Here is a 56,237-nt window from a genome sequence, read left to right as displayed (position 1 = left end):
GTCTGACCTGCTGTCGCTGGTCGAGCTTGCCGGGACCCAGGGTCTCGACAAGCTCGACCAGCGGTCCTCGCGTCAGGCCTGCGGCGGGCGCGTCATCGACAGCACGTCGAGCGCGGTGTCGAGCTGCGCCTCGGTGACCTCACCACGCTCGACGAAGCCGAGGTCGATCACTGCCTGCCGCACGGTGATGCCCTCCTTGACGGCGGTCTTCGCGACCTTCGCTGCGGCCTCGTAGCCGATCACGCGGTTCAGCGGCGTCACGATCGACGGCGACGACTCGGCGAGCGCGCGGGCGCGCTCGACGTTCGCGGTGATGCCGACGATGGTCTTGTCCGCCAGCACGCGCGACGAGTTCGACAGCAGACGGATCGACTCCAGCACGCCCTGGGCGATCACCGGGATCTGCACGTTGAGCTCGAACGAGCCGGAGGCACCTGCCCACGCCACGGTCGCGTCGTTGCCGATGACACGCGCGCACACCATGAGCACGGCCTCGGGGATGACGGGGTTGACCTTGCCCGGCATGATCGAGGAGCCCGGCTGCAGGTCGGGCAGCGCGATCTCGCCCAGGCCGGTGTTCGGACCGGAGCCCATCCAGCGCAGGTCGTTGCAGATCTTCGTCAGCGAGACCGCGATGGTGCGCAGCGCGCCCGACAGCTCGACCAGGCCGTCGCGGGCCGACTGCGCCTCGAAGTGGTCGCGGGCCTCGGTCAGCGGCAGGCCGGTGTCCTCGGCGAGCAGCGCGATGACCCGCTGCGGGAAGCCGGCCGGGGTGTTGATACCGGTGCCGACGGCGGTACCGCCCAGCGGCACCTCCGCGGCACGCGGGAGCGCCGACTGCAGGCGCTCGACGCCGTAGCGGACGGCGGCGGCGTACCCGCCGAACTCCTGGCCCAGCGTGACCGGGGTGGCGTCCATGAGGTGCGTACGCCCTGACTTCACGACCTCCGCGTACTCCACCGACTTTGCCTGGAGCGCCTCTGCCAGGTGCGTCAGCGCCGGGACCAGGTCGTTCACGACGCCCGAGGTGGCGGCGACGTGCACCGAGGTCGGGAAGACGTCGTTCGACGACTGCGACGCGTTGACGTGGTCGTTCGGGTGTACGTCCTTGCCGAGGGCGGCGGTGGCGAGCGTCGCGAGGACCTCGTTGGTGTTCATGTTCGACGACGTGCCCGAGCCGGTCTGGAAGACGTCGATCGGGAAGTGGCTGTCGTACTTGCCGGAGGCGACCTCGTCCGCGGCGGCGACGATCGCTTCGGCGATGTCCTTGTCGAGCACGCCGAGCTCCGCGTTCGCGGTGGCGGCGGCCTTCTTCACGCGGGCAAGGGCCTCGATGTGCGAACGCTCGAGGGGGGTGCCGGAGATCGGGAAGTTCTCGACGGCGCGCTGGGTCTGGGCGCGGTAGAGGGCGTTCTTCGGGACGCGCACCTCACCCATGGTGTCGTGCTCGATACGGAACTCGGTGTCGCCGGCCGGGACGACGGTGTCAGCAGTCATGGTTCTATCGTGCCGCAGCCGCGCCGCGGCGACGCACCTGAGCACGTGACTCGTGTCACCCCGGCCCTCGCCACGCCTGTCAGTCGGCCTGGGGTAGGGCCGCGGGCAGCTCGCCGACGTCCCCGATCACGTTGACCATGCGTGCGCTGCCCTCCGCGAGGTCGTACTCGAGGCCGACCACCGCGCACCTGCCCTCCTCGACCGCCTTGGCCAGGCCCGCCGAGTAGCTGTGCAGCATCCCGACGGTGTGCTTCACGTGCTCGCGGCGCAGGACGTTCTGGTCGGACAGGGCGTCCATGGCCTTGGCCGGGTCACCCGAGGTGATGTTGACGATCGACGGGATCACGCGGTCCACCACGGCACGCACGAACCCGCCGGGCTGCTCACCCGTGGCGAGCGTGTGCGCGGCGGCGGCCACGGCGCCGCAGGAGTCGTGCCCCAGCACCACGACGAGGGACGCGCCGAGCACGTCGACCCCGTACTCGATGGAGCCGATCACCGTGGTGTCCACGACGTGCCCGGCGGTGCGGACCACGAACACGTCGCCGAGGCCCTGGTCGAAGATGATCTCCGCGGCGACACGGGAGTCCGAGCAGCCGAAGATCACCGTGTGCGGGTGCTGCGCTGCCTGCAGCTCCCGGCGCCGGGCCGCGCCCTGCGACGGATGGGCCGGAGCGTCCGCGACGAAGCGGTCGTTGCCGGAGCGCAGCAGCGCCCAGGCGTCACGCGGGCCGAGCCGCTCTGGTACCGCGTTCATCGGCCTACCTCCGCACGACGAGGCGGGTTGGCTCCCGCCCGGGACACGGTGATGGCCGCGACGGCGCAGCAGCGGTCCAGGATCTGCTGCACGGTCGCGAGGTCGACGGCGTTGAGCGCTTCGCGCCGGTCGGCGCCGAGCAGTTCGTGCTCCCACAGGCCGTCGATGAGCGCACCCATGAACGAGTCGCCGGCACCCACGGTGTCGACCACCTCCACCCGCGGGGCGACGGCTTCGACCGCACCGGCGTCGGACACTGCTACCGCGCCCTTGCCGCCGAAGGTGACCACTACCAGCGCGGGCGTGCCGCGCTGCCACTCGCGTGCGACGGCGACGGGGTCGGTGCCGGGGTAGAGCCAGTCCAGGTCCTCGTCGCTCACCTTCACCACGTCGGAGAGCTGCACGAGCGCCTCGACACGTGGCCGCACCTCCTCGGCGGGGCCCATGATCGCGGGCCGCGCGTTCGGGTCGTACGTGGTGGTCGACGTCGTCCGCGCTGCCTCGAGGACCTGCCGCACCTCGGTGGCGCCCGGTTCGAGGATCGCCGCGATCGAACCGGTGTGGACCGCGAGCGCGTCGCTGCCGCCGACCTGGGCGCTCGCCTCGGCGCTGGTGTCAGCACCCGGCAGAGCCTCGGCGGGGACGCGCCACGCCAGATCGAAGTCATAGGTGGCGGAGCCGCTCTCGTCCAGCGTCGCGACCGCGACGCTGGTGCGCTCCGCGCCGTCGCTGCCCGGCACGAGCGTGACACCGGAGTCGGTGAGCCACGCACGCACCAGGTCGCCCCGTGCGTCGGCGCCGAGCCAGGTCGCGAGCCGGACCTCCCGGCTCAGGCGGCCCAGCGTGAGCGCGACGTTGGCGATGCTTCCCCCGGGGTGCTCGGCGGAGGAGCCGTCGGGCCGGTGCACCTCGTCCACGAGGGCCTCGCCCACGGCGAGGACGTACGGGCTCACTCGGCCTCCTCCGGCGACTCGGCCGACGAGAGCGACCCGTTCTGCGCGGCGGCGAGGCGCTCGCGAGCGCCGTCGAGCCATTCCTGGCAGCGTGCGGCCAGGGCCTCGCCGCGCTCCCAGAGCGCGAGCGACGCCTCCAGCGGCTCACCGCCGGTCTCCAGGCGGCTGACCACCTGCACGAGCTCGTCACGCGCCTGCTCATAGCTGAGCGTCGCGACGTCGGGAGCGTTCCTCACCGGATCGGTTCCGGTCGCAGCATCTGTACTCACGGGGAACAGTCAACAGCACACCACCGACATCCGCGGAGTCCGTCCACGTTCGTGGCGTACGCCTGTGGATAAACGCTCACCGGAGTGGCAGGTCCCTGATTACGGTGGCGCGATGAGCGAGTTCGACCACCCCCTGATCGCAGCGATCTACGACCTCGATGACGACCGCGGCGACCTCGACGTCTATCTGGAGCTGGCGCGCGATACCGGGGCACGCAGCCTGCTCGACGTCGGCTGCGGTACCGGTGTGCTGGCCGTGCGGCTGGCCGCAGGTGGCGTCGCCGTCGTGGCAGTGGATCCCGCGGGCGCGATGCTCGACAGGGCGCGCGCCAGACCGGGCGCCGATGCTGTGACCTGGGTGCACGGCGCGCTCGACGACGCACCACCGATGCAGGTGGACCTCGCCACGATGACGGCGAACACCGCGCAGGTCTTCACGACCGACGAGGCGTGGGCGCGCGTGCTCGCCGGGATCCGGACGCGGCTGGCGCCCGGCGGACGGCTCGCGTTCGAGACGCGTGTGCCCGCGCGTCGGGGCTGGGAGGCATGGACGCGCGAGCACTCACACGTCCGGCTGGAGGTACCGGGCTACGGGGAGGTGGCGTCGTGGGAGGACCTGCTGAGTGCCGACCTCCCGCTCGTCACCTTCCGCTCGACCAACGCGTTGGCCGACGGCGAGGTGGTCACGGCTGTCTCCACCCTGCGGTTCCGCGAACGCGACGAGATCGAGGCGTCGCTGGCCGATGCAGGTTTTGTTGTGGAGCGGGTGTTCGACGCGCCGACCGCGCCGGGGCAGGAGTGGGTGTTCGTGGCGCGGGTGTTCTGAGTATCAGTTTGGTCCTGGCCGGTCCGACGTCGGACCATGGTGACCCATGGGCCATCTCGAAGTCGCGCACGTCGAATACCACCTGCCGGATGGCCGGACGTTGCTGGGGGACGTCTCGTTCCGCGTGGGTGAGCGGAGCGCGACGGCGATCGTCGGCCCGAACGGTGCGGGCAAGACCACTCTGCTGCGCATCATCACCGGTGAGCTGGCGCCGCACGCCGGTTCAGTGGCCGTGAGCGGCGGGCTCGGCGTCATGCGCCAGTTCGTCGGCTCCGTGCGGGACGAGACCACGGTGCGCGATCTGCTGGTGTCCGTGTCCGCACCCCGGCTGCGCGAGGTGGCGCGCGCCGTCGACGAGGCCGAGCACCGGATGCTGACGGTCGACGACGAGGCTGCCCAGATGGCCTACGCGCAGGCGCTCTCGGACTGGGCGGAGGTGCGCGGCTACGAGGCGGAGACGCTGTGGGACGTCTGCACCATGGCCGCGCTCGGCATGCCGTACGACCGGGTGCAGTTCCGCGAGGTGCGGACGATGTCGGGCGGTGAGCAGAAGCGGCTCGTGCTGGAGGCGCTGCTGCGCGGCACCGACGAGGTGCTGCTGCTCGACGAGCCGGACAACTACCTCGACGTGCCGGGTAAGCGCTGGCTGGAGGAGCAGCTCAAGGCCACCAAGAAGACGGTCCTGTTCGTGTCGCACGACCGGGAGCTGCTGTCGCGGTCGGCCGACCGGATCGTGTCCCTGGAGCCGAGCCCCGCGGGCGCCGACGCCTGGGTGCACGGCGGCGGCTTCGCCACGTTCCACGACGCCCGACGCGAGCGGTTCGCGCGGTTCGAGGAGCTGCGCCGCCGCTGGGACGAGAAGCACGCCCAGCTCAAGAAGCTGGTCCTGACGCTGCGGAACCAGGCGGCGAGCAGCCCCGACATGGCCTCGCGCTACCACGCGGCACAGACGCGGCTGCGGAAGTTCGAGGACGTCGGCCCGCCGCCCGAGCCGCCGCGCGAGCAGGACATCACCATGAACCTGCGCGGCGGGCGCACCGGCCTGCGGGCCGTGACCTGCGAGGGGCTGGAGCTCACCGGGCTCATGAAGCCGTTCGACCTGGAGGTCTTCTACGGCGAGCGGGTGGCCGTGCTGGGCTCGAACGGCTCCGGCAAGTCGCACTTCCTGCGGCTGCTCGCGGGCGGCGACGTCGCGCACACGGGTACGTGGAAGCTCGGGGCGCGCGTGGTCGCCGGGCACTTCGCGCAGACGCACGCGCACCCTGAGCTGTTCGGCCGCGCGCTGCTCGACATCCTGTGGGAGGACCACGCGCAGGACAAGGGCAAGGCGATGGGGCGGCTGCGGCGCTACGAGCTCACCGAGGCGGCGGACCGGCCCTTCGACAGGCTGTCCGGCGGCCAGCAGGCGCGGTTCCAGATCCTGCTGCTCGAGCTCGCCGGCTCGACGGCGCTCCTGCTCGACGAGCCCACCGACAACCTCGACCTCGAGTCTGCCGAGGCGCTCCAGGAGGGCCTGGAGTCGTTCGACGGGACGGTGCTGGCCGTGACGCACGACCGCTGGTTCGCGCGCTCGTTCGACCGGTACCTGGTCTTCGGGTCCGACGGCGTGGTGCGCGAGACGTCGGAGCCCGTGTGGGACGAGCGGCGGGTGGAGCGCGAGCGGTAGGCGGGTTCAGGCAGGTTCAGGCGGGCGCGACGCCGTGCTCGGCGAGCCGTTCGAGCAGGACGTCGTGCCCGTGGCTGATGCGCCAGTCGACGGCGGCCATCCCGGTCGACCGGGCGCCGGTGACGTTGGGGGAGTGGTCGTCGATGAAGAGGATCTCCGCCGGCTCGGCCCCGATCCGTGTCGCGGCCTTCTGGAAGAACGCGGCGTCCGGCTTGGCCACCCCGAGGTCGCAGGAGTAGAGCTTGACGTCGAACAGCTCGTCGTAGGGCAGCGCGGCCCGCATGTACTCGGCCCGGCGCCGGACCTGGTTGGTGCCGAGGTGCACGCCGTATCCGGCGTCGCGCAGCCCACTGACCAGGTCCAGCGAGGCCTGTGACGTGGCGATGTTCAGCCAGACGGCCGCGAACAGGTCGGCGGCCGGCACATCGACGTCGTACTGCCGCAGGACCTCCGCGAGAACCGGCAGGAAGTCGTCGTCGCCCCCCAGCAGCGGGCGCTCGTAGGTCGAGGCGAGGGTCAGGATCTCGGGGGCACGCTCACCGAGCATCGGCGCGGCCGAGGCGTAGAAACCGTCTCGGATCTCCTGGAGCACGCCGTCGGCGTCGAAGAGTACGTGTCGGATGGTCGTCACCAGCGAACCGTAACGGTCCCGGGCCGGGCCATCCGGGGCCCGCGCCGCACCGCGCCCGGTGCTGCCCGTCACAGATCCGGAGCGTTCCCGGTCGAACTGGTGACGGGCCGTCCGGCTCGTCGAGAACGTCGCGGACATGCGTCGCAGACATGAATGGGGAACACACCATGAAGATCGTGGTCATCGGCGGCACGGGCCTCGTAGGCAGCCAGGTAGTGAACAACCTGCGGGAGCACGGCCACGAGGCCGTTGCCGCCGCACCGCAGACCGGCGTGAACAGCCTGACCGGCGAGGGCCTGCCGGAGGTCCTCGAAGGCGCACAGGTGGTGGTCGACCTCAGCAACTCGCCCTCGTTCGCGGAGGAGGACGTCACCAGCTTCTTCCGGACCTCGACCACCAACCTGCTCGAGGCCGAGGCGAAGGCAGGAGTGCCGCACCACGTGATCCTCTCGATAGTCGGTGCCGAGGGCGTCGACTCCGGCTACATGCGCGCCAAGATCGTGCAGGAGGACCTCGTCAAGGCGTCCGGCTCGGGCTGGTCCATCGTGCGGTCCACGCAGTTCCTCGAGTTCCTCGGCTCGATCGCCAACACCGCGGAGGCGGACGGCGTCGTGCACATCGCGCCGGTCCGTTTCCAGCCGATCGCCTCCGCCGACGTCGCCCGCTTCGTCGCCAGGACCGCCGTCGGCACCCCGCTGAACGGAACCATCGACATCGCCGGACCGGAGGTCTTCGGCTTCGACGAGATCGTACGCACGTACCTGGCGTCGAAGGAGGACCCGCGCGAGGTCCGCACCGACCCGAGCGCCACGTACTTCGGCGCGCCGCTCGAGGACGGTGAGCTCGTGCCGCACGGCGAGGCCCTGCTGGGTGAGGTCAGCTACGAGCAGTGGCGGAAGGCCCAGGCATAACGGTCAGCCCGAACCCTCCGGCGTGGCCCGGCCTGCCCGGGCCCGCCGGAAGGGGTCGATCTTCTCCGGGTTCAGCTGCCACATGAGCTCGTGCAGGCCCTCGGCCGACGCGGTGACCGCAAGGATGCCCACGAGCTCGCCGTCCCGCTCCATCGCCATGCCCTCCTCGCCGTTGACCTCTATCGGCCGGGTGGTGATACCGGCCCAGAAGATCTCCGCGAACGAGGACAGGACCCGCGCCACCTTGTGCCTGCCCCGCACCGCGACGCGTGCGACATGCTTCGCGGTCCCGTTGCTGTCGGCCCGCGTGACGACGTTCTCGGCGAGCAGCCGCTCCAGCCGCTCGACGTCGCCCACCCGCGCAGCGGCGAGGAACGCCTCCAGCAGCGCGCGGCGCTCCGTGCTGGTCACCGTGTTGCGCGGCTCCGACGCGATGTGCTTGCGCGCCCGGCTCACGAGCTGGCGCGTGGCGGCGGGCGACACCCCCACGATCCGCGCGATCTCCGGATACGCGTAGTCGAACGCCTCACGCAGCACGTAGGCGGCCCGTTCCGTGGGGGTCAGCCGTTCGAGCAGCACCAACAGGGCGACGTCCAGCGCCTCCGCACGCTCCGCGCCGAGCGTCGGGTCCTCGCTCGTGTCGACGGGCGCGGGCAGCCACGGCCCCACGTAGGTCTCGCGGCGCGACCGTGCGCTCTGCAGCACGTTGATCGCCAGCCGCGTCGCAGCGGTGGTGAGGAACGCCTGCGGGTTCACCACCACCGAACGGTCGGTCGTCTGCCACCGCACCCACGTCTCCTGCACGACGTCCTCGGCCTCGGCCGCCGAGCCGAGCATCCGGTACGCGATGCCGAACAGCCGTCTGCGGGCGGTCGCGAACACCGCTGCCGCGTCATCGAGCGTGGTGTCAACGGAACCTGTCATCGTGCGCTCCTTCTGGTGCCGTATCGACCGTACGCGGCCGAATGTCCTTGGGCTCGCTCCCGTGACGGGTAAACATGTTGCCATGACCACACCCGACCCGATCTTCGTGGACCCTCGGCTCGCGCGGCTCTACGACTCCTTCGACGACGACCGCAGCGACCTCGACCTGTACGCCGACCTCACCGAACGGTTCGGCGCCCGCACAGTGCTCGACGTCGGCTGCGGCACCGGGGTGCTCGCCCTCCTGCTGGCCGAGCGCGGCCTACGCGTGACCGGCGTCGACCCCGCCGCCGCCTCGCTCGAGGTCGCCCGCGGCAAGCCCGGCGCCGACGCCGTCACCTGGGTCGAGGGCGCAGCCGAAGCCGTCGCCGCCCTGGACCTCGCCGCCGACCTCGCGACGATGACCGGCAACGTCGCGCAGGTGTTCACCACCGACGCCGAGTGGGCCGGGGCGCTCGCGGCGGTCCACTCGGCGCTCCGTCCCGGCGGCGTGCTCGTGTTCGAGATCCGCGTGCCTGTGCGGCAGGCCTGGCTCGGATGGACCCGCGAGCTCAGGTCCGTCCGCCGCGACATCCCCGGGGTGGGCGAGGTGGAGATGTGGAACGACCTGCTGAAGGTGGAGCTCCCGCTCGTCACCTTCCAGCAGTCCTACCGGTTCCCGCCCGGCGTGCTGCCCGACGGCGACGTGGTCACCTCGGTCTCGACGCTGCGGTTCCGCGAGCGGGAGGAGACCGAGGCGACGCTGGCTGCCGCCGGGTTCGAGGTCGACGAGGTGCTGGACGCACCCGACCGGCCAGGGCTGGAGTGGGTGTTCGTGGTGCGTCGGGTCTGATCATCGCCGTTTGCCGAAGACGGGTGAGCCGGCGACGGGGAGTGGGTACGATCCGTCAGTCCTCGTGTCGGCGAGGAGGCAGGACACAAGGGGGCACCACATGGGACACCGCAAGCCGCGCATACTGAGGCTGGGTTCGAAGCCCGTCTATAAGGGGGAGGCTCCGCTCGACGGCACCGGGGAGGTCTTGAATCACGTCACCCTCCGCCCCGCGCCGGAACTGACCCGCACGATCGCCCACCTGGAGCGGGAGCTGCCGCCGGGCGGCATACCTGCCTACCTTGCGGCGCGCCGCGAGGGCGCACGGTCCTTCGTCCTGTGGGCGGACGAGCACCGTGGGGCGCTGGTCGCCACCGTGGTCACCGTCTCCTGCGAGAACGGCGTCGCCGTCTATCAGGTGCTCGGCCCGCAGGGCGAGCTCCTGTGCACTATCGAGCGCGCCAAGGCGTTCAGCAAGGGACTTCGCACCCGGTGGACGTTGAGCCGGCCCGGCGAGCCCGACGTGGTGGGGTACAAGGGCCGGATCATCTGGTGGTGCACGTGGTGGCTGTTCTATCCGCTGCGGCCCGTTGTCTGGGTCGCTGCCATGTTCAGCATGTCTGACGTGCCACGCGCGCCCGGCCGCATCATCTGGCGTACACGCGGCCGAACGCTCGTGGAGTTCAAGATGACGTGGAACGAGATCTACTTGCGTGACCCCGCGCTTGACGAGGGCGTGGGGGCCGCACTGCTGGCTCTGGTCCATTCGTTCGACTGGCAGAGCGGCGGATGGGACAGCTGGACGGAGAAGCAGGCCGAGCGGATCGGCAAGACAAGCCGAATGAACAGGCCTAGCCGATCAGCGGAGTGAGTTGAAGAAGTCCCGGATGTCGTTCGCGAGCAGCTCGGGCTCCTCCATCGCCGGGAAGTGGCCGCCCTCGGTGAACTCGGTCCAGTGGGTTGTCGCGTTCCACGGGTCGAGGGCGCGGCGCATGAGGGGGTGGGTGTCGAACACCACCCAGGCGGAGGGCACATCGGAGGCCCCTGCCCAGCCGAGGCTGGAGTGCTCCGACTCGAAGTAGAACTGCGCGCTCGACGCTCCGGCCCGCGTGAACCAGTAGAGGCTGACGTTGGTGAGGAGCTGGTCGCGGTCCACGGCCTTGTCGGGGGTCGCGTGCTGGGGGTTGGTCCAGGTCTGAAACTTCTCCGCGATCCACGCGAGCTGTCCCACCGGCGAGTCGGCCAGGGCCGCCGCGATGGTGTCGGGACGGTGGTTCTGCATCTCGAAGTAGCCGCGCTCCGCGACGTCCGCCGCGCGGATCGCCTCGATCTGGGCGATCTCGTCCTCGGTCAGACCGTCGGGGTACGGGAACTTGTCGCCGACCATGCCGAGCATCCTGCCGTCGCTGCCGACGTGGGTGCCGATGACACGCTCCGGGTAGATGGCAGCGAGCCGGCCGGTGGTGCCCGCGCCGATGTCGGTGCCGTGCGCGGCGAACCGCTCGTAGCCGAGCCGCGTCATGATCTCGGCGTACGCCTCCGTCGTCCGTGCCACCTCCCAGCCCGTGTCCGACAGCGGCGTCGAGAACCCGAAGCCGGGCAGCGACGGGATGACCACGTGGAACTCGTCGGTCAGCAGCGGGATCAGGCGCTGGTACTCGACGAACGAGCCGGGCCAGCCGTGGCTCAGGATGAGCGGCGTCGCGTCGGGGTCGGCCGAAGGCACATGGACGACGTGGAACGTCTGGCCGTCGACGACGGTGGTGAACTGCTCGTACTCGTTGAGCTTCGCCTCCTGCGCGCGCCAGTCGAACCCGTCGCGCCAGTACTCGGCGAGCTCGTTGAGGTAGGCCTGCGGGATGCCGCGGCTGAAGTCGGTGCGGTCGTCGCGGCCCGGCACGGGCAGCGGCCGGCGGGTCCGGGCGAGCCGGTCCCGGAGGTCGTCGATGTCGGCCTGCGGGACGTTGATGCGGAACGGGGTGAGCGCGCTGTCCTGGTTCATGAGACCTACAGTGCCAGGCGAAGAGGACAGGTTCTGTCCTCTACTGGCCATGTGCCCCAGGTTTTTTCGCGCTATTCGACGGTGCCCGCGCCGTCGACGCTATGAGGCCGTGGCGGTCACCTCGGCGTCCAGCGCACCCTCCGCGAGGCGGAGGCGCACGCTGGCGCCGACCGTGACGTCGTCGGGCCGCCGCACCACGTGGCCGTCGGCACGCTGGACGACGGCGTAGCCGCGCTCCAGCGTCGATGCCGGCGACAACGCCCGCACCTGGGCGCCGAGCCGTCCGATCTCGCCGCTCGCGCGCAGCAGGAGCGTGTTGAGCGCGTGCCGGCTGTGCCGGAGCGACTGGACGATGTCGCGCTCCCGGGCCTCCAGCATCGTGTGCGGCACGGCGAGGACCGGGCGGGAGCGGACGCCGTCGAGCCCGTGCTGCTCGCGGTCGATCATCGCCGTGACGGCGCCGCGCATCCGGCTGCGGGCCTGGGTGAGGCGAAGGCGCTCCTCCGACACGTCGGGCACTATCCGCTTGGCCGCGTCCGTGGGTGTCGAGGCGCGGTAGTCGGCGACCAGGTCGAGCAGCGGTGCGTCCGTCTCGTGGCCGATCGCGCTGACCAGGGGAGTGCGGGCCTGCGCGACGGCGCGGACCAGCGACTCGTTGCTGAACGGCAGCAGGTCCTCGACGGAGCCGCCGCCCCGTGCGACGACTATGACGTCGACCCGGGGGTCCTGATCGAGCTCCGCGATCGCGTTCGACACCTCGCGCACGGCGTTGACGCCCTGTACCGCCACCTCGCGGATCTCGAACCGCACCTGGGGCCAGCGGGCCCTGGCGTTCACCACCACGTCGTGCTCGGCCTTGGACTCGCGTCCGCACACGAGCCCGACGACCGCGGGCAGGAAGGGGAGCTTTCGCTTGCGCGACAGGTCGAACAGGCCCTCCGCCGCGAGGACCTTCTTGAGGGCCTCGATCCGGGCGAGCAGCTCGCCGACGCCGACGGCCTTGATCTCGTTGGCCTGCATCTGCAGCGTGCCGCGCTTGGTCCAGAACACGGGCTTGGCGTGCACGACAACGTGATCACCCTCCGCCGGCGGCTGCGCCAGCGTGAGGAGGACACGCGAGAAGATCGTCACAGGGAGCGACGCATCGGCTTCGGTGTCGCGGAGTGTGAGCCACTGCATCCCGGAACCGGGGCGCTGGTTGAACTGCACCACCTGCCCCTCGACCCAGACCGGGGGCATCTTGTCGATGTAGCCCTTGATCTTCTCCGAGAGCACCCGCACCGGCCAGGGGGTTGAGGGCGTGGTGTCGAGTGCCTTCAGAGGGATCTCTGCGGGGAGTGGTCGCTGGGTGGGTTCCGTCACGTGTCCAACCCTGCCACCCACCACCGACACAAGCCCTCCGCACGCCGCCCCTAGACTGCACCTGTGAGTGTCACGAGCCCTGAGCGTCCTGTTGAGACCCAGACCAAGCGCGTCCTGTTGGCTGCGCCCCGCGGCTACTGCGCGGGCGTCGACCGTGCTGTCGTCGCCGTCGAGAAGGCACTGGAGACCTATGGCGCACCGGTCTACGTGCGCAAGGAGATCGTGCACAACAAGCATGTCGTGGAGACGCTGCGGGAACGTGGCGCCATCTTCGTCAACGAGACGGACGAGGTGCCGGAGGGCAGCAGGCTCGTCTTCTCCGCACACGGGGTGTCGCCCGCGGTGCGCGCCTCGGCCGTGGCGCGGAGCCTCGACACGATCGACGCGACCTGTCCCCTGGTCACCAAGGTGCACAAGGAAGCCGTCCGGTTCGCGAACGACGACTACGACATCCTGCTGATCGGGCACACCGGTCACGAGGAGGTCGAGGGCACTGCCGGCGAGGCGCCGGACCACGTGCAGATCGTGAACTCGCCGGACGAGGTGGACCAGGTGGTGGTCCGTGACCCCGCGAAGGTCGTCTGGATCTCGCAGACGACGCTGTCGGTCGACGAGACCATGGAGACCGTGCGCCGGCTGCGCGAGAAGTTCCCTTCCCTGCAGGACCCGCCCAGCGACGACATCTGCTACGCCACGCAGAACCGCCAGGTGGCGGTGAAGAAGCTGGCGCCGGAGTGCGACCTCGTCATCGTCGTCGGCTCGGCCAACTCGTCCAACTCGGTGCGGCTCGTCGAGGTGGCGCTCAAGGCCGGGGCCAAGGCCTCGTACCGCGTGGACCGCAAGACCGAGATCAAGGACGAGTGGTTCGAGGGTGTCACCACGGTGGGCGTGACCTCGGGTGCCTCGGTGCCGGAGATCCTCGTGGAGGACGTCATCGCGCATCTCGCCGACCACGGCTTCGGCACGGTCGACGAGGTCCGGACGGCCACCGAGGACCTGATGTTCTCGCTGCCGCGCGAGCTGCGTGCGGGGCTCAAGGCTGCGGGCGAGGAGCCCAAGCGTCCGCGTCGCGAGGCTCGCACGGAGCTCCCGCAGGCCTGAGGTTCTGCTGTCGCGCCGCTGGCGTGTGATCTGCCGTGAGGTGAGAACGGGGTTGTGTTGCCGCAGGAGGCCTGCGGCAACACAACCCCGTTGTCGACGGTCCGGTTCTCGACCGTCCGGTGCTGTCAGCCGGCCTGTCCGACGGCGGCGGCGTTCTCGTCGTCGGACGACTTCTGCTCTACCGCCTCGAGCGCGCGCTTGTCGGTGGTCGCGAGCTCGGTGACCTCCAGCGCCTGCACCAGGATGCTGTCGGTGTCCTGTGCGCGGTCGATCGCGACGACGTCACCGTCGTCCGCCGCCAGCAGCTCGGCCTTGGTGATGGGACGCGGGACCTCCTCGATGCCCCTCGGCTCCGCGATGCGGTCCTTCTCGTCCACCACGTCGAGCTCCACCATGCGGCGGGCCGACGTGAGCACGTTGCGCTCCAGCGACCCGATGAGCCTGTTGTAGTCCTTGGTGGCCGACTCCAGGGAGCGTCCCATCTTCGTGACGTGCTGCGTCATGGTGACCAGCCGCGCGTACAGCTCCTTGCCGACGGTGAGCACCTTCTGAGCGTTCTCCGCCAGCGACTCCTGGCGCCACGCGTACGCGACGGTGCGCAGCAGGGCGAGCATCGTGGTGGGCGTCGCGATGATGACGTTCTTCTGCACCGCGTACTCCAGCAGCTCCGGCGCGCGTTCCAGGGCCGCCGACAGGAACGCCTCGGCGGGCACGAACATCACGACGAACTCGGGTGCGGGCTCGAACTGGTTCCAGTACTTCTTGCCGGCCAGGTCGTCCACGTGCTTGCGCATGTGGCGCACGTGCGCGTCGAGGCGCTGCTCGCGGTACACGGCGTCGTCGGACTGCTGGGCCTCCAGGAAGCCCAGGAAGGCGACCTTGGAGTCCACGACCACGCGCTTGCCGCCGGCGAGGTTGATGACCATGTCGGGGCGCTGCACCTCGCCGTCCTCCGTGGTGACCTGCGCCTGCTCGGTGAAGTCGACCCGGTTGATCATGCCGGCGGACTCGACGACCTTGCGCAGCTGCAGCTCGCCCCACGCGCCGCGCGTCTGCGACGAACGCAGCGCCGTGACCAGGTCCGCCGTGCCGTTGCGCAGGTCGGTCGAGACCTCGGCGACGTTGCGCATCTGCTCGACGAGCGCGCCCTGGCCCTCGATACGGGCCTTCTCCGCCTGGAGCACCTCGCTGCGCACCAGCTCCACGGCCTTGGTCAGCGGGTCCACCAGCAGCTTCACGGCCTCCTCGCGCTTGGCGAGCGACTGCTCACCGTCCGACGCGGACCGCTTGAGCCGCTCCTCCGCGAGCTCGAGGAAACGCTTGCTGTTCGCGTCCAGCGCGTCGCCCGCGAGCGCCTGGAACTGGCGGCGTGCGTGCTCCTGTTCGGAACGCGCGGCGGCGATCTGCTCGGTGGCGCGCTCCCGTGCCGCGTCGATCTGCTCGTCCGCGCGGTGCTGTGCGGCGGCGATCCGCTGCTCTGCCGATTCGGCCTGGGCGCGCAGGCGTGCGACCTCCATGTCCGCGTCGCGCTGCGCGGGCGCAACGCGCTGCGCGTGGCCGAGCCACCCCAGCAGCACGCCGACGACGAGAGCGCCGAGGGCCAGCAGAATCGTTGCGACGATGTCCATGGGCGACAGGCTGCCACGTGTCACTGACACTCCGGCACGGTGACACCCCGCATGGTCGAAATCATCCGGTATGCGCCGCGGCATGCGTCCCGTATGGCCGGACGGGCCGTTTCTCCGCCCGACGGCGGATCTCCTTCACCCGGCACTCATCCTCGCGTCGGATCCGTCGTGTCGGACGGCGCGACTACGTTGGGTGCCATGACGACCCCAGTCGACCCGAGCCCTCCAGGCAGCCCCGGGACCCCAGGTGCCCAGGCGCCGCCCCCGCACGACCCGTCGGCGGCGCTCAGCGTGCGCGGACTCTGGAAGCGGTTCGGGCAGAAGATCGCGGTCTCCGGCGTCGACCTGGACGTGCCAGCGGGCTCGTTCTACGGTCTGGTCGGCCCGAACGGTGCGGGCAAGACGACCATGCTCTCGATGGCCACCGGCCTGCTGCGGCCTGATTTCGGCAGTGCCTGGGTGCACGGCGTGGACCTGTGGGCGCGGCCCGACGAGGCCAAGGCGACCCTGGGCGTGCTGCCCGACGGCGTGCGCCTGTTCGACCGGCTGACCGGCCGCCAGCTGCTTACGTACGCCGGGATGCTGCGCGGTATGGACAAGGACACCGTGGTGGACCGGACGAACGACCTCTTGAAGGCGTTCGACCTGGTCGCTGACGCGGACACGTTCGTTGTCGACTACTCCGCCGGCATGACCAAGAAGATCGCGCTGGGCAGCGCCATGATCCATGCGCCGCGCACCCTGGTCCTGGACGAGCCGTTCGAGGCAGTCGACCCGGTGAGCGCCGCGAACATCCGCGACATCCTCAAGAGCTATGTGGCCGGCGGCGGCACAGTCATCGTCTCGAGCCACGTCATGGACCTGGTGCAGCGCATGTGTGACCACGTGGCGGTCATGGCGGCGGGGCACGTCCTCGCGGCGGGCACGGTGGACGAGGTACGCGGCGAGCAGAGCCTGGAAGACCGGTTCGTGGACCTCGTCGGCGGCCGTCAGCACTCGGAGGGGCTCTCATGGTTGCGCGGTTCCTGACCCTCAAGCTGACGCTGATGGGCAACACGTTCCGCAAGAGCGTCTGGCAGACCATCGGCATGATCGTCGCGGCGCTCTACGCGCTCGGCGTCGTCGGCCTCCTGATCGCCGCGGTGGTGGGTCTCGCGTTCTTCGGCGACCCTGCCTGGGCCGGACTTGCGATCACCCTCGGCGGGGCGCTGGCCGTGCTGGGCTGGTGGATCATCCCGATCTTCGCCTTCGGCGTGGACGCCACGCTGGACCCGCACCGCTTCACGACGTTCGCGATCCCCCGGCGCACGCTTCTCGCGGGGCTGGCGGTGGCGGGCCTGGTCTCGGTACCCGGTATCGCGACGGTGCTGCTCGCGCTGGGGGTCTCCTTCGCGTGGCTCCTGCAGCCGGGCGTGCTGCTCGTCTCGCTCGTCGGCGCAGTGCTCGGCGTCGCCACGTGCGTCCTCGGTTCCCGGGCGATCACCACGCTGCTCGCGCCCGTCCTGGAGTCGCGGCGCTACCGCGAGGTCGTGACGATCGTGGCGCTGGTGCTCGTCATGACGATCGGCCCGCTCATCGGCTGGCTCGCCAACGGCGTCGAGGTCTCGGTCGAGCCGGGCTCCGACAGCAGTACCGGGATGCAGCTCCTCCCGTTGTTCCAGCAGGCGGCCGCCGTCGTCGGCTGGACGCCGTTCGGCGCGGCGTGGTCGCTCGGCAGCACTGCGTACGACGGCGACTGGGCGGGCCTGGCGGGTCGCCTCGCGGTCGCGCTCGGCACCGTCGGGCTGGCGTGGCTGGTCTGGGACCGGGCCCTGGGCCGCGCCCTGGTGCGCCCGCCCGTCGGCGACGGCAGCGGCGGCAAGGCCAAGGGCCTCGGGATATTCGGCCGCGTGCCGTTCTCGCCCACCTGGGCGGTCACCGCCCGGACCGCCACCTACTGGCTGCGGGACCCGCGCTACTCGGGGTCCATCGCCATCATCCCGCTGCTGCCGGTGATCATGTACTTCACGTCCCAGAGCACCGGCAGCTTCTTCATGCTCCTGGCGACCGGGCCGTTCGTGGGCTGGATGCTCGGCTTCAGCATCTCCAACGACATCGGCTACGACAACACGGCCTTCGCCCTGCACGTCTCGTCGGGTGTCGACGGCCGCGCCGACCGGTGGGGCCGGGCGATCCCGATGCTGACGGCGGGACCTCTGGTCGCCGCGGCCACGGTGGTGGCCTCGGTCTGGGTCGCCGACTCCTGGCACCTGACCCTGCCCTTGCTGGGGCTGGCGTTCGGTGCCCTGCTGGTCAGTACCGCCGTGTCCTGCGCGGTGTCGGCACGGCTCGTCTACCCGGTCGCGAAGCCGGGCGAGAGCCCCCTGAAGTCGCCGCAGGGTGCGGCGATGGCGACGATCGTGTCGCAGGGCATCGGGTTCGCCGTCACTGTAGGGCTGTCCCTGCCGGTCTTCGCGGTGGGCATCGCGGCCCTGCTGCTGGGTGGTGTGCTGTGGGGCGTCGCCACGGTCGTCGTCGGCCTCCTGTACGGCGCGCTGATCCTGGTGCTGGCCGTGCGGTTCGGCGCTCGTGTGTACGACAGGCGCCTGCCCGAGCTGCTCCAGCAGGTGCAGTCCTTCCCCTGACGTCGAAGCGGCGTCGCCCCAGGTCAGCGGTCGTGTCAGTGACCCGGCCTAGCCTGGGGCGATGACGCGATTCACAGCAGACGACGACCTGCGGCACGCCGAGTTCGTCGCGGCGAACCTGACCGACGCCCGGTTCCGTTTCACCGACCTGGAAGGTGCGGCGTTCGACCAGTCGTACCTGCCCCGCGTCGTGATGCGCGGAGTCGACCTGACCGGCGCGGACATCGACGGGCAGATCGGCGACCTCAAGGTCAACGGCGTCGAGGTGCTGCCGCTGATCGAGGCCGAGCTGAACCGTCGGCATCCCGGGCGAGAGCTGGCTCGGTCCCAGGTTCTCGCGGAGCAGCGCGCGTCGTTCGAGGCAGCGCTGCGGACTTGGTCGGCCACGCTCGACCGGGTGGCGGCGATGCCCGCCGGGACGGTGGACCAGCAGATCGACGGCGAGTGGTCGCTCGCCCAGACACTGCGACACCTGGTGTTCGCCGTCGACGGCTGGGTGCGACACGGGATCCAGGGCCTCGACGGCGCGTTCAGCCCGATAGGCCTCCCGTTCTCCGAGTACGACGACGAGGTGGGCGCGCTCGGCGTCGACGTCGCTGCCACGCCGTCGTTCCAGGAGGTCCAGACCGTCTACGCCGATCGGATGGCCCAGGTGCGCGCGCAGTACGACTCCCTCACGCAGGAGGACTTCGAGGCACAGGCTCGCCGGCTGCCGCCGTGGGAACCGGAGACGCGCAGCCTTCCCGTGTGGCGCTGCCTCGGGGTCATCGCCAACGAAGCCTGGGAGCATCACCGGTTCGCGGCACGCGATCTCGACGAGCTGGAGCGCAGACGAGACGCCCGGTAGACGGGCCAACCGCAGCCCGCAACGACGCGGCTGTCGGCGATTGGCGCTCGGCACGTAGAATTTCGCGACGTGGCTCTTACTATCGGCATCGTCGGCCTGCCCAACGTCGGCAAGTCCACCCTCTTCAACGCTCTGACCCGCAACCAGGTGCTCGCCGCGAACTACCCGTTCGCGACGATCGAGCCCAACGTCGGCGTGGTCTCGCTGCCCGACGAGCGGCTCAACAAGCTCGCTGAGATCTTCGGGAGCCAGAAGATCCTGCCGGCCACGGTGTCGTTCGTGGACATCGCGGGCATCGTCAAGGGCGCGTCCGAGGGTGAGGGCCTGGGCAACAAGTTCCTCGCCAACATCCGCGAGGCCGACGCGATCTGCCAGGTCACGCGTGCCTTCGACGACCCGGACGTGGTGCGCGTGGACGGCTCGGCGGACGCCCCCGGCGACATCGAGACCATCTCCACCGAGCTGATCCTCGCCGACCTCCAGACCCTCGAGAAGGCCCTGCCGAGGATGGAGAAGGAGGTCAAGATCAAGCGCGGCGACCCCGTCCTGTACGCCGCCGCGAAGAAGGCGGAGGAGATCCTGAACCAGGGCGTGACCCTGTACCAGGGTGCCGCCGGTGCCGGTCTCGACCTGGCCGAGATCGCGAGCCTTCAGCTGATGACCGCCAAGCCGTTCATCTACGTCTTCAACACCGACGACGCCGGCCTGGCGGACACCGCGTCCCAGGAGGCCCTGCGCAAGGTCGTCGCGCCGGCCCACGCGATCTTCCTGGACGCGAAGTTCGAGTCCGAGCTCGTGGAGCTCGAGCCCGAGGAGGCCGCCGAGATGCTCGCCGAGTCCGGCCAGCCGGAGTCCGGCCTGGACCAGCTCGCGAAGGTCGGCTTCGAGACGCTCGGCCTGCAGACCTACCTCACGGCTGGCCCGAAGGAAGCGCGCGCCTGGACCATCCACAAGGGTTGGACCGCCCCCCAGGCCGCGGGCGTGATCCACACCGACTTCGAGCGTGGCTTCATCAAGGCCGAGGTCACCTCGTTCGAGGACCTGGTCGAGGCCGGCTCGTCCGCTGCGGTGAAGGCTGCGGGCAAGGCCCGCATCGAGGGCAAGGACTACGTCATGCAGGACGGCGACGTGGTGGAGTTCCGCTTCAACGTCTGAGCATCACCGGGTTTCGGCCACACCCTCGAGATGCCACGAGGCCCCCGCTCCAAGCGGAGCGGGGGCCTCGTTTCGTTTGTCAGGCGCTGGAGCCAGAGCCTGGGCAGGTACCGGATCCCGGCTTGCCCTTCTGGTGGGTCGCGAGCTTCCCTCCGACTACTCCGACAACCTGGCCGCAGCTACCGCACTTCTTCGTTGCCACTTACACCGCCTCCTTGATCCGCCACTCCGTGCTTTCTGACCGCCGCTCGCCGGGTGCGAGGGTGTACCTGAGGAAGCTCGTGGTGGCGCTTCCGTCGTGCCACTTGAGCGTGTACCCGAACGGGTGGGTAAAGCCCAGGAGCGGCTTGGGAGGACGCGTCGAGAACCGCTCGACCGACGCCAGTTCACGGGACTGGGCGTTGATGACCAGGGCGGTGAGCCACGCTTCCAGGTCGGCCACGTGCAGCTTGCCGTCGGCCACCGAAAGCTCGACGGGCGCGACCGGGGCAGGCGGCTCGCCCTCGACGATCTCTTCCGGCCGGTCGAAGCTGTCGCCCTTGGGGCCGCCGCCGATGACGGTCTGCCAGTACACGGTCCCGCCGTCGGGTCCTTCGAACACGAGACCGGTGCACTGCTCGCCCATGCCACTGTCCTTGTTGATGCCGCTGTCGGCCCACTCGATGCGCTTCACACCGGTCGGGAGGTTGGCGTCAACGCGGGCAGTGATCCAGGTCTGGAAACGTGGGAGGCGCATGGTCCGAGGCTATCCGAGAAGGGAGCGCAGCACGGCGGCTGCTCCGTCGTCGGAGGTCCCTGTGACGTAGTCCGCGCTTGGGGACGATGACCACCGCAAATCGCTGAGGGGCAGCTCGAACCCATGCGGTCCATCACCAGTAACGCTGCGCCACTGCGCACGTCGGCGGCCTTCGTCTCCGCGCGGGTAGGGCAGACCAGCCTCCAGCGCGGCGGCTTCGATGGCGCGCATGGTGGTGCCGACGCCGGACGGGATCGGCGCGTGCTTGATCCAATGGCCGTTCTGGAGGGTCCATGCCTCGCATCGGGACAGGTCCGGTCCGGTGCCGTGCCACACCCGCAGGACCACTGGGCCCGGTGCGCTGGCCTCGGCGGTGGCGATCTGCGCAGCCAACGGGGAGAGCGAACCGTCGACATCCGGGACCAGGGAACGCAGTACCGACAAGGCCCCGGCCTGGTCGATGGTGCCGGTGGTCTCGTCAGCAGCACTGCGCACGATCGCGGGAGCGTGCCCCATCGCCACCGAACGTCTGGCCCACGCGAGCATCGTCAGATCGTTGACGCCATCTCCCACCGCCACGGTGCGCTCGACCGGGATGTTCAGGCGTCTGCGCACATCGTCGAGCGCGACCGCCTTGTTCACGTCCCGCGCCGCGATGTCCAACCAGTCCGATCCCATCGGCGTCACGGTGACGCCGGTGGCGTGCAGCGCATCGGCAGACCCGCGGATACCCGGTCCGACGAGCGCGACCCGGGTAGCGGGATGAGAGACCAGATCGCTCAGGGTTATGACCTTCTGTTGCCCGTTGAGTTCTCCCGGCTCGAACGGTTGGTTGGTCCGCCAGCCCCAGCCGACCTCTTCCACCGCGACCCGTACTTCCGGAACCATCTCCATGGCACGGCGGATCACCGGTTCCGGGTCGAATGTGCGAGCGGCAACGACTTCGTATCCCGACGGTGCGGACAGGTCTAGGCGCACGGTCAAGGCGCCGTTGGAGCACACGCCCCAACCGTCGGTTAGCCCCAGTCGGATCGCGATCGGTACCAGCCCGATCAATGAGCGACCGGTGGCAAGCACGATCTGATGCCCGGCAGCCCGTGCCAGGTCGAGCGCCGGGACGGTGCCGGAGGGGATCTTGTTGCCGTCGTCCACCAGGGTCCCGTCGATGTCGAGCGCGACGAGCGTGCGGGTGCACGTGGTGGTCGTGGCACTCATCGGACCGCCACCTGGCGAAGGACCGACCGGACCTGGACCTCCAGGCCGTCGACCACACCCGTCCAGAGGGTGTGCCCGGGCACGAACATCCGGTGATCCAACGGAAGGTCACACCCCAAGGTGCGTGCGATCTGCTCGCCCTCGTTCAGGTTCACGGGCTGCACGCAGATGCGGCCTCGGGTCAACGTGACGATCTCGATGTGTTCCGGTCCCACGGCGCGGATCGCCTCGGCGGCGACGTCCATGGCGAACGTGAGCTGGTCGGCCAAGCGGGTCGTGGTCATTGGCTTGCCCTTGTGTGTAGGGGGTGGTGGAGCGGTGACTCGGCAGCCGAGGAGGGCTGGGATCCAGTGAAATACCCGTAACCGTGAACGCGTGAGGAAAAAGTGCCGGGGCATTCATCGGCGGCAACCGGAAATTTCCGGGGTGATCGCTTCTTCTCGATGCCGTCGTGTGGCTACCGTGAATGCGTGGGAGGCAACCAGATCCTCAAGACGCGCATGGCGGAATCGGGCTTCACCCAGGCAGAACTGGCTGAAGCCGTGAACGCCGACCTGCGCGCGGCCGGATACGAAGGAACCGTCAGCGACCGGACGGTCCGCAACTGGCTGACCGGAAAAACTCGATGGCCCCACCATCGCCAGCGCGCCGCTCTGGAGGCCCTGTTCAACTGCCCCGTGACGGAGCTGGGCTTCACGACCCAAGAAGACCTCACCCCGGCAGCGTCGCCGCGGGGTGAGGTGCACCGCCCGGTCAGCGACACCGCCAGAAAGATCCGCCCAACGGTCGCCGTCCCGTCCTTGGGGCCTCCTACAACCGTCACCCGTACGCGTACGAGTGGGCGGACCGGCACGGCGTCTACATGATGGACGACACGGACAACATGTGGCTCAACACCGACCAGCAGCGGCTGCAGACCGAGAGCTACGGGTTGTCGCGTGCCATGGCGGCCACCACCGCGTGGAACCAGCACAACCACCCGTCGGTGATCCTCTGGGGGCTGCAGAACGAGTCGGAGATCGACCCCGGTGGCGCGCCGGTCTACCGGGCCTGGCTCCAGGACATGAAGGACGCGATCACCGCCGTCGACCTGCAGGACCGGCCGGTCACCTGGGCGTCCAGCACGACGAACGACCCCGCCTTCGAGCTTGCCGACGTCATCGGGTTCAACGAGTACTTCGGCTACTTCTACGGTGACAACGAAGACCTCGGACCCGCGATCGACGGTGTGCACTCCCGCCATCCGGACAAGCCGATCCTCATCACCGAGAACGGCTCCTGGTCCTACCTGGGCCGACGGGGGAGCACCGAAGAGGCGGGGACCGAGGACTGGCAGGCCGCGAACCTCGACTCCCACTGGCGGCAGGCGTCGGCGCGGCCCTTCGTCGCCGGCTACACCCACTGGGTGCTCAAGGACTACAAGCAGCGCCTGGGCTACAACATGGACCTCAACGGGATCTCGGTGATGGGGCTGCTCGGCTGGGACTCGGAGACCCGGCGTCTCGCCTACGACGTCTACCGCGACGCGCAGCTGCCGTACTAGATCGGGAGAATCGCCCGGCTCGACGCCGAGTTCGGTGCGCACCTCTTTGAGTGCCGTCGCGTTGTCCGTCGTGGAGAGGATTCTGCGACGCTGCACCGCCTGGCGCGGGCGGGATGCGCCTACCCGACCCAGCGTGAACCCGGCGCCAGTCAGCTTGTCGCGTCGGTGAGCAGTACCCCGAGCCGGTTCAACGCACCCGGCACCACCGAGTAGTAGCCCCACTTCCCGCGCTGCTCACGGGTGAGCAGGCCGGCCTCGACGAGCAGCTTGAGGTGGTGGCTCACCGTGGGCTGGGACAGGCCTACCGGTTCGGTGAGGTCGCACACGCACGCCTCGCCACCGTCGTGCGCGGCGACGATCGAGAGCAGCCGCACGCGGGTGGGGTCGCTCAGCGCCTTGAACACATGGGCGATCTCGATGGCGGTCTGCGGATCGGCCGCCTCGCGGACCAGCGGCGCACAGCAGGCACCGGACGCTGACACCGGCACGGTGCGCGGCGGGTCGGCCAGGTCGAGAGTCGTGATCATGGATTCCATCTTGCCACGCATTGAAGATTATGGATACGTTGCTCTCGTTGATCCATCGAAAATCTTCGATCCGAGGAGTCGGTCATGACCGAGACATCCCGCGAGAACCTGCCCGTCGTCGTCATCGGCGCCGGGCCGGTCGGCCTCGCCGCCGCGGCGCACCTGCTGGAACGGGGCCTCGAGCCCCTGGTGCTGGAAGCCGGGAACGGCCCGGCCGCCGCCGTCGCCTCCTGGGGCCACGTCCGACTGTTCTCCCCGTGGCAGTACGACATCGACGCCTCCGCCCGCCGTCTGCTCGCAGGGACCGGCTGGACCGAGCCGAACCCGGACGCGCTGCCCACCGGCAGCGACCTGGTCGAGAACTACCTGGCGCCGCTGGCCGGAGTCCTGGGTGACCGCGTCCGCTATGGCGCGCGGGTCTCCGACGTCGCCAGGGACGGGGCCGACCGGTCCCGGTCGCTCGGCCGCGAGCGTCGCCCGTACCTGGTGCGCTACACCGCAGGGGGAGAGGTCCACGAGACCCGCGCCAGCGCGGTGATCGACGCCTCGGGCACGTACGGCGCGCCCAACCCGCTCGGGCTCTCGGGCCTGCCCGCGATCGGTGAGGAGCGCGCCGCCGAGCACCTGACCGGCGCGCTGCCGGACGTGCTGGGTTCCGACCGGGAGCGGTTCGCCGGCCATGCCACGCTGGTGGTGGGTATGGGCCACTCCGCGGCGAACACCCTGCTCAGCCTGGTCGAGCTGGCCAAGGACGAGCCGACCACGCGCATCGTCTGGGCCATCCGTGGGGGCTCGGCGCGCCGCCTGTACGGCGGCGGTAGCGACGACGAGCTGCCCGCCCGCGGCCTGCTCGGCACGCGCCTGCGCGACGCTGTCGAGGCCGGGCGCGTCGAGCTGCTCACCCGGGTCGCGATCGAACGCCTGGAGCCCGAGGCCTCAGGCACCGTGCGTGTGCTGGGCACGGCACGCAAGGACGGCACCGACGGCGGGCTCGACCTGGCCGTCGACACGATCGTCAACGCGACCGGCTTCCGGCCCGACCTGGACATGCTGCGCGAGGTCCGTCTCGACCTGGACCCCGTCGTCGAGGCGCCGCGCCGGATCGCCTCGCTCATCGACCCCAACCACCACTCCTGCGGCACCGTGCCCGCGCACGGCGAGACCGAGCTGACCCACCCGGACGACGGGTTCTACCTGGTGGGCATGAAGTCCTACGGCCGGGCGCCCACGTTCCTGCTGGCCACCGGGTACGAGCAGGTGCGGTCCGTGGTCGCGGCCCTCGCCGGGGACCGGGCCTCGGCCGACGCCGTCGAGCTGAACCTGCCGCAGACCGGCGTCTGCTCCTCGGACCTGGCGTTCGCCGCTGACGCGGACGGCGTGGTCTCCGCCGAGGCTCTGGCCGGTGCGACCAGCGGCCGATGCTGCGCTGCGCCGTCGGGTCCGCAGGCGGTCACGCTCGGACTGGGCGCACCCGCCGAGGCGGCGTCGGGATGCGGTGGAGCAGCCGAGCCGACGTCGGGCAGCGCGCCCGAGCCGGTCAAGGTCGGGTTCGCGACCGGCGTCGGGCACGGTCGCTCCAGCGACTGACGACCGGACCGCAACACAGGGGGCGTGAGTCCGGGCAGGTACCCGGGGTCGCGCCTCCTGGTCAGATGGTCTGCTCGCGCCGCGGCGGGTAAAGGGCCATGGCGAGCAGAACGCCAAGTGCTCCGCCAACGACCTGGGCCCCGACGAACGGCAGCACGGAGGCGGGCGCGATCCCGGCGAAGGTGTCGCTGAACACGCGACCGATCGTCACGGCAGGGTTCGCGAACGACGTCGAAGAGGTGAACCAGTAGGCCGCGCCGATGTACGCGCCGACGGACGCCGGGATCCAGGCATCCCGCCCGGATCGCAGCAGACCGAGGATCACCAGGACCAGCCCGGCCGTCGCGACGACCTCGGCCAGCAGGTGCGGTCCGGTCGCACGCTCGGTGGTCGACAGGCCTGCCGGGATGTCGAACATGGCGTTGGCCAGCAGTGCTCCGCCGATGGCCCCGCCGACCTGCGCCGCGACGTAGACGGCGCCGTCACGCACGCCCACCCCGGAACCGTCCCGCCGACCGGTGAACCAGTCGACGAGCGTCACCACTGGGTTGAAGTGCGCACCACTGACCGGGCCGAGCACAGCGATCAGCACGGCCAGGCCCAGAGTCGTGGCGAGGCTGTTCTGCAAGAGCTGCGACCCGACGTCGTCCGGCGACAGGCTCTGCGCCGCGATCCCGGACCCGACCACTATCGCCACCAGCAGACCCGTTCCCAGGGCCTCGGCGACCGCGCGACGCCACAGGGCGGGCGGCGCCGGGGCGCGTGCCGGTGTCCCTAAGGCGGCTTGCGGATCGAGAGTGGCCACCGCGGGGGACGTCACGCCGTGGGCTCCACACCCAGCTCGGCCAGCAGCTTCCGGATGCGCTTCTCGATGTCGTCGCGGATCGGGCGGACCGACTCGATGCCCTGACCCGCGGGGTCCTCCAGCTCCCAGTCCTCGTACCGCTTGCCGGGGTAGAACGGGCAGGCATCGCCGCAGCCCATGGTGATCACCACGTCGGAGGCCTCCACGGCCTCGTTGGTCAGCACCTTGGGCTTCTCGGCGCGGATGTCGATGCCCTTCTCGAGCATGGCCTCCACCGCGGTCGGGTTGATCATCTCGGCGGGCATCGACCCGGCCGAGCGCACCTCGACGGCGCCGCCGGACAGGGTTCGCAGGAACCCGGCGGCCATCTGGGAGCGGCCTGCGTTGTGCACGCAGACGAACAGGGCAGACGGCTTGGACTCGGTGGTGGGCTCGGTGGTGCTCATCAGGTTCTCCGATGGTGAGGGGGCGTCGGGCGGTGGTCAGGTGGTCTCGGGCACCAGGTCGGCGAGCAGGGCGCGTACCCGCTGGTCCAGCTCGTCGCGGATCGCCGCGACGCCGGCGGGCGAGGCAAGGGCCGGGTCGCCGACCATCCAGTCCTCGTACCGCTTGCCGGGCAGGATCGGGCACACGTCTCCGCAGCCCATGGTGACGACGACGTCGGCGGCGCGGACGGCGTCGTCGGTCAGGGGCTTGGGGTAGAAGCGGGTCACGTCGTCGACCTCGTCAGCCGCGGTGGCGTCGCCCAGCTCCGACAGCAGCACGCGCACGCCGGCGTGCACCTCCGCGGCGGGCGCTGATCCGGCGGAGCGGACGACTACACGATCGCCCGCGTAGTGCCGCATCAGGGCCGCGGCCAGCTGCGAGCGGCCGGCGTTGGCCACGCACACGAACAGGACCTGCGGCAGGTGCGCCGTGCCCGCCGCGGTCTCCTGCGCATGCGCCTTTTCCACATCGATGATCCGCTGCCGGGCGAAGTGCTCCGTGAGCGGGACCAAGTAGACGGACTCGCCGCCGCGGCGTACCAGCGCCGTGTACGACTCGCGGACCACACGTACGCACTCGTTCGACGGCGTATCGGGGAACCGCTCGGCGAGGGACGCGGCCATGCGGTCGAGGGCGGGATCCACGTTCCGTAGCTCGGTCAGGTGCGGCGTCTCCATCACCTCGATGGCCGCCGGCGCGAACCTGTCCAGGAGGGTGTTCACCGCACCGCGGTAGGCGGGCCTGATCCGGTACCAGACCGAGGTGCCGCGCCGGTCGGCGGCGAGGAGACCGATGTCGCGCAGGACCTTGAGGTGGTGGGACACCGTGGGCTGGGAGACGTCGGTGAGGGTCGCGAGCTCACCGACCGTCACCTCACCCTCGGGGCTGGAAGCGATCGCCGACAGCATCCGCAGGCGGAGCGGCTCGGCCAGGGCCTTGAGCGTCAGGGCCACAGTGGTCGCGGCGTCCATGCCGATGGCATGGGACTCCTGCCCGCGGGCACTCGACGGAGTGAGAGCAGTCATGGTCGACCCCCTGGTACATCGATGAGTCTCTATGTTGACAGTCATCGATGTAGGGCGCAACTGAACTCAGGTGATCTCTATGCTCGCCGTCGCCTGAACCGACGCGGTATACTGATGCCATTCTGACGCCTCAGTAAGGAGTGGAGATGCCTCCAAGGACGATTGCTGGCGGAGCGGAGCTTGGCGCTGCGATCCGGACCCGGCGGGAAGAGCTGGACATGTCCATCGAGGATGCCGCCCAGCGAGCGGGGATCGGCAGCGAGACATGGCGCCGTTACGAGACCGGATCGAACCTTCGCAAGGACAAGGTCCGCGCCGTGTGTAGAGCGCTGCGCTGGTCGGTCCTGCCGGGCACATCCTCAACCGAGCCAGACGATGACGATCTTGGTGAAGACTGGAACGAATACGATCCGAAGAAGGACGGCCTCTATGTGGCAGGCCTCGAACTCAACTTCGGCCTGGACGCGGCAAAGACCTTCGCCTGGGGCTCCGACGTCGTGCTGGATCACATCAAGGGCGACCTGGAGGAACTGGGGCGGCAGCCCCGCGGGACTCATCTCGGCGAACTGGGCCACAGCTGGCTCGATGGAGCTCTGCCAGAGCAGTGGCGGGTGCGGTACGACTACGACTTCGTCTTCAGGCTGAAGGCGACGATCGATCAGATCCGCCGCACGGCCCCGGCGGCCGAGTCGGTCATGATGCCCCGCCTTGCCCAGACGGTTGGAGAGGGCGTTGTCGTACGCCTCATTCTCGAACAGGGTGACGTCTTCGCCGACATGTATGGGGCGGACACCGACGGGTGGCCTGACTGGTACGACGCGATCGTCGAACCGGACTGGATCATCGACCTGATGTACGACGGCCGCTACATGTCCGAGGATGGGCCGTGGGCCTTCGAGAACTGGTTCGACCCGACGATCCCACTGCCGGACCTTCATGACTACGTGACGCCGGAGATGGTGGAGAAGGCGTTCGGTCTGGCTGCCGTCTCGGACGGTGACGAGACGACAAGCAATTGAGGTCTTCGCTGACTCGGATCGGGAACGTGGTGGTTCGAGTCGTGACCAGCCCAAGACACGGATTCGGCGCAGTTAGAAGGGAATCCATGCGCCTGGTCGTCGCCTCGGACGACTGAGCCGAACGGCGAACCAGGAGGTCAGGCCCACATGACACGCTTCAACGTCTGATGCGGGATGCATCCGCACGGTTCAGGTGTGAGCAAGGCCCTGCGCAATCGCGGTTCATTGCCAGGCTTGGAGGAGGTCGTCTGCTGTCCAGATGACGTCGAGCGGTGCGCCGTCGACCATGCCTCCAGGGCAGACGCCGATAGTAGCGACATCGGGCGGCGCGCCGGGGACGGATGCGGCGTCGGCGACGAGCTGAGCGGCTTCGCGAGAGGTTATGGGGCTGTCAGTGCGCCATTTGATCGTTCCGACGAAGTAGATGGTGCTTGCGGGTCGGTCGTCGGCCCCAACGAGGTCGATCTCGGGGTTGTTGTTTCGGGGCCACCAGTTTCCGACGGCTTTCGCCTCGGGCCACGGGCTTGTGGGTGTGAGTCGCCAGACAGCTTCCCGGACGACCGGTTCAATGGCGCGTCCGCGCCAGGCCGAGTACCCATTGACGATTCGCGTGTATGCGATGTCTCCTCGTCCGGCGTCAATTTCGCCGAGGTGGGGTTCGACGAACGCGAGCCAGAAGCGCAGTGCGGGGTCAGCGATCCGGTAACGGCGGTCCTTGGCTGCGCGCTTCATCGAAAGGGGCTCGTCGAAGGCCACCACGCGTTTCTCGCGGAGCATGCTCAGTGTCCGGGTCAGGGATGTCGATGGGATCACTTCGATGTTGGCGGCAGACTGTTGGACAGAGGTGAACGTGCGCTCGCCACGGCCGCCGACCGCTGTCAGAATTCGCCGGGACAGGGAGGTCTCGCTGAACTCCGACTCCAGGATGCGCTGACCGTTCACCACGAGTGGGGTTGTGGAGTCCTCAAGTTCGGCGCGGAGGAAATCGTCGAGAGTCATTCCCGCTTCCCAGGACTCAGCGACGAGAGGCTGGCCTCCCGTGACCAGGTGAGCGTCGAATGCGTCGACTCCAGAAGTTCCGGTCAGCTCGGCGACGTCGCGGGGGTTGAGAGCGTGCAGCACCAATTCGGTGGCACGTCCGTGGAACGGCTGATCGTGGTGGGTGAGGCTTTCCATCATCGAAAGGTCGCTGCCGAGAAGCAGCAGAAGCACAGGCTTGCGCGACAGTTCCAGGTCCCATGCGCGTTGCAGTTCGCCGGCGCCGCCCGGGAATCCTTCTAAAAGCCACGGAAGTTCATCGATCACGACGATCGACGGAGCGTCGTCGGGCAGGGTGAGAGCGAGGATCTGGAAGGCTGCTGACAGAGTTGTGGGGTCGAGATCTTGGGCGCGAGCGGCGTTGGGGAGAGTGGAGGCAGCAATCACGTCACGGAGGTGGTGCAGGTCTTCGGCGGGCGGGGAATTACGTGAGGCTTGGAAGTGGACGAAAGGTAGGCCAGCACGGCGGACGAACTCGCCGGCAAGCCTGGATTTGCCGACACGGCGCCGGCCACGGATCATCATTGCGGTACCGCGGTCGAGGCGACTCCCGCGTTGGATCCGGTCCAGGTGCTTGTGGAGTATCGCGAGTTCGCGCGTGCGTCCGACAAACGACAAGTGCCCTCCAATGGATGTGAGCCAACCGCCCGAGTGTGGAAGTCCCAAGTTTGGTAGTCCCAAACATGGGACTAATCTCAGGGTAGCGGAAGTGCAACCGGGCGGCATGGGGACGGAATCATGGCTCCCCGCTCGTTGCAGAGCTGGCCCCGCGCGGTAGCAGCCATTGGTGTGCTGATTGCAGTCAGCCCGTCCCTGCTGGCTCAGGATTCCGCTTCAACGTCTGAGCGCGTCGCAGCCGTGCCGGGCGCGCCGACCCGATTGCGACGCTGACGAGCTCAGAACTGCCTCACCTGCGGGTCCATCGCTGGTTGGTCTGGCCGTTGCAGTCCCAGATCACCGCGGCCGTACCGTTGCCGGTGCCCTGACCGCTCGCGTCCAGACACTTGAAACGAGAGAGAGTTCTCGATGCTCAGCCCGTGGCCGCCGAAGATCGGGGCCTGCATGGTGTCGTACCCCCAGAGGTTGTTGTTCCACGCAGGTTGGGTCATCGTCGCCGTGGTGCCGTTGATGGACGAGACCGGCGAGTGACGATCGGTGAAGTGCCCGATGGAGCGCAGCTCGAGCCGGTTCTTCTGCGGCAGGTTCGAGAGGTAGTTGAGCGCCGGGTTCGTGATGTTGAATCCGGTGGTGGTCATCTGGATGTCGCTACGAGCGATGGTCACCGATGCGCGGGGCGACGAGACGCCGTTGACGAAGAGGTCACGGGTGTCTTGCCCGGCTGGCGTCGAGGCGACCCAGATGTTCTTCGCCGAGTCGTACGAGCTCCACCCGGTGACGGGCGTCGAGCCGGTCAGGACGGGGGTCGCGCCCGGGGCGGCCGTCCAGCGCACGGTCGTCGTGGTGCGCCCGCCGTCGGCGGCCGTGAAGCTCAACGGCGAGGAGAGCTCGTAGCGGCCCCCGGCGAGCACGACCACCACGTCGGTCGGGGACGCGGAGCTCTGGTTCTGCCTGACCGCGGTCTTGACCTGCGAGATCGAGCATGGCGCGCTCGAGGTGCAGCCGGTTCCGCTGCCACTGGGCGAGGCGTAGTAGGTGGTGGTTGCGGCGGTTGCGGGGGTCGGACTCACGAGCGCCCAACCCCATGCCAGGGTCATGGCCATGAGCGTGGTCAGGAGACGCCGAGGCGTGCGATTCATCTGAGTTCCTCCGAACATCGTTGTTTGGGGGGTGCCCTCGGCTCACTCGCTTCAGCTGTTATGCGTAGTACATCCGATCCTCGGCCGGAACTCAATGGACATGTGATATGTGCTCTCTATGTCCGTCGGTCGACCCAGGCATGCCTCCCCGCGCGGACCAATCCCGCGCAGGGAGCGGGCACCAACGACGTTCAGCGCACCGGCGCGCTGCTCCGCCCCTGAGCCTGTCCGGTCATCTCCGCGTCGAACGTCTCCTGCGCCACGCGCATCTGCTCGGCGTACACCGGATCCTGCAGCCGCGCCCACATCGCATCCTCCGGAACGTCTTCGACGTGGGTCACGACCCACCAGATATTGCCGAACGGGTCCTTGATCCGTCCGCCGCGCTGACCGAAGGCGCTGTCGGCGAGTGCGGTCACGACCTTCGCGCCCGCAGCGACTGCCTTCTCGAAGACGGCGTCCGCGTCCGGCACCCACACCCGCAGGAGGCTCGGCATCACCGGCCACTCCGGCGCACGGTCGAAGGCCAGCACGACGGTGTCACCGACCCTGATCTCGCCGTGGCCGATCGCGCCGCTCTCGGTCGCCACGCGGGCAAGTTCCTCGCCGTCGAGCACCTGGGTGACGAAATCAAGGAAGGCTCCGGTGTCGTCGGTGACGACCCAGGGGGCGACGCTCGTGTAACCGGCCGGGGTGGCGTTCTGCAGCTGGGACATATTCGGTTCCTCTTGGGTTCTTCGTGCTGATGTCCGCAACGCTAGGAGTGAAGTAGGACGGTTCATGTCCTAGATACGGAGATGATTGGTAGATGGCCGGACCCACCTCGCGTTTGCTGACCCTGCTCTCGCTGCTACAGACCTCGCGTACCTGGTCGGGCAGCGAGCTCGCCGAGCGGTTGGACGTCACCCACCGCACGGTGCGCCGCGACGTCGACAGGTTGCGCGAGATGGGTTATCCCATCGACGCCGACCTCGGTGCCCACGGGGGCTACCGCCTGGTCGCGGGCACCTCGATGCCGCCGCTGCTCCTGGAGGACGACGAGGCTGTCGCCGTCGCGCTCGGTCTGCGGACGGTCGCCGTCCAAGGGCTGCCGGAGCTCGAGGACGCAGGCATCCGCGCGCTCACCAAGCTGAGCCAGTCACTACCTTCCCGGCTGCGACATCGGGTGCGCACGCTGGGTGCTGCCGCGATGACCCGCAGACCGGGGCCTGAGATGTCGGTGGATCCCGACATCCTCACGGTCCTCGCCGCCGCCACCTCGAATCGGGAACGTGTGCGCATGGAGTACGAGGATCGCAGTGGGGTGGCCAGTGCTCGGCACGTCGAACCCCAGCGCCTGGTCGTCGTGCGCCAGCGGTGGTATCTCGTCGCGTTCGACCTCGACCGCGACGACTGGCGGCACTTCCGGGCCGATCGGATCTCGGCCCCCCGCGCCACCGGCGCGCGAGCGCGGGAACTCATGCCGGACGCGGACGTGCTCGCGCATCTCGAGCATGCCGAGCGCGCGATGGCACCGACGTACCGCGCTGAGGTGACCCTACGGCTGCCGTTCGACAAGGCCCGGGCGCGGTTGCGCGATCATCTCGGCGACGGCGAGATCGCGCCAGAAGGAGATGACACCCGGTGGCGGAGCTCGGCCGACACCGTCGAGTGGCTGGCGAGGCGGTTGCTCGCGCTGGACTGCCGCTTCGTGCTGCACGGGCCGCAGGAGCTGCGGGAGCACCTCGCCTGGATCCATGAGCGGACCGGTTGAGGTAGCTTCAGCGAACCTGCGCCCCAGCACGGCGACGGAGCCGAGCGATCTGACGGAGCCGTGCGACCTTCAAAGGAGCCTCGTTGTCCATGAGTACCGCACGGCCCGCGACCGCCGGCCGGACCTTCCCGCTGGGGGCCGTCCGGCTCGGCCCCGGACCGTTCGCGGTCGCCCAGCGGCGGGCGCTGGAGGCGGTGCTCGACATCGACCTGGACCGGCTCCTCGCCCCGTTCCTCGTGGCGGCGGGGCTCGACAGCCGGGCCGAGCCGTACGGCGACTGGGAGAGCGGGGGGCTCGACGGCCACATCGGCGGTCACGCCCTGTCCGCGCACGCCAAGCTGTGGGCGGTGACCGGCCAGGACGCGCTGCACGACCGTATGGAGCACCTGCTCGACGTGCTCGAGCGCTGCCAGGACAAGGTAGGCACCGGCTACGTCGGCGGGGTACCGGACGGGCCGGCCCTGGGCGAGGAGCTCACCGCCGGCCGCATAGACGCCGACCTGTTCAGCCTCAACGGCCGGTGGGTCCCGGTCTACAACCTGCACAAGACGCTCGCCGGCCTCATCGACGCGGCGACCCACGGGCGCTCCGAGCGCGCGCTGGCCATGGCGACGCGCTGGGCCGACTGGTGGCTGTCGGTCACGAAGGCCGTCACCGACGAGCAGGTCGAGCAGATCCTCACCGCCGAGTTCGGCGGGCTCAACGAGGCGTTCGTCGAGCTGGGCGTGCTCACCGGCCGTGAGGACCTCGTCGCCGAGGGGCGCAGGCTGGCCCACCGCAAGCTGCTGGATCCGCTGGCCGACGGCGGCGACCCGCTCGACGGGCTCCACGCCAACACGCAGATCCCCAAGGTGCTGGGCTACCAGCGGCTGGCCGACCTGGAGCGAAACGGCGCCCCGGACCGCGACCCCGGCGCCGAGCGGTTCGCCGCAGCGGCCGACGCCTTCTGGTCCTCGGTGGTCGAACGCCGCACGCTGGCGATCGGCGGGAACAGCGTGCGCGAGCACTTCCACCCGTCGTCGGACTTCACCGAGGTGCTGACGGACCGCGAGGGGCCGGAGACCTGCAACACCCACAACATGCTCGAGCTGGCGCGCCTGCGGCTCGACCGCGAGCACGACGGCGCCACGGTGGAGTTCGCCGAGCGGGCGCTCTTCAACCACGTGGTCTCGTCCGTCCACCCCCGGCGCGGAGGCTTCGTGTACTTCACGCCGATGCGCCCGGCCCACTACCGGGTGTACTCGCGGCCGCACCTGTCCATGTGGTGCTGTGTCGGCTCGGGCCTCGAGGGCCACACGCGGTACAACGAGCTGATCTACACCCACGACGGGCCCGACCTCCGCGTCGAGCTCTACACGCCGGCGGTCCTCGACTGGCCGGAGGAGAGCCTGCGGGTCGAGCTGTCGACCGAGCTGCCGTTCCGCGACCAGGCCAGGATCGAGGTCACCTCCGAGACGCCCCGGGCGCGCACGCTGCGCCTCCGCGTGCCGTCCTGGGCGGAGCTCGGGGGCCTGAGCGTCGACGGCGAGCCGGTCGACGCCGTCCTCGTCGACGGTTATGCGGAGATCGCGCGGACCTGGAGCGGGACGACGGCGGTCACGATCCGGCTCGCACCCCGACTCGTCGCGGAGCCGCTGCCCGACGGGTCCGGCTGGGTCGCGTTCCGCTACGGCCCCGTCGTGCTCGCGTCACGCAGCGGCGCCGGCAAGCTCGCGGGGCTCGTCGCGGGGCCCGACCGGATGGCGCACGTCGCCCACGGCCAGTTGGTGCCGATGCGGCAGAGCCCCATCGTCGCTGCCGAGCCTCCGGAGTCGGCGGTGGCGCTCGTCGACGAGCCGACGCTGACGTTCGAGCTCGCGGTGCTCCGGGAGCGGTCCGGCGAGCTCGTCCCCGGCACCGTCCTGCTCGAACCCTTCGCCGCCATCCACGACGAGCGCTACACCATCTACTTCCCGGCCGACGCCGACCCGTCCCGTGCCCTGTCCACGCTCCGGACCCTCGACGACGCCGACACCGCAGCGGCCGTCTTCGACAAGGTGACGGCCGGCGAGCAGCAGCCAGAGGTGGACCACGGGTTCACGGGGGAGCGGACCCGGGCGGGCGGGGCGGACGGGGTGCACTGGCGCAGCACGACCGGGTGGTTCGAGTACCGCCTCCGCTGCCCGGACACCGCGGCCGCGGTGCGGACGCGTTTCGTCGACCGCGCCGCCAGCCGACGTCGGATCCTACTCAACGGCCTCGAGGTCGGCCCGTCACGGACGCTCACCGCGCCGGTCGACGGCGAGGGCCTGGCCGAGCACGAGTACTACCTCACGGAGGCCGTGCGCGAGGCGGGTGCCCCGGGCGAGACGGTGTTCCGCGTCGAGGCGGTGGACGGCGCGGACAGCGGCGACCTGCTGGTCGTCGAGGTGGTCCTGCGGGAGGGCTGAGGTGTTCCGGCCCAGGAGAGATGTGAGGATGACCGGATGCCGGCGCACACCACGCAGTTCTTCGTCGATCTTGAGTCACGGGTCTGGGACACGCAGGTCAGCGGTGACCCGCAGGCGCAGCACGAGCTGCTGTCCGCGGACTTCCTCGGCGTGTACCCGTCCGGGTTCGCGAACCGGACAGAGCACGCCGAACAGCTCTCGGACGGCCCGATCACCACGTCGTACTCCATCGTGGACGCGCGGCTGATCGAGGTCTCCGAGAGCTCGGTGCTGCTCTGCTACCGCGCCGACCACCAGCCGTCCGGTCAGGACGAGACGGAGTCCATGTTCATCAGCTCACTGTGGGTCGAACGCGACGGCCGCTGGCGGAACACGTTCAGCCAGGACTCGCCCGTCGGTCCCTGAGCCTGCTGCTCAGCGCTTCGTCGTCGCCATCCACTCCCAGACGCTCGCACCGTCGTGGTGCGGGTCGTCGCGCGCGACGTAGATCCACGACCAGTGCCCGGGGTAGGTGATCCCGTCCCAGGTGACGTTGTCGTACAGGCTCATGATCGAGCCGTCGATGCGCTCGTGGGCATGGACGGTGTTGGCCTGGGCATCCAGCGTCGTGTCGTCGGACGAGTGCACGAGCCACGTCGGGGTCCGCATCGCCGCGAGCTCGTCGTCGGAGATGAAGTACACGTCGGAGCCGTCGCGGGCACCGATGCCGCAGCAGATCGGTACGGAGGTCGCGAACGTCTCGGGGTGCTCGGCGACCATCTTCAGCGACATGTACCCGCCGTTGGAGCAGCCGACGACGTGGATCCGGCTCGCGTCGATCCGGTGCGATCGGGCGACCTCCTCGATCGCCTCCAGGATGAGCGGCGCGAACCCGTCGCCGTCGAGCATCCAGGCCGACGTCGCCTGCGGCGCGAGCACGTAGGCACCACCGAAGATGTCCTGCGCCTCCGGCGTCGCGAAGCCGAGCGCGCCGCGGTTCGCCCGCAGCTGCGCCTCGTTGTCGTAGTAGTCGTACCCGCCGGTCCGCAGGCCACCCTCGCCGCCGCCGTGCAGCCAGACGACGAGCGCCGCGCCGCGCCGACCGCTCCGGCGCGCAGGGGAGAACAACCGGTAGTTCAGGCCCGACGCCGTCGCATGGTGGGCGAACGCGTCGACCTCCGGATCGGACACCCGGCCCTGACGGAACGAGTCGAGCACCACGGGGCCGCCCGGACCTCGCCCCCGCAGCGGCTCGACCTGCGTGATCGCGTAGTCCAGATCCAGGAGGACGTTGCGGCCGTGCGCACCCAGGTACTGCAGGGTGCCGCCGCCGTCGACACCCCAGCCGTGCTCGAGCTCCAGCGTGATCTCGCCACGGCGGGTCCACGTCGCCGCGGTGACCACACGATCCTGCGCGTAGGCGACCTCGCGCGTGAGCGGGTTGGTGGCGGTGACGTGCACGGCGAACGTCGTGGACGTCAGCGACGACCGCTCAGCGCGGTGCAGGGCGGGGGAGGAGATGGCGAGCGACGTCACCTGCTCGCCGCCGTCGAGAACCTCGGCGATCGGCGTCACCAGCGCCTCGCGACGCCCGCTCCCGGCAGTGTTGACGGCGGCGCTCGCGGCCGGTCCGCCCAGCAGCGCCGAGGCGCCGACGGTCGCGCCGGAGACGATCAGGGTGCGGCGGGTGATCTCTGTGCGCATGGCGGAACTCCTTTGTCCGGGGCCAAGTGGCCGGCCCGCGCGAGCGCATCACCAACCACCCGGAGGCTAGTTAGCGCGTCGACGCACGTCAACGGATGCTGTGCGGTCGCCGTTGAGCGCTCCGTCCAGTGCGGAGAGCTGGGCCTCGACGAAGGCCCGGGAGACGGCGGCTCCCGCTTCGATGGAATCGAAGTTGTGATAGCCGCCGGGCACCACGCGGAGCGTGCAGGCGACGCCTGCCTGCTGCAGCCGCCGGGCGTAGGTGACGTCCTCGTCGTGGAACAGGTCGTTGGTGCCGACGCCGATCCAGGCGGGCGGCAGGCCGGAGAGGTCCTCGTAGCGGGCCGGCGCGGCCAGCGGGGGCACGTTGCCGTCGGCCGCGGCGGGTCCGAGGTAGGAGCCCCAGCCGAACCGGTTGCTGGCCGGGCTCCAGATGCGGAGCCGCCGCGGGTCGACGTCGGCACGGGTGGTGGTCCGGTCGTCCAGCATCGGGTAGGACAACAGCTGCAGGACCGGACGGATCTCGCCGCGTTCCCTCGCCAGCAGGGCCAGCCCGGCGGCCAGGCCGGCGCCGGCGCTCTGCCCGCCGATCGCGATGCGGGCGGGGTCGACGTCGGGCTGGCCGGCGAGCCACTCCAGCGCGGTGTAGCAGTCGTCCAGCGGCGTCGGGAACGGGTGCTCGGGCGCGAGCCGGTACTCCACCGACACGACGACGACGTTCAGCTCGTCGGCGATCCGGCGGCAGAACTGGCTGTCCTGCGCCGCGTCGCCGAGCACCATCCCACCGCCGTGGATCCACAGCAGCGCAGGCGTCCGAGGCCTGGCCGAAGCCGGCCGGAAGACGTGCACCGACACGTCGTCGGTCACGGCGACGATCTGTGCGTCGGGACGCCGGGTCCTCCCGGCCAGCCGGGTGAGGCGCCGGAGCGTGGGCAGCGTCCGGGCGGTGATGAAGGTGCGCGGCAGGAACCGCGCGGCCCGCAGCTGCGGGTGGAAAGGCTGCTCGGTCATGATTCGGATTTCCTGTTCACCAGGGCCAGGGCATTGCTGAGGCCCTGCTCGAGAAGGTCGTCGGAGAGCTGCCGGTCCGTCAGGGCGCGGGCGAGCTGCAGTGTCCCGGCCATCAGGCCGAGGAGACTGAGTGCCATGACGCGGGACGCGAGCGGATCCTCGGGAGTCATGCGGGCGGCGAGGCCGTCGATGACGACCAGCACGCCGTCGGTGTAGGCCTGCCGTGTGGTGTCGCCGCTGCGCGCGATCTCGTCGAGCAGGGCGGCGTTGGGGCAGCCGTCGACGGGGTTGTCCCGGTGGTCGCGCGACAGGTACCACCGCACCACCTGCTCGAGGCCCGCCGCGCCGGGATCGGCCTGCTCGACGACGTTCCGGTGCAGCGTGTGCAGCTGGTCGGTGATCGCGGTGTCGACGAGCTCGTCCTTGGACGCGAAGTGGGCGTAGAAGGCGCCGTTGGTCAGGCCCGCGTCCTTCATGAGGGTCGCGACGCCGGAGCCGTCGATGCCGTTCCGCTTGATCCGCCGACCGGCCGTCGCGACGATCCGCTGCCGGGTCTCCTGCTTGTGCTCTTTCGTGTACCGCACCATCTGTTCCTCCATCTCAGCCGGTTCCTGCAGCCTTGTCGATGCCGCTCGGGAAGGTCAGCTCGGGTCAGGCGGGCATCTTGTTGAACCGGCGGATGACGCGGTCGAAGACCCGCGCCGGGGCGACGCGGTGCACCGCGTTGATGGTCATGGCGGTCGTGCCGGCGGTGCGCCGCAGCCTCGGGTTCCGGTCGGTGGCCGCCGCGACGATCACCTTGGCGACGACGGAGGGGTCGTCGCCGCTGGTGAGGTTCTTCGCCAGCAGCTCGTCGTAGTTGCGCCGTCCCGCCGCGTAGAGCGCCATGGGGGTGTCGGCCTCGACGCTGTGGCCCGCGAACGGGGTGTTGATCGGGCCGGGCTCGACGAGGAGGACGCGGACGCCGTACTCGCGGACCTCGTGGTCCAGCGACTGGGAGTAGCCCTCTACCGCGTGCTTGGTCGCGACGTAGACGGTCATGAACGGGCTGGGTACGAACCCGCTGAGGGACGAGACGTTGATGATCCGCCCCCTGCCCTGGTCGCGCATGTGCGGCAGGACTGCCTTGGTCATCCGCATGACGCCGTAGACGTTGATGTCGAAGATGTCCTGCGTCTGGCTGATCGAGAACTCCTCGCCGGCACCGGTCGATCCCACGCCGGCGTTGTTGACCAGGACGTCGATGTGCCCGAAGCGGTCGATCACCTGCTTGACGGCCGAGGCGACCGACTCGTCGCTGGTCACGTCGAGGTCGAGGTAGGTCACGCCGGCGGGTGCGGTGGACCGCGAGGTGTTGCGGCCGGTCCCGATCACCTCGAAGCCCGCCGTGACGAGCGCGGTCGCTGCTGCCTTGCCGATTCCTGAGGTGGCGCCCGTCACGAGCGCGACCTGCTGAGCTGTTGTCATCACTGGCTCCCTGAGGTTATTGAAGTATGTTCGTACGACAATAAGCCGCCGACGACCAGGAGCACAAGGGTTTCCGGAAAATTAGATGATGACCGTACTTTGAACCGGCTTCGTCGCCCGGTCAGCTCGCCGGTGCGCCGAACCAGCGCGAGAGGTGGGCGTCCAGCTCTCGCTGGTCGTCGCCGACCCAGGCGACGTAGCCGTCGGGTCGAAGCAGGAGGCACGGGGCGTCCAGCGCCACGGCCGGATCCGCGACGTGGTCGACCCGGTCGGACCAGCCGCCCACGGTCAGGCGTCCGGTGCGGTCCAGCAGCAGGCCGCGACCGCCCCGCAGCAGCTCGTAGAGGCGGCCCTCCTGCACGTCCAGGTCGCGCAGGCGGCGGCCGACCAGGTCGGGCCCCGAACCCAGGTCAGGCCCCGAACCCAGGTCGTAGCGCAGGTCGATCGCAGCGATCTTCCCGATCAGGCGCCGGTTCACCTCGTTGAGGTCCATCAGCTCGGTCAGCAGCCTCCGCACCGCCCGCGGGCCCGGTTCGGTGGACTGCAGCGTCAGCTGGGCGCGCGTGTTGTCCAGCACGTCCGCGGCGACCGGACGGCGCTCCGCCTCGTAGGTGTCCAGCAGGGCGTCCGGCGCCCAGCCGCGAACCTGTGCGGCCAGCTTCCAGCCGAGGTTGAACGCGTCCTGGAGGCCGAGGTTGAGGCCCTGCCCGCCGATGGGCGGGTGGATGTGCGCGGCGTCGCCGGCCAGCAGCACCCGGCCGACCCGGTAGTGCTCGGCCAGCCGGGTCGCGTCCCCGAACCGGGACAACCAGCGCGGCGAGTGCACGCCGAAGTCGGTCCCGGCGACGGCGCGCAGCTGCTGCCTGAAGTCCTCGAGGGTGGGCGGTTCCGTCCGGTCCGGGCTGACTCCCGCGGCGGGGACGACCACCTGATAGGCACCCTCCCCGAAGGGCCTGAGCCAGAACTGCCTGGTGGTAGCGCTGATCTCGGCCACCTTGGCGACGATCTCCTCCTGTGGCGCACCGACCCGCATCTCGCCCATCAGGGTCTCGGTCCGTGCGGGTTCGCCGGGAAAGCCGACGCCGAGCAGCTTGCGCACGGTGCTGCGCGCGCCGTCACAGCCGACGAGGTAGCGCGCGCGAAGCCGTTCGCCACCGGACAGCTCGACCGTCACGCCGTCGGCGTCCTGCTCGATGCCTGCCACCGCTGAATCGCGCCGCACCTGCGCACCCAGGCTGATCGCATGCTCTTCGAGCAGGCGGACGATCACCGGCTGCTGGATGCCCAGCAGAAAGGCGTGCGCGCTGTCCAGGCCCTCGGGTACGGGCTTGTCGATGGCGGCGAAGAAGCCGGCGGCCGGACGGCGTCGCCCGTGCTCGAGCAGGCGATCCAGCAGTCCGCGCATCGCCAGCTGTTCGAGGCTGCGGATGTGCAGGCCGACTATGCGGACGAACGACGCGGGCTCGGTGTCCTTCTCCAGGACGAGCACCCGCACGCCGTGCAGGCGGAGCTCGGCGGCAAGCAGTGCGCCGGTCGGCCCGCACCCGGCGATGATCACGTCGAACGTGAGGGGCGCGGGGTGGGCGTCGGAGATGACTGAGGAATGCACAGGTGGTGCCTTTCGGGATGCCCAGCTTGAAGGGCACTCCCGGCGACGCCTACGTCAGTCGCCAGTTCCTCGCGGAAGGGGGAGCACCCAGATCGGTCCTGCGTTCATGGGTCTCACCTCCTTCGACGGTGTCGCGGTCCGGTACAACCTACCCCGTTCCGGCCGCCGATAGGTTGGACATCGCGGAGCATGGGACCGGCGTACGAACCGAGGGCAAGGAGAACCAGAGATGATTCGCAAGCTGCAGGCCGTCGCGATCGACTGCGCGGACCCGGTCCGCCTCGCCGAGTTCTACGCCGGGCTGCTGGGCGGGCAGGTCGAGGTGGACGCGGACGACCCGGACTGGGTGGAGCTCCGCGGTTTCGACGGCACGCCGCTGGCCTTCCAGCGGGTGGAGGGATACCGGCCGCCGCAGTGGCCCGGGCAGGAGTCGCCGCAGCAGATGCACCTCGACTTCGACGTCGACGACCTCGAGGCGGACGAGCAGCGCGTGCTGGAGCTGGGCGCGACGGTGCTGGAGCGCACGGACCAGCTGCGCCCGGAGGCCAACTGGCGGGTCTACGCCGACCCGGCGGGCCACCCGTTCTGCCTCTGCGAGCACTGAGCCGAGCTCGCACCTCCGAGCTCGTCAGGCGCAGCCCGCCATCACTCGCTCTGATAATGCGCGCCATCGGCCGGCACGAGGGCGCGGGCCGCCTGTTCCGGCGCGCCCGGCTCCCGCCCGGCAACTGCTAATAATGCGCATCATCAGATTGACCGGCCGCTCCGCGGACGGTGACACTCCTGACGACAGCCGCCGGATCGGAGCTGGGTTCAAGGAGGAGCCGTGCCACGTCGCCGCATCACCCAGACGGACGTCGCCGCGATGGCCGGCGTCAGCCAGGCCACCGTCTCGTTCGTGCTCAACGGCAGCACGCCGAGCGGCGTACGCATCAGCGAGGAGACCCGCCAGCGCGTCCTGGACGCCATCCGGATCACTGGCTACACCGCGAACCCCGCCGCCCAGCGCCTCGCGGGCGGGCTCGCCCAGATCCTCGGCGTGTTCACCTACGAGGCGACGTTCCCCCGGGCCAGCCGCGACTTCTACGGCCCGTTCCTCGTCGGGATCGAGCACGCCGCCGAACGGCTCGGCGTCGACCTGCTGCTGTTCACCAGCGCACCCGTCACGGACGGGCGCCGCAGGCTCACCCGCGACGGCTGGCAGCGGCTCGGCGTGGCAGACGGCTGCCTGCTGCTCGGGCAGCACGAGCACCGCGGCGAGCTGCAGCACCTGCTCGACACCAACTACCCCTTCGTCTTCATCGGCAAGCGCGGCAGCGACGGCGGCCGGCTGCCGTACGTGGGCGCCGACTACGTAGGGGGAACCGTGCGGCAGGTCGAGCGCCTCGTCGCCCTCGGCCACCGGCGCATCGGCTACGTGGGCATGCGCGGCACCGACCAGCCGACGCTCGACCGGGTCGACGGGTACCGCAGCGCCATGAAGGCGCAGGGGCTCACCACACGGTTCGTCGAGCTCGACGACGTCGCCGCCACCGCCGCCGAGATCGTCGACCAGCGCTTCACCGCCGTCGTCGTCGCACCCGAGAACCATCCGGAGGAGCTCGCCGACGAGCTCGAACGCCGCGGCAAGCAGGTGCCCGACGACGTGTCGGTGCTGCTGCTCGGACAGCCGCACCATCCCCGCCGCGGCGGCAGGAACTGGTCCGGCTTCTCCGTACCCCGCGAGGAGATGGGCGCCCGGGCGCTGTACCTGCTCTCCCGCCTGGTCTCCGACGACAGCCCCAAGCGGGAGCGCGAGACGGGCCGCACCTCGGCGCTGACCGAGGCGGAGCTCCACCAGATCCTCGTGTGCCCCGACGTGGAGGGCGGCACCGCCGCACCGGCCCGCACCGGCGAACCAGCGACCGACGACAGGACGGACCCCGCGTGACCCATCAAGACCTGCAGACCGACGTGCTCGTGGTGGGCGCCGGCCTCGGCGGCATCGCCGCTGCGCTCGCGGCCGCCGACCGTGGCGCTCGCGTAGTCCTCACCGAGGAGCACCGCTGGATCGGCGGGCAGCTGACCTCGCAGGCGGTGCCGCCCGACGAGCACCCATGGGTCGAGCGGTTCGGCGTGACCGCGCGCTACCGGGCGCTGCGCGACGGGATCCGCGACGTCTACCGCCGTCGTTACCCGCTGACCGCCGCCGCGCGGGCCTGGCCGGAGCTCAACCCGGGTGCCGGGTGGGTCTCGAAGCTGTGCCACGAGCCACGGGTCGCCGTCGGCGTGCTCGAGGAGATGCTCGCGCCCTACCGCTCCGCCGGCCGGATCACGCTCCTGGAGCGGGTGCGCCCGGCCGCCGCCACGACGGACGGCGACCGGGTGACGTCGGTGACGCTCGCCTCCGTCGTCGGCGGTCCGGAGGTGACGGTGAGCGCCGCGTACACGATCGACGCGACCGAGACCGGGGAGCTGCTGCCGCTGACCGGCACGGAGTACGTCACGGGGTTCGAGTCGGCGCGCGAGACCGGCGAGCCGAGCGCCCCGGACGAGGCCCAGCCGGACAACGTCCAGGCGTTCAGCGTGTGCTTCGCCGTCGAGCACGCGGACGGCGAGCACACCATCGACAAGCCGGACCGCTACGACTTCTGGCGTTCGTACGCGCCGGGTGCCTGGGGCGGCGAGCGGCTGCTCTCGTGGACCGCGCCCAACCCGCGCACCCTCACGCTGGAGCGGCGGTCGTTCACGCCGAACCCCGGCGACGACCCGCTGGCGGTCGACGCGGACCAGTCGAAGAACGCCGGCGACGAGAACCTGTGGCTGTTCCGGCGCATCGCCGCGCGCGACCTCCACGAGCCCGGCTCCTACGCGAGCGACCTGTGCCTGGTGAACTGGCCGAGCATCGACTACTTCCTCGGCCACGTCCTCGACGTGCCCCGCGACGTCGAGGAGGCCCGGATCGCCGACGCCCGGCAGCTGAGCCTGTCGATGCTCTACTGGATGCAGACCGAGGCCCCTCGGCCCGACGGCGGCACGGGGTTCCCCGGCCTGCGGCTCCGCCCCGACGTCATGGGCAACCCGGACGGGCTCGCCCAGGCCGCGTACCACCGCGAGTCCCGCCGGATCCAGGCGGTCACGACGGTCACGGAGAACGACGTCTCCTACGCCGTCCGCGGCGACCGGGGTGCCACGCGGTACGACGACTCGGTGGGCGTGGGCATGTACCGGATCGACCTGCACCCCTCCACGGGCGGCGACACCTACATCGACGTGCCGTCGACGCCGTTCGAGATCCCGCTCGGCGCCCTGCTCCCGCGGCGTACGACGAACCTGCTCGCGGGCAACAAGAACATCGGCACGACGCACATCACCAACGGGTGCTACCGCCTGCACCCCGTCGAGTGGAACGTCGGTGAGGCCGCCGGCCACCTGGCCGCGCACTGCCTCGCCACCGGACGCACCCCGCACGCGGTCCAGGCCAAGCCCGACCTGCTCGCCGACTACCAGGCCGAGCTGGTCGCCGCAGGGGTCGAGCTGCGCTGGCCGGACGGCGCGCACCCGTACTGAGCACGTCCACACCGACACCCCAGCGACATCCCGTACTGACACCCCCAGCGACATCCCGTCGCGGATCAGTCCAAAGGAGAACTGATGTCTGCACAGCACACCCCCCGCCGCCCGAACCCCTGGGCCCGGCCGCGCCGTCGGGCCGCCGTCGCCGCGACCGCCATGAGCGCGGTGCTCGCCCTCACCGCCTGCGGCGGCGGAACCGACGCGCCGGTGGGGGAGCCAGAGGCCCCGGCCGAGCCCGTCGACCTGCGGATGACCGTATGGACCGCCGACGAGGCGCAGCTCGAGCTCTTCCAGAGCATCGCCGACGACTACGTCGCCCAGAACCCGGAGCTGGTCTCCGGCGTGACGTTCGAGACCATCCCGTTCGAGGACTACACGACGGCCCTGACCACCCAGCTCGCCGGGGGCAACGCCCCTGACCTGGCCTGGATCTTCGAGAGCAACGCGCCCGAGTTCGTCTCCAGCGGGGCGCTCGTCGACCTGCGCCCGCTGCTCGAGAGCACCGAGGGCTACGCCCTGGACGACATGGTGCCGAGCGCCCTGGGGCTCTGGGAGGACGGCGACGGCCTGTACGCCTACCCCTTCTCCAACAGCCCGTTCGCGATGTTCGTCAACACCGGTCAGATCGCCGCAGCGGGGCAGCCCGACCCGGCGGAGCTCGTCGCGTCCGGCGAGTGGACGTTCGACGCCGCCCGGGACATCGCCGCCGCCACCGCAGAAGACTCGGGCAAGCAGGGCCTGGTCGTGCGGGACTTCGAGTACCAGGCGTGGGAGAACCTCGCCACCGTCTGGTCCGGCTGGGGGGCCGCGCCGTGGAGCGCGGACGGCACGCAGTGCACCTTCACCGAGCCGGAGATGGTCGACGCCATGACGTGGATCCATGACGCGGCCTTCAAGGACGGCGCGATGCCCGGCCCGGGCACCACTGCCGACTTCTTCGCCGGTGACGCCGCGATGACCGTGACCCAGATCAGCCGGGCGTCGTCGCTCGACGGCTCGTTCGACTGGGACGTCGTGCCGCTGCCCGAGGGGCCGGCCGGTCGACAGAACGTCGTCGGGCAGGGCGCCGTCGGCGTCTTCGCCGCCGGTGAGCACCCGGACGTCGCCGCCGACTTCCTCGCCCACTTCACCAACCCCGAGAACGCCGAGCAGCTCAGCGCCTACTTCCCGCCGCCGCGCGCGTCCCTGCTCGACGCCGAGGGACTCGCCGACGCCAACCCGAACCTGAGCGCCGAGCAGCTGCAGGCGGTCGTCGTGGACGGCGTCGAGGACGCGGTGACCAAGCCCGCGCACAAGAACTTCGCCAAGCTGTCGGGGACCGTGCGCGCAGAGCTCGACGCGCTGTGGACGGCGGACGCCGACGTCGAGGCGGTCCTCGCCGATACCTGCTCGGCCATCGCGCCGCTGCTGGAGGAGTGACGGTGGCGACTCTGTCCGCGGGAACCGTCTCAGCGGCGGTACGCAGGGACTGGCTCGTCGGCTACGCCATGGTGGCGCCGGTGGTGCTCGGCGCGCTCGCGTTCGTCGTCCTCCCCCTGTGCATGGTGGTCTGGTACTCCCTGCACGAATGGAACGTCCTGGCGAACACGTTCACGTTCGTCGGCGCCGAGAACTACGAGCGCATGGCGGCCGACGGCGGGCTAGCGGACGCCCTCCTGGCGAGCCTGTGGTTCTCGGTGGGGCTCGTCGTCCTGAACATCGTGCTGGCCCTGCTGCTCGCCGTCCTGCTCAACCAGCGTCTGCCCGGCACCACCACGTTCCGGACGTTCTTCTTCTCGCCCGTGGTCGTGTCGCTGGTCGCGTGGACGATCGTGTGGAGCTTCCTGCTGCAGGCCGACGGCGGCATCAACGGGTTCCTCGCGGTGCTCGGCATCGACGGCCCGAACTGGCTGCGCCACCCGACGACGGCGATGGTGTCCGTGATCGTCGTCCAGGTCTTCAAGAACGTCGGGCTCAACATGATCCTGTTCCTCGCGGCGCTGCAGGGCGTGCCCGAGGAGCTGCAGGAGGCCGCCCGGCTGGACGGCGCCGGCGCGTGGCGCCGGTTCCGGTCGATCACGCTGCCGCTGATCAGCCCGACGATCCTGCTGGTCTCGATCATCACGATCGTCGGCTCGCTGGAGGTCTTCGCGCAGATCGACGTCCTCACGGGCGGTGGTCCCGGGAACTCGACCACGGTGCTCGTCTACTACCTGTACCAGCAGGCGTTCCAGTTCAACGAGTTCGGGTACGCCAGCGCCATCGCGGTGCTCCTGTTCGTCATCGTCCTCGCGCTGACGCTCCTGCAGTGGCAGTCGCGCAAGAGATGGGTCTTCCATGAGGTCTGAAGTGCTGCCCGCCCGACGCCGCCGGAGGTGGTCCCGGTGGCTGCTCGTGGTGCTGCTGACCCTGTTGAGCGTGCCGTTCGTCTTCCCCACCTGGTGGATGGCGACGTCCAGCCTCAAGCCGATGAGCGAGATCCTGCGCCGGGTGCCGACCATCTGGCCGCAGGACCCGTCGCTGGACGCGTACGGCAGGGTGTTCACGCTGCAGCCGTTTGCCCAGCAGTACTGGAACTCCCTGTACATCGCGGCACTGGTCACGATCGGCACGATGCTCGTGGCCGCGATGGCCGGCTACGCGTTCGCGCGGATCCGGTTCCCGGGGGCGAACGCCCTGTTCGTGCTGGTGCTCGTCGGTCTGCTCGTGCCGTCCGAGGTGACGATCGTCCCGCTGTTCCGGATCGTCAACACTCTCGGGCTGATCAACACGCACTGGCCGCTGATCGTCATCCCGATCCTCGGGGCACCGGCGGTCCTCGCCGTGTTCATCATGCGGCAGTTCTTCCTGGCGCTCCCGACGGAGCTAGAGGAGGCGGGCCGGATCGACGGGCTCGGGCGGTGGGGGATCTTCTGGCGCATCGCCCTGCCGCTGTCGCGGTCGGCCCTCGGCGCCGTCGCGATCTTCACGTTCCTCAAGTCCTGGAACCTCTACCTCGAGCCCATCGTCTACCTGTCCAGCAAGGAGAGCTTCACGCTGCCGCAGGCGCTGACGCAGTACGTCGACGCGTACGGCGGCCCCATGTGGAACGTCCAGCTCGCCGCGACGACGCTCACCGTGCTGCCCGTCCTCGCCGTGTTCCTCGTGGCGCAGAAGCAGTTCGTCCAGGGACTGGCCCACAGCGGGCTCAAGGGCTGAGCATCCGGTCCGGGTGGCCAGTGCGTGGTTCCGGAGTGATCTTGGAACCAGGGGGCGCCGGGTGCGCCCCCTGGCGCCCACCCACCGGCAGGGGTGAAATTTAGATGTGGTGTTAGCGTGAAGCGCTCTGTATTCGCCGCGTCTTATGTAAAGGAGTTCTGGCGCCCCGGTGTGACAGCCCGGTAGCCCGGGCGGGAGGGGAGCCGCTGTGATGAGTACTTCAGAATCCACAAAGTCCCTGCTTGGCCAGGTCCAACGCGCCGCCCGCCGGGTCGAGCGCGGGGGGCGAGGCCCCGCTGAACAGCGCGTCGGTATCGACAAGGTCGTCTTCGGCGTCGCGGGTCTGATCGCCGTCGCCTTCATCGTCTGGGGCTTCGCGGGCCCCGACAGCCTCGGCAAGGTGGCCGACGCCGCCCTCGCCGGAGTGCTGCGGAACTTCGGCTGGCTGTTCGTCATCGCCGCCACCGTCTTCACCATCTTCGTGCTCGTCGTCGCGGGGGGCCGGTTCGGCAAGATCACCCTGGGCCAGGACGGCGAGAAGCCGCAGTACAAGACGTCCTCCTGGATCGCGATGATGTTCGCGACCGGGATGGGCATCGGCCTCATGTTCTACGGCGTGGGCGAGCCCCTGTACTTCTACATGTCGCCGCCGCCCGGCACCGTCGAGGGCTCCACCCCGGAGGCCGCGGCCACCGCCATGGGCACCACGCTGTTCCACTGGACGCTGTACCCGTGGGCCATGTACGCGATCGTCGGCCTCGGCATGGCCTACGGCACCTACCGCCTGGGCCGCGCCCAGCTGTTCAGCTCGATGTTCACGTCGCTGTTCGGGCACAAGGCCGTCAACGGGGTCGGCGGCCGGGTCATCAACATCCTCGCGATCCTCGCGACGCTGTTCGGCTCCGCCTGCTCGCTGGGTCTCGGCGCCCTGCAGATCGGTGGCGGCCTGCAGCACTCCGGCTTCCTCGCGAACGTCGGCACCGCGACGCTCGTGGTCGTCATCGCGATCCTGACAGCGCTGTTCGTGCTCTCGGCGGTCTCCGGCATCGAGCGCGGCATCCAGTGGCTGTCCAACGCCAACATGTGGCTCGCGCTGGTGCTCGCGATAGTCGTCTTCATCGGCGGCCCCACGCTCTTCATCCTGAACGTGCTGCCGGCCTCGCTGGGCGCGTTCGTCGGTGACCTGCCCGAGATGGCCTCGCGCACCGCGGCCTCCGGCGACCAGTCCCTGTCCGACTGGATGGGCACGTGGACGATCTTCTACTGGGCCTGGTGGGTGTCCTGGACGCCGTTCGTCGGCCCGTTCATCGCGCGCATCTCGCGCGGCCGCACGGTGCGCCAGTTCGTCGTCGGCGTGCTGCTCGTGCCCTCCATCATCTCGACGCTGTGGTTCGCGATCTTCGGCGGCGGCGCCATCGGCCTGCAGGAGCGCGCCGAGCAGGCACAGGACGCCGGCTCGGCGCTCGCCGCCATCGGCGAGGCCGGGGCCGACATCAACTTCGACCTCATCCTGTTCCAGACGCTCGGCGCCCTGCCGGTGCCCGGCTGGGTAGGGCTGGTCCTGATGGGCCTGGCGGTCGTACTGGTCGCGATCTTCTTCGTCACCGGCGCCGACTCCGCGTCGATCATCATGGGCGGCCTCTCCGAGAACGGTGCCGAGCACCCCAGCCGCAGGTCAGTGGTGTTCTGGGGCGTGAGCACCGGTGCGGTGGCCGCCGCGATGCTGCTGGCCGGCGGCGACGATCCCGCCAGCGCCCTGAACGGCCTCAAGAACATCACCATCGTCTCGGCGCTGCCGTTCGTCCTGGTGATGCTCGTGCTCTGTGTCGCCCTGTGGAAGGACCTCTCGCGCGACCCGCTGGTCCTCAAGCAGGAGCTGGCGGTCCAGGTGCTGGCGGAGACCGTGGACACCGGCGTCGAGAAGCACGACGGCGAGCCGTTCGAGCTCTCCACGGCGGCCTCGGCCACCGAGGAAGACCCGGACGAGACCCCGCCGACCCCCGGGAACGGCGTGCCGTCCGCCACCGAGGGCGGAGCGGCGGTCAGGGAGTAACCGATAATCCGTTGCCGGGCCACGGCCCGGCAACGGACGGTGTACCCATGACCGACCCCTCCCGCCTGCTCCAGGCGTACGACGAGCAGCTCCGTACCGACGCCGAGACGCCCAGCGCCATCTCGGTGACCCACCTGGGGCCGTTGCGCCTCGTGACCTTCCTGGGCGGACGCGGCTTCGTCACGTACCGCGATCTCGGCGGGGCCGACGAGCCCCAGGTGCGCAAGCTCGTCGCCGACGCCATCGCCTACTTCCGTGCCGACGGTGGCATCACGAAGGTCGAGTGGAAGACGCGCGGCCACGACCATGCCCCAGGCCTGCACGACGCGCTGCTCGAGCACGGGTTCGTCCCGGAAGACCCGGAATCGATAATGATCGGCGAGGCCGAGGCGCTCGCGGCGGACGTCCCGCTGCCCGACGGCGTCACCCTGCGCCGGGTCACCGAGGAGTCCGACGTCCGCGCGATGTGCGCCATGCAGAACGAGGTGTTCGGCGCCCCGGTGTCCGACGAGACGGCGAACGCGATACTGCGCAGGCAGGCGCTGGGCGACGGCATGGAGCTCTGGGTCGCGGAGGCAGAGGGGCAGATCGTCACCGCGGGCCGGCTGGAGCCGGTGGCGGACACCGAGGTCGCGGGAATCTGGGGCGGCAGCACCCGGCCCGAATGGCGTGGGCGCGGCATCTACCGCGCGCTGACGGCGGCCCGCGCGCGCTCGGCCCTCGCGCTGGGCAAGACCCTGATCCACAGCGACTCGACCGAGTACTCGCGCCCGATCCTCGAGCGCTACGGCTTCGTCAAGGTCTCCACGACGACGCCGTACGCCTGGGAGCGCTGAACCTCACCCCGCCCGCCGTCGGCCCATGATGTTGGCCGGCTCGGTGACGCCCGCGTACCGGAACCCCGGTACCAGGTCGACGAACCCGAGCCGGCCGTAGAGCACCTTGGCGCGGTCGGCGGGGTCGGCGGTCGTGGACAGCAGGGTGTGCCGGTGGGTGATCCGGTCGAACAGTCCGCTCAGCAGCGCCGTCCCGAGCCCCCGGCCCTGGTGCTCCGGCAGGATCTCCAGCTCGTTGAGCTCGAACGTGTCCTCGGTCCAGGCCGCATGGCCCGCTCGCGCCAGCGCGGGGCCCACCTGCTGCGGCCACCAGTGCTCGGGCTGGTAGTCGAACCCGTACACGAACCCCACGAGGTCGGCGCCCTCGAACGCCCCGAGGGTCAGCGCTCCGTCGTACAGCGGGAGGTAGGCGAGCCGGGTGTCCCGGAAGTGGTCGCGACGTTCGTCGGAGTAGCCGAACGCCCGCTGGAAGATGTCGGCGATCTCGTCCGCACGCCGCAGCACCTCCGAGGTCTCCAGCGTGCGGATCGTCATGTCGGCACGGTAACGCCGGCGAGCGGTTTCGTCGCGGGGGGCGTACCAGGCCTCGCCGCCCGATTCACCCACCCGCGCCGGAACCTGGCCGACACGGCACGCGTTTGACAGCCCGAAGTTGGACAAGCGTCCTAGACTCGGATCTGCAGGGATTCTTACGAGGCGGAGTGTGTGTCGTGGTTCAAGGCAAGGTCATCAGGTTCGATGAGGTTCGCGGCTACGGTTTCGTCGCGCCGGACACGGGCGGCGACGACGTGTTCATCCACGTCAACGATCTCGAGTTCGACAAGCGCCACCTCGCGGTCGGCGCAGTGGTGGACTTCGCGGTGGAGGACGGCGACCGGGGCCTGAAGGCCTCGACCGTCACCCTGGTCGCGCCCGCCCCGGCGCTGGCGGCGTCCGCCGTCGCCGCGGTGGCCCATACCGCGCCCGTCCCGGCTTTCCTCCCCGCGCTGCCCGACGCCGCCTCCCGGCCCGACGGCGACGCGCCGTCCGAGCGGGAGCTCGCCGTCGAGGTCACCGAAGTCCTCCTCGCGGGGGTGCCGACCCTCACCGCGGAGCAGGTCCTCGCCACCCGGGGTGCCTTCGTCGCGGTAGCGCGCTCGCACGGCTGGGTCTGACGCCGGTTCGGGGTGTTAACGCCCTGTTTCCGTCTCTGATGCGCGGAGACGGTACCGCTACGGGGCGATATCAGGTCGGTAACGATCAAGTCCAGCAAACGGCGAAGTAGGGCAAACCCTCCCATCGCGTGAGTAGCGTGAGCGGAAACCATGACGGTGACGGACGTCTCACCCCCGGCGCGCGCTGCGGCGCGCCGCCAGGGAGTCCGATGCCGGCATCCCCTTGAGGAGGAACATTGAAGATCAGGCGACTGAGTGCCGCTGTGGCGGTGACCGCCACGAGCGCGTTGCTGTTCTCCGCGTGCACGAGCCCGGCGGGCGGCGACAACCCGGCGGACGGTGAGTCCACTGACACGACGGTTGCGGCCGACGGTCCGTGCAAGGCCGATCTCGGCGACATCGAGACCGCTGACGGCGAGGTGAAGGTGTCGATCGAGGACGAGTTCCTCGGCTACAACACCAACACGCCGGAGACGTACTCCGTCTACAACAGCGCCGTGACCGAGCGCATCTTCGGCAGCTTCTGGTACTTCGGCGACACCGGCGAGGTGTGCGCGGACGAGGAGTACGGCACCTACGAGGCCACCTCCGAGGACCCGCTGGTCGTCGAGTACACCCTCAACGACGAGGCAGTCTGGTCCGACGGCACGCCGGTCACGTACGCCGACTACCTCCTCGACTGGGCCACCCAGGCGATCACCAAGGACGGCAAGGTGACCAAGGACGGCTCCGAGGCGCCGCTCTTCAACCACATCTCCGGCCTGACCCTCGGCGACTACGTTCCCGCGGGCCCGAAGGCGGATTCCCCGGACGCCAAGTCGTTCACCTACGACTACGAGCGCGTCTACGCCGACTGGAAGATCCTCGTCGGCGGGGCCTTCCCGGCGCACGTCGTCGCGGAGCAGGCCGGTGTCACGACCGAAGAGCTCGTCACCGCCATCCAGGAGCTCGACCTGCCGGTCCTGAAGAAGGCTGCCGAGTTCTGGGACAAGGGCTGGCTGTCACAGCCGGGCGAGATCCCGGACCCCAAGATCGCCCCGGTGAACAGCCAGTACAACTTCAAGGCTGACGGCTGGGAGGCGGGCCAGTACCTCACGCTGGAGGCCAACCCCGAGTACTGGGGTACGCCTGCCGCCACCAAGGAGCTCACGTTCCGCTTCATCGGTGCCGACGCGCAGATCCAGGCGCTCGCCAACGGTGACCTCGACGTCATCAACCCCAGTGGTCCCACCGTTGACACCGTCACGCAGCTCCAGTCGCTCGGCGACGCGGTCAAGGTCGACACCAACCAGAACCTGACCTGGGAGCACCTGGACTTCAACTTCAAGTCCGGCATCTTCGCGGACAGCCTGGAGGCCCGTGAGGCGTTCGCGCTCTGCGTGCCGCGCCAGAAGATCGTGGACGACCTGATCAAGCCGATCGACCCCGAGGCCGTCGTCATGAACGCCCGCGAGGTCTTCCCGTTCCAGGAGAACTACGAGGCAGTCGTGTCCGAGTCCTACGGCGGCCAGTACGACGAGGTCGACCTGGACGCCGCCAAGGAGAAGTTCGCCGCGGCCGGCCTCAAGGAGGGCGAGAAGGTCCGGATCGGCTACTCCGCCCCGAACCCGCGTCGTGCCTCCGAGATCGAGGCCATCAAGTCCTCGTGCGACCAGGTGGGCTTCGACATCGTCGACAGCGCCTCGCCGGACTTCTTCGACAAGGACCTGCCGAACGGTGACTACGAGGTAGCGCTGTTCGCCTGGGCCGGCTCGGGCCAGATCGCCTCCGGTCAGAACATCTACGCGACGGACGCTCCGCAGAACTACGGCGGCTACTCCGACGAGACCGTCGACGCCGCGTGGGAGACCCTGGCCTCCTCGGTCGACGAAGCGGTGCACGCCGAGCAGACCGTCATCATCGAGAAGCAGCTGTGGGACACCCTCTTCGGTATCCCGCTGTTCTCCCACCCGGGTGTGATCGCCAGCAGCTCGAGCCTGAGCAACGTGCGTAACACCGCCGCCCAGAGCGGTGTCGTGTGGAACGCCGAGCAGTGGGCTCGCGCCTCCTGACGAGGGCCTGACGCAATACCTGCGGGGAAGGGAGCGTCTGTTCCCTTCCCCGCAGGGCTGTCTGCAGTCATCCAGGATTATTTCCACCCTTGACCTGGGGCGATGACGGCAATTTTCATCCGGTGTCCTATAGTGACACGCTGATCGCTTTCCCCAGCAGACGCCGTGCTGCGTCCGCCTCGAAGGGCCAACCCGTGCTCAAGTTCATCCTCCGACGCATCGGCGTCTCGGCGCTCGTCCTGCTCGGCGCCTCCATGCTCATGTTCTTCCTGACCATCAACTCGGGCGACCCGCTCAAGGACCTCAACGAGTCCAACAGTCCGAACCGCGAGAACCTCATCGAGCAACGGAGGGCCTTGCTTCGGCTAGACGACTCACCGTGGGAGCGATACTGGGACTGGCTCAGAGGCGTCGGAGGCTGCTTCACCGGCAACTGCGACCTCGGCGTCAACATCAACGGCGTCGACGTGCTGGGCCTGACCCAGCAGGCGGCGTCCTCGACGCTGCGGCTCGTCACCCTGGCCACGCTGCTCGCCATAGTCGTCGGTGTAGCGCTCGGTATCCTCACCGCGATCCGCCAGTACTCCGGCTTCGACTACACGGTGACGTTCAGCGCGTTCCTCTTCTTCTCGCTGCCGGTGTTCTGGGCCGCGACCCTGCTGAAGGAGTACGCGGCGATCCAGTACAACAACTGGATGGCAGTGGGGCAGTACGCGCCATGGACCATAGTGATCGCCGCGACAGTGGCGGCGTTCCTGCTCCAGGCCGTGCTCGGCGGGACCAGGAAGCGCCGGCTGATCACTGCCGCGACGGTGTTCGCGTTCGTCACGGTGACGCTCTTCGTCTTCAACGCGCTCGACTGGTGGCGCGAACCGATGTTCGGCGCCGGTGGCGTCCTCCTGGTCTCGGCCGCCGCGGGTGTGCTGGTCACGGCGCTGGTCGCCGGCCTCCGCAACCGGCGGGCGCTCTACGCGGCGCTCACCACCGCCGTCGTCGGCGTGATCGCCTACTTCGCGCTCGCCCCGCTGCTGCTGGCCCCGTCGTGGCCGCTGCTCATCGGGCTGTTCGTGGTCACCCTGGTGGTGTCCGTTGCGATCGGCGCCGCCTGGGGCGGTTACGCCCGCAAGCAGGCGATGCTGGTCGCCGGCATCACGGGCACCATCACCAGCCTCATGGTCGTGGCGGACATCCTCATCTCGCACTGGGCCAGCTTCCTGAGCATCAAGTCGCGTCCCATCTCGACCATCGGCTCCCAGACGCCGAACTTCACCGGCGAGTTCTGGGAGCGGACCCTCGACATGGGCACGCAGATCCTGCTGCCGACCATCCTGCTCACGCTGGTCTCCGTGGCGAGCTACTCCCGCTACACGCGGTCGTCGATGCTCGAGACGATGAACCAGGACTACGTGCGCACGGCGCGGTCGAAGGGCCTGTCCGAGCGCGAGGTCATCGTCAAGCACGCGTTCCGCAACGCGCTGATCCCGATCACGACGATCGTCGCGTTCGACTTCGCGGGCCTCATCGGCGGCGCGATCATCACCGAGCAGGTGTTCGGCTGGAAGGGCATGGGTGCGCTGTTCCAGGACGGCCTGAACGCCGTCGACCCCGCGCCGGTCATGGCGTTCTTCCTCGTCACGGGTGTTGCTGCCGTGTTGATGAACCTGGTGGCAGACCTGGCCTACGCGGCCCTCGACCCTCGGATCCGGCGCTGAGCGCGGTCCACGGCAGGAGACACAGACATGAGTGACATCAGGAAC

55 protein-coding genes (2 of these 55 running past the window's edge) are annotated in these 56,237 nt (G+C 69.8%); 30 read left to right on the top strand and 25 right to left on the bottom strand.

Features of this window, described 5'->3' with window-relative positions:
- On the top strand, window positions 1-6 hold the end of the coding sequence (locus tag AB0F70_RS07225) for a GPP34 family phosphoprotein (protein WP_357445342.1). Its footprint begins 762 nt before the window's first position; 6 of the gene's 768 nt are visible here — the last part of the coding sequence; its start codon lies off the left edge, out of view; it ends in the stop codon at window positions 4-6.
- Window positions 7-72: 66 nt separating this feature from the next.
- Here the strand turns inward: AB0F70_RS07225 and AB0F70_RS07220 are convergent, their stop codons facing one another.
- The 4 genes from AB0F70_RS07220 to AB0F70_RS07205 form a co-directional block, all read right to left on the bottom strand.
- Window positions 73-1,497, bottom strand: coding sequence for a class II fumarate hydratase (locus tag AB0F70_RS07220; protein ID WP_357445339.1), 1,425 nt, complete (start codon window positions 1,495-1,497; stop codon window positions 73-75).
- A 79-nt stretch (window positions 1,498-1,576) separates the two neighbouring features.
- Window positions 1,577-2,254 carry a carbonic anhydrase gene (locus tag AB0F70_RS07215; protein ID WP_357445336.1) on the bottom strand — a complete coding sequence of 226 codons (678 nt, stop codon included), beginning with the start codon at window positions 2,252-2,254 and terminating at the stop codon, window positions 1,577-1,579.
- A complete protein-coding gene (locus AB0F70_RS07210) occupies window positions 2,251-3,207 on the bottom strand; it encodes a carbohydrate kinase (protein WP_357445333.1) in 957 nt (318 codons plus the stop codon). Before AB0F70_RS07210 ends, AB0F70_RS07215 begins: the two co-directional genes overlap by 4 nt.
- Window positions 3,204-3,485, bottom strand: a complete 282-nt coding sequence (locus AB0F70_RS07205; protein WP_357445389.1) for an exodeoxyribonuclease VII small subunit — start codon at window positions 3,483-3,485, stop codon at window positions 3,204-3,206. Before AB0F70_RS07205 ends, AB0F70_RS07210 begins: the two co-directional genes overlap by 4 nt.
- 103 nt (window positions 3,486-3,588) lie before the next feature.
- On the opposite strand from AB0F70_RS07205, the gene AB0F70_RS07200 reads away from it, so the two are divergent.
- Window positions 3,589-4,302: a class I SAM-dependent methyltransferase gene (locus AB0F70_RS07200; RefSeq protein ID WP_357445330.1), complete on the top strand. Its 714-nt coding sequence runs from the start codon at window positions 3,589-3,591 to the stop codon at window positions 4,300-4,302.
- 46 nt (window positions 4,303-4,348) lie between these two features.
- Complete coding sequence (locus AB0F70_RS07195; protein WP_357445327.1) at window positions 4,349-5,968, top strand: ATP-binding cassette domain-containing protein; 1,620 nt, start codon at window positions 4,349-4,351, stop codon at window positions 5,966-5,968.
- A 16-nt stretch (window positions 5,969-5,984) separates the two neighbouring features.
- On the opposite strand, the gene AB0F70_RS07190 is transcribed toward AB0F70_RS07195, so the two are convergent.
- Window positions 5,985-6,599 carry an HAD-IA family hydrolase gene (locus AB0F70_RS07190; protein ID WP_357445324.1) on the bottom strand — a complete coding sequence of 205 codons (615 nt, stop codon included), beginning with the start codon at window positions 6,597-6,599 and terminating at the stop codon, window positions 5,985-5,987.
- A 167-nt stretch (window positions 6,600-6,766) separates the two neighbouring features.
- Here AB0F70_RS07190 and AB0F70_RS07185 point away from each other — a divergent pair, with 167 nt between their 5' ends.
- Window positions 6,767-7,510, top strand: coding sequence for an SDR family oxidoreductase (locus AB0F70_RS07185; RefSeq protein ID WP_357445321.1), 744 nt, complete (start codon window positions 6,767-6,769; stop codon window positions 7,508-7,510).
- Between the two features lie 3 nt (window positions 7,511-7,513).
- On the opposite strand, the gene sigJ is transcribed toward AB0F70_RS07185, so the two are convergent.
- Window positions 7,514-8,434: an RNA polymerase sigma factor SigJ gene (gene sigJ, locus AB0F70_RS07180; RefSeq protein ID WP_357445318.1), complete on the bottom strand. Its 921-nt coding sequence runs from the start codon at window positions 8,432-8,434 to the stop codon at window positions 7,514-7,516.
- A gap of 82 nt (window positions 8,435-8,516) precedes the next feature.
- Between sigJ and AB0F70_RS07175 the strand changes: the two genes are divergently transcribed.
- On the top strand, window positions 8,517-9,266 hold the full coding sequence (locus AB0F70_RS07175; RefSeq protein ID WP_357445316.1) for a class I SAM-dependent methyltransferase: 750 nt from the start codon (window positions 8,517-8,519) through the stop codon (window positions 9,264-9,266).
- Between the two features lie 187 nt (window positions 9,267-9,453).
- Window positions 9,454-10,116 (top strand): hypothetical protein, encoded by a 663-nt coding sequence (locus AB0F70_RS07170; RefSeq protein ID WP_357445313.1) that lies wholly within the window; start codon window positions 9,454-9,456, stop codon window positions 10,114-10,116.
- Here AB0F70_RS07170 and AB0F70_RS07165 read toward each other — a convergent pair.
- Both AB0F70_RS07165 and xseA read right to left on the bottom strand, forming a co-directional pair.
- Window positions 10,105-11,247: an epoxide hydrolase family protein gene (locus tag AB0F70_RS07165; protein WP_357445310.1), complete on the bottom strand. Its 1,143-nt coding sequence runs from the start codon at window positions 11,245-11,247 to the stop codon at window positions 10,105-10,107. The genes AB0F70_RS07170 and AB0F70_RS07165 overlap by 12 nt on opposite strands.
- Window positions 11,248-11,346: 99 nt before the next feature.
- Entirely contained in the window at window positions 11,347-12,609 is a 1,263-nt protein-coding gene (gene xseA, locus AB0F70_RS07160) for an exodeoxyribonuclease VII large subunit (RefSeq protein ID WP_357445308.1), read from the bottom strand.
- A gap of 63 nt (window positions 12,610-12,672) precedes the next feature.
- On the opposite strand from xseA, the gene AB0F70_RS07155 reads away from it, so the two are divergent.
- Complete coding sequence (locus AB0F70_RS07155) at window positions 12,673-13,710, top strand: 4-hydroxy-3-methylbut-2-enyl diphosphate reductase (protein WP_357445305.1); 1,038 nt, start codon at window positions 12,673-12,675, stop codon at window positions 13,708-13,710.
- A gap of 125 nt (window positions 13,711-13,835) precedes the next feature.
- On the opposite strand, the gene rmuC is transcribed toward AB0F70_RS07155, so the two are convergent.
- The gene (rmuC, locus tag AB0F70_RS07150) at window positions 13,836-15,338 is read right to left on the bottom strand and encodes a DNA recombination protein RmuC (RefSeq protein WP_357445302.1); all 1,503 of its coding nucleotides are present in this window, start codon (window positions 15,336-15,338) and stop codon (window positions 13,836-13,838) included.
- A 198-nt stretch (window positions 15,339-15,536) separates the two neighbouring features.
- On the opposite strand from rmuC, the gene AB0F70_RS07145 reads away from it, so the two are divergent.
- From AB0F70_RS07145 to ychF, 4 genes are all read left to right on the top strand, one after another.
- The gene (locus AB0F70_RS07145) at window positions 15,537-16,367 is read left to right on the top strand and encodes an ABC transporter ATP-binding protein (protein ID WP_357445299.1); all 831 of its coding nucleotides are present in this window, start codon (window positions 15,537-15,539) and stop codon (window positions 16,365-16,367) included.
- Window positions 16,349-17,962 carry a hypothetical protein gene (locus AB0F70_RS07140; RefSeq protein WP_357445296.1) on the top strand — a complete coding sequence of 538 codons (1,614 nt, stop codon included), beginning with the start codon at window positions 16,349-16,351 and terminating at the stop codon, window positions 17,960-17,962. Before AB0F70_RS07145 ends, AB0F70_RS07140 begins: the two co-directional genes overlap by 19 nt.
- 61 nt (window positions 17,963-18,023) lie before the next feature.
- Window positions 18,024-18,809 (top strand): DinB family protein, encoded by a 786-nt coding sequence (locus AB0F70_RS07135; protein WP_357445293.1) that lies wholly within the window; start codon window positions 18,024-18,026, stop codon window positions 18,807-18,809.
- 69 nt (window positions 18,810-18,878) lie between these two features.
- Window positions 18,879-19,964, top strand: a complete 1,086-nt coding sequence (gene ychF / locus AB0F70_RS07130; RefSeq protein WP_357445290.1) for a redox-regulated ATPase YchF — start codon at window positions 18,879-18,881, stop codon at window positions 19,962-19,964.
- Between the two features lie 202 nt (window positions 19,965-20,166).
- Here the strand turns inward: ychF and AB0F70_RS07125 are convergent, their stop codons facing one another.
- Genes AB0F70_RS07125 through AB0F70_RS07115 form a run of 3 tightly spaced genes read right to left on the bottom strand, consistent with a single transcriptional unit; the run spans window position 20,167 to window position 22,199 of the window.
- The gene (locus tag AB0F70_RS07125; protein ID WP_357445287.1) at window positions 20,167-20,700 is read right to left on the bottom strand and encodes a hypothetical protein; all 534 of its coding nucleotides are present in this window, start codon (window positions 20,698-20,700) and stop codon (window positions 20,167-20,169) included.
- Window positions 20,701-20,709: 9 nt separating this feature from the next.
- The gene (locus tag AB0F70_RS07120; RefSeq protein ID WP_357445284.1) at window positions 20,710-21,915 is read right to left on the bottom strand and encodes an HAD family hydrolase; all 1,206 of its coding nucleotides are present in this window, start codon (window positions 21,913-21,915) and stop codon (window positions 20,710-20,712) included.
- A complete protein-coding gene (locus AB0F70_RS07115) occupies window positions 21,912-22,199 on the bottom strand; it encodes a hypothetical protein (RefSeq protein ID WP_357445281.1) in 288 nt (95 codons plus the stop codon). Before AB0F70_RS07115 ends, AB0F70_RS07120 begins: the two co-directional genes overlap by 4 nt.
- A gap of 186 nt (window positions 22,200-22,385) precedes the next feature.
- On the opposite strand from AB0F70_RS07115, the gene AB0F70_RS07110 reads away from it, so the two are divergent.
- Together AB0F70_RS07110 and AB0F70_RS07105 are read left to right on the top strand one after the other, a co-directional pair.
- A complete protein-coding gene (locus AB0F70_RS07110; RefSeq protein ID WP_357445278.1) occupies window positions 22,386-22,781 on the top strand; it encodes a helix-turn-helix transcriptional regulator in 396 nt (131 codons plus the stop codon).
- The gene (locus AB0F70_RS07105; RefSeq protein WP_357445275.1) at window positions 22,778-23,458 is read left to right on the top strand and encodes a glycoside hydrolase family 2 TIM barrel-domain containing protein; all 681 of its coding nucleotides are present in this window, start codon (window positions 22,778-22,780) and stop codon (window positions 23,456-23,458) included. The genes AB0F70_RS07110 and AB0F70_RS07105 overlap by 4 nt, the downstream gene beginning before the upstream one ends.
- A gap of 149 nt (window positions 23,459-23,607) precedes the next feature.
- Here the strand turns inward: AB0F70_RS07105 and AB0F70_RS07100 are convergent, their stop codons facing one another.
- Complete coding sequence (locus tag AB0F70_RS07100; protein ID WP_357445272.1) at window positions 23,608-23,985, bottom strand: metalloregulator ArsR/SmtB family transcription factor; 378 nt, start codon at window positions 23,983-23,985, stop codon at window positions 23,608-23,610.
- Between the two features lie 84 nt (window positions 23,986-24,069).
- Between AB0F70_RS07100 and AB0F70_RS07095 the strand changes: the two genes are divergently transcribed.
- Window positions 24,070-25,572 (top strand): FAD-dependent oxidoreductase, encoded by a 1,503-nt coding sequence (locus AB0F70_RS07095; protein ID WP_357445269.1) that lies wholly within the window; start codon window positions 24,070-24,072, stop codon window positions 25,570-25,572.
- A 61-nt stretch (window positions 25,573-25,633) separates the two neighbouring features.
- On the opposite strand, the gene AB0F70_RS07090 is transcribed toward AB0F70_RS07095, so the two are convergent.
- From AB0F70_RS07090 to AB0F70_RS07080, 3 genes are all read right to left on the bottom strand, one after another.
- Entirely contained in the window at window positions 25,634-26,314 is a 681-nt protein-coding gene (locus AB0F70_RS07090) for an MIP/aquaporin family protein (protein WP_357445386.1), read from the bottom strand.
- 74 nt (window positions 26,315-26,388) lie between these two features.
- Window positions 26,389-26,823 (bottom strand): arsenate reductase ArsC, encoded by a 435-nt coding sequence (locus AB0F70_RS07085; RefSeq protein ID WP_357445266.1) that lies wholly within the window; start codon window positions 26,821-26,823, stop codon window positions 26,389-26,391.
- A gap of 36 nt (window positions 26,824-26,859) precedes the next feature.
- Complete coding sequence (locus AB0F70_RS07080) at window positions 26,860-27,888, bottom strand: metalloregulator ArsR/SmtB family transcription factor (RefSeq protein WP_357445264.1); 1,029 nt, start codon at window positions 27,886-27,888, stop codon at window positions 26,860-26,862.
- A gap of 146 nt (window positions 27,889-28,034) precedes the next feature.
- On the opposite strand from AB0F70_RS07080, the gene AB0F70_RS07075 reads away from it, so the two are divergent.
- A complete protein-coding gene (locus tag AB0F70_RS07075; RefSeq protein WP_357445261.1) occupies window positions 28,035-28,907 on the top strand; it encodes a helix-turn-helix transcriptional regulator in 873 nt (290 codons plus the stop codon).
- A gap of 222 nt (window positions 28,908-29,129) precedes the next feature.
- Here the strand turns inward: AB0F70_RS07075 and AB0F70_RS07070 are convergent, their stop codons facing one another.
- The 3 genes from AB0F70_RS07070 to AB0F70_RS07060 form a co-directional block, all read right to left on the bottom strand.
- Window positions 29,130-30,563 (bottom strand): ATP-binding protein, encoded by a 1,434-nt coding sequence (locus AB0F70_RS07070; protein WP_357445258.1) that lies wholly within the window; start codon window positions 30,561-30,563, stop codon window positions 29,130-29,132.
- A 289-nt stretch (window positions 30,564-30,852) separates the two neighbouring features.
- Window positions 30,853-30,945, bottom strand: coding sequence for a hypothetical protein (locus AB0F70_RS07065; protein ID WP_357445383.1), 93 nt, complete (start codon window positions 30,943-30,945; stop codon window positions 30,853-30,855).
- Between the two features lie 948 nt (window positions 30,946-31,893).
- Window positions 31,894-32,418, bottom strand: coding sequence for a VOC family protein (locus AB0F70_RS07060; RefSeq protein WP_357445255.1), 525 nt, complete (start codon window positions 32,416-32,418; stop codon window positions 31,894-31,896).
- A gap of 92 nt (window positions 32,419-32,510) precedes the next feature.
- Between AB0F70_RS07060 and AB0F70_RS07055 the strand changes: the two genes are divergently transcribed.
- The 3 genes from AB0F70_RS07055 (at window position 32,511) to AB0F70_RS07045 (ending at window position 36,289) form a co-directional block, all read left to right on the top strand.
- Window positions 32,511-33,455 (top strand): YafY family protein, encoded by a 945-nt coding sequence (locus AB0F70_RS07055; RefSeq protein ID WP_357445252.1) that lies wholly within the window; start codon window positions 32,511-32,513, stop codon window positions 33,453-33,455.
- An 89-nt stretch (window positions 33,456-33,544) separates the two neighbouring features.
- A complete protein-coding gene (locus tag AB0F70_RS07050) occupies window positions 33,545-35,884 on the top strand; it encodes a beta-L-arabinofuranosidase domain-containing protein (RefSeq protein WP_357445249.1) in 2,340 nt (779 codons plus the stop codon).
- A 36-nt stretch (window positions 35,885-35,920) separates the two neighbouring features.
- Window positions 35,921-36,289, top strand: coding sequence for a nuclear transport factor 2 family protein (locus AB0F70_RS07045; protein WP_357445246.1), 369 nt, complete (start codon window positions 35,921-35,923; stop codon window positions 36,287-36,289).
- Window positions 36,290-36,298: 9 nt separating this feature from the next.
- Here AB0F70_RS07045 and AB0F70_RS07040 read toward each other — a convergent pair whose 3' ends face one another.
- The 5 genes from AB0F70_RS07040 to AB0F70_RS07020 all read right to left on the bottom strand — a co-directional run bounded on the left by AB0F70_RS07040 (window position 36,299) and on the right by AB0F70_RS07020 (window position 41,654).
- Window positions 36,299-37,567, bottom strand: a complete 1,269-nt coding sequence (locus AB0F70_RS07040; protein WP_357445243.1) for a prolyl oligopeptidase family serine peptidase — start codon at window positions 37,565-37,567, stop codon at window positions 36,299-36,301.
- A gap of 66 nt (window positions 37,568-37,633) precedes the next feature.
- A complete protein-coding gene (locus AB0F70_RS07035) occupies window positions 37,634-38,578 on the bottom strand; it encodes an alpha/beta hydrolase (RefSeq protein ID WP_357445240.1) in 945 nt (314 codons plus the stop codon).
- Complete coding sequence (locus AB0F70_RS07030; RefSeq protein WP_357445237.1) at window positions 38,575-39,177, bottom strand: TetR/AcrR family transcriptional regulator; 603 nt, start codon at window positions 39,175-39,177, stop codon at window positions 38,575-38,577. The genes AB0F70_RS07035 and AB0F70_RS07030 overlap by 4 nt, the downstream gene beginning before the upstream one ends.
- 52 nt (window positions 39,178-39,229) lie before the next feature.
- Window positions 39,230-40,045 carry an oxidoreductase gene (locus AB0F70_RS07025; RefSeq protein WP_357445234.1) on the bottom strand — a complete coding sequence of 272 codons (816 nt, stop codon included), beginning with the start codon at window positions 40,043-40,045 and terminating at the stop codon, window positions 39,230-39,232.
- A gap of 121 nt (window positions 40,046-40,166) precedes the next feature.
- Window positions 40,167-41,654, bottom strand: a complete 1,488-nt coding sequence (locus AB0F70_RS07020; protein ID WP_357445231.1) for an FAD-dependent monooxygenase — start codon at window positions 41,652-41,654, stop codon at window positions 40,167-40,169.
- Between the two features lie 229 nt (window positions 41,655-41,883).
- Between AB0F70_RS07020 and AB0F70_RS07015 the strand changes: the two genes are divergently transcribed.
- The 8 genes from AB0F70_RS07015 (at window position 41,884) to AB0F70_RS06980 (ending at window position 51,275) form a co-directional block, all read left to right on the top strand.
- Entirely contained in the window at window positions 41,884-42,258 is a 375-nt protein-coding gene (locus AB0F70_RS07015) for a VOC family protein (protein ID WP_357445228.1), read from the top strand.
- 222 nt (window positions 42,259-42,480) lie between these two features.
- The gene (locus tag AB0F70_RS07010; RefSeq protein WP_357445225.1) at window positions 42,481-43,584 is read left to right on the top strand and encodes a LacI family DNA-binding transcriptional regulator; all 1,104 of its coding nucleotides are present in this window, start codon (window positions 42,481-42,483) and stop codon (window positions 43,582-43,584) included.
- Window positions 43,581-45,203, top strand: coding sequence for an FAD-dependent oxidoreductase (locus AB0F70_RS07005; RefSeq protein ID WP_357445222.1), 1,623 nt, complete (start codon window positions 43,581-43,583; stop codon window positions 45,201-45,203). Before AB0F70_RS07010 ends, AB0F70_RS07005 begins: the two co-directional genes overlap by 4 nt.
- Before the next feature lie 84 nt (window positions 45,204-45,287).
- Window positions 45,288-46,628 carry a sugar ABC transporter substrate-binding protein gene (locus AB0F70_RS07000; protein ID WP_357445219.1) on the top strand — a complete coding sequence of 447 codons (1,341 nt, stop codon included), beginning with the start codon at window positions 45,288-45,290 and terminating at the stop codon, window positions 46,626-46,628.
- Window positions 46,629-46,630: 2 nt separating this feature from the next.
- Window positions 46,631-47,536, top strand: coding sequence for a sugar ABC transporter permease (locus tag AB0F70_RS06995; protein ID WP_357445216.1), 906 nt, complete (start codon window positions 46,631-46,633; stop codon window positions 47,534-47,536).
- Window positions 47,526-48,386 (top strand): carbohydrate ABC transporter permease, encoded by an 861-nt coding sequence (locus tag AB0F70_RS06990; RefSeq protein ID WP_357445213.1) that lies wholly within the window; start codon window positions 47,526-47,528, stop codon window positions 48,384-48,386. The genes AB0F70_RS06995 and AB0F70_RS06990 overlap by 11 nt, the downstream gene beginning before the upstream one ends.
- A gap of 211 nt (window positions 48,387-48,597) precedes the next feature.
- Entirely contained in the window at window positions 48,598-50,439 is a 1,842-nt protein-coding gene (locus tag AB0F70_RS06985; protein WP_357445210.1) for a BCCT family transporter, read from the top strand.
- A gap of 47 nt (window positions 50,440-50,486) precedes the next feature.
- Window positions 50,487-51,275 (top strand): GNAT family N-acetyltransferase, encoded by a 789-nt coding sequence (locus AB0F70_RS06980; RefSeq protein ID WP_357445207.1) that lies wholly within the window; start codon window positions 50,487-50,489, stop codon window positions 51,273-51,275.
- A gap of 3 nt (window positions 51,276-51,278) precedes the next feature.
- On the opposite strand, the gene AB0F70_RS06975 is transcribed toward AB0F70_RS06980, so the two are convergent.
- Complete coding sequence (locus AB0F70_RS06975; RefSeq protein WP_357445204.1) at window positions 51,279-51,809, bottom strand: GNAT family N-acetyltransferase; 531 nt, start codon at window positions 51,807-51,809, stop codon at window positions 51,279-51,281.
- Between the two features lie 176 nt (window positions 51,810-51,985).
- Between AB0F70_RS06975 and AB0F70_RS06970 the strand changes: the two genes are divergently transcribed.
- From AB0F70_RS06970 to AB0F70_RS06955, 4 genes are all read left to right on the top strand, one after another.
- Entirely contained in the window at window positions 51,986-52,429 is a 444-nt protein-coding gene (locus AB0F70_RS06970; protein WP_357445202.1) for a cold shock domain-containing protein, read from the top strand.
- Window positions 52,430-52,665: 236 nt separating this feature from the next.
- Window positions 52,666-54,480, top strand: a complete 1,815-nt coding sequence (locus AB0F70_RS06965; RefSeq protein ID WP_357445199.1) for an ABC transporter substrate-binding protein — start codon at window positions 52,666-52,668, stop codon at window positions 54,478-54,480.
- A gap of 194 nt (window positions 54,481-54,674) precedes the next feature.
- A complete protein-coding gene (locus AB0F70_RS06960; protein ID WP_357445196.1) occupies window positions 54,675-56,192 on the top strand; it encodes an ABC transporter permease subunit in 1,518 nt (505 codons plus the stop codon).
- A 27-nt stretch (window positions 56,193-56,219) separates the two neighbouring features.
- Window positions 56,220-56,237 carry the 5' end (the start) of an ABC transporter permease gene (locus AB0F70_RS06955; protein WP_357445193.1) on the top strand. It continues 981 nt past the right edge of the window, so the window shows 18 of its 999 coding nt (coding positions 1-18); the start codon lies at window positions 56,220-56,222; its stop codon lies beyond the right edge, outside the window.

Origin of the sequence: Promicromonospora sp. NPDC023805 (assembly GCF_040639635.1) — a bacterium.
Taxonomy (GTDB): domain Bacteria; phylum Actinomycetota; class Actinomycetes; order Actinomycetales; family Cellulomonadaceae; genus Promicromonospora.
The sequence above is the reverse complement of the archived record's forward strand: the minus strand, read 5'-3'. Positions and strand labels throughout refer to the sequence as shown.

Coding starts and splice junctions, on each gene's coding strand:
- AB0F70_RS07055 (WP_357445252.1), top strand. CDS start 32,511: ATGGCCGGACCCACCTCGCGTTTGCTGACCCTGCTCTCGCTGCTACAG.
- AB0F70_RS06990 (WP_357445213.1), top strand. CDS start 47,526: ATGAGGTCTGAAGTGCTGCCCGCCCGACGCCGCCGGAGGTGGTCCCGG.
- AB0F70_RS07120 (WP_357445284.1), bottom strand. CDS start 21,915: ATGAGTGCCACGACCACCACGTGCACCCGCACGCTCGTCGCGCTCGAC.
- AB0F70_RS07100 (WP_357445272.1), bottom strand. CDS start 23,985: ATGATCACGACTCTCGACCTGGCCGACCCGCCGCGCACCGTGCCGGTG.
- AB0F70_RS07215 (WP_357445336.1), bottom strand. CDS start 2,254: ATGAACGCGGTACCAGAGCGGCTCGGCCCGCGTGACGCCTGGGCGCTG.
- AB0F70_RS07060 (WP_357445255.1), bottom strand. CDS start 32,418: ATGTCCCAGCTGCAGAACGCCACCCCGGCCGGTTACACGAGCGTCGCC.
- AB0F70_RS07125 (WP_357445287.1), bottom strand. CDS start 20,700: ATGCGCCTCCCACGTTTCCAGACCTGGATCACTGCCCGCGTTGACGCC.
- AB0F70_RS07175 (WP_357445316.1), top strand. CDS start 8,517: ATGACCACACCCGACCCGATCTTCGTGGACCCTCGGCTCGCGCGGCTC.
- AB0F70_RS07080 (WP_357445264.1), bottom strand. CDS start 27,888: ATGACTGCTCTCACTCCGTCGAGTGCCCGCGGGCAGGAGTCCCATGCC.
- rmuC (WP_357445302.1), bottom strand. CDS start 15,338: ATGGACATCGTCGCAACGATTCTGCTGGCCCTCGGCGCTCTCGTCGTC.
- AB0F70_RS06980 (WP_357445207.1), top strand. CDS start 50,487: ATGACCGACCCCTCCCGCCTGCTCCAGGCGTACGACGAGCAGCTCCGT.
- AB0F70_RS07200 (WP_357445330.1), top strand. CDS start 3,589: ATGAGCGAGTTCGACCACCCCCTGATCGCAGCGATCTACGACCTCGAT.
- AB0F70_RS07000 (WP_357445219.1), top strand. CDS start 45,288: ATGTCTGCACAGCACACCCCCCGCCGCCCGAACCCCTGGGCCCGGCCG.
- AB0F70_RS07035 (WP_357445240.1), bottom strand. CDS start 38,578: ATGACCGAGCAGCCTTTCCACCCGCAGCTGCGGGCCGCGCGGTTCCTG.
- AB0F70_RS07075 (WP_357445261.1), top strand. CDS start 28,035: ATGCCTCCAAGGACGATTGCTGGCGGAGCGGAGCTTGGCGCTGCGATC.
- AB0F70_RS07220 (WP_357445339.1), bottom strand. CDS start 1,497: ATGACTGCTGACACCGTCGTCCCGGCCGGCGACACCGAGTTCCGTATC.
- AB0F70_RS07040 (WP_357445243.1), bottom strand. CDS start 37,567: ATGCGCACAGAGATCACCCGCCGCACCCTGATCGTCTCCGGCGCGACC.
- AB0F70_RS07095 (WP_357445269.1), top strand. CDS start 24,070: ATGACCGAGACATCCCGCGAGAACCTGCCCGTCGTCGTCATCGGCGCC.
- AB0F70_RS07115 (WP_357445281.1), bottom strand. CDS start 22,199: ATGACCACGACCCGCTTGGCCGACCAGCTCACGTTCGCCATGGACGTC.
- AB0F70_RS07140 (WP_357445296.1), top strand. CDS start 16,349: ATGGTTGCGCGGTTCCTGACCCTCAAGCTGACGCTGATGGGCAACACG.
- AB0F70_RS07135 (WP_357445293.1), top strand. CDS start 18,024: ATGACGCGATTCACAGCAGACGACGACCTGCGGCACGCCGAGTTCGTC.
- AB0F70_RS07195 (WP_357445327.1), top strand. CDS start 4,349: ATGGGCCATCTCGAAGTCGCGCACGTCGAATACCACCTGCCGGATGGC.
- AB0F70_RS07085 (WP_357445266.1), bottom strand. CDS start 26,823: ATGAGCACCACCGAGCCCACCACCGAGTCCAAGCCGTCTGCCCTGTTC.
- AB0F70_RS07145 (WP_357445299.1), top strand. CDS start 15,537: ATGACGACCCCAGTCGACCCGAGCCCTCCAGGCAGCCCCGGGACCCCA.
- sigJ (WP_357445318.1), bottom strand. CDS start 8,434: ATGACAGGTTCCGTTGACACCACGCTCGATGACGCGGCAGCGGTGTTC.
- AB0F70_RS07015 (WP_357445228.1), top strand. CDS start 41,884: ATGATTCGCAAGCTGCAGGCCGTCGCGATCGACTGCGCGGACCCGGTC.
- AB0F70_RS07045 (WP_357445246.1), top strand. CDS start 35,921: ATGCCGGCGCACACCACGCAGTTCTTCGTCGATCTTGAGTCACGGGTC.
- AB0F70_RS07025 (WP_357445234.1), bottom strand. CDS start 40,045: ATGACAACAGCTCAGCAGGTCGCGCTCGTGACGGGCGCCACCTCAGGA.
- AB0F70_RS07030 (WP_357445237.1), bottom strand. CDS start 39,177: ATGGAGGAACAGATGGTGCGGTACACGAAAGAGCACAAGCAGGAGACC.
- AB0F70_RS07105 (WP_357445275.1), top strand. CDS start 22,778: ATGATGGACGACACGGACAACATGTGGCTCAACACCGACCAGCAGCGG.
- AB0F70_RS06985 (WP_357445210.1), top strand. CDS start 48,598: ATGAGTACTTCAGAATCCACAAAGTCCCTGCTTGGCCAGGTCCAACGC.
- AB0F70_RS07185 (WP_357445321.1), top strand. CDS start 6,767: ATGAAGATCGTGGTCATCGGCGGCACGGGCCTCGTAGGCAGCCAGGTA.
- AB0F70_RS07050 (WP_357445249.1), top strand. CDS start 33,545: ATGAGTACCGCACGGCCCGCGACCGCCGGCCGGACCTTCCCGCTGGGG.
- AB0F70_RS07165 (WP_357445310.1), bottom strand. CDS start 11,247: ATGAACCAGGACAGCGCGCTCACCCCGTTCCGCATCAACGTCCCGCAG.
- AB0F70_RS06975 (WP_357445204.1), bottom strand. CDS start 51,809: ATGACGATCCGCACGCTGGAGACCTCGGAGGTGCTGCGGCGTGCGGAC.